Source organism: Streptomyces sp. H27-C3, from assembly GCF_030063415.1.
Classification (GTDB): domain Bacteria; phylum Actinomycetota; class Actinomycetes; order Streptomycetales; family Streptomycetaceae; genus Streptomyces.
On the sequence record NZ_JASITA010000002.1, the window covers coordinates 316,335 to 373,046 of the forward strand.

55 protein-coding genes and 1 pseudogene (1 of these 56 cut by a window edge) are annotated in these 56,712 nt (G+C 70.9%); 18 read left to right on the forward strand and 38 right to left on the reverse strand.

Annotation, left to right across the window (positions count from 1 at the left end):
- Window positions 1–103: 103 nt before the first annotated feature.
- From QMK30_RS02915 to QMK30_RS03025, 23 genes are all read right to left on the reverse strand, one after another.
- The gene (locus tag QMK30_RS02915) at window positions 104–634 is read right to left on the reverse strand and encodes a hypothetical protein (protein WP_283515511.1); all 531 of its coding nucleotides are present in this window, start codon (window positions 632–634) and stop codon (window positions 104–106) included.
- 69 nt (window positions 635–703) lie between these two features.
- Window positions 704–904, reverse strand: a complete 201-nt coding sequence (locus tag QMK30_RS02920) for a hypothetical protein (protein ID WP_283515512.1) — start codon at window positions 902–904, stop codon at window positions 704–706.
- A 44-nt stretch (window positions 905–948) separates the two neighbouring features.
- Window positions 949–2,706: an AAA family ATPase gene (locus QMK30_RS02925; RefSeq protein ID WP_283515513.1), complete on the reverse strand. Its 1,758-nt coding sequence runs from the start codon at window positions 2,704–2,706 to the stop codon at window positions 949–951.
- A gap of 15 nt (window positions 2,707–2,721) precedes the next feature.
- The gene (locus QMK30_RS02930; protein WP_283515514.1) at window positions 2,722–3,021 is read right to left on the reverse strand and encodes a hypothetical protein; all 300 of its coding nucleotides are present in this window, start codon (window positions 3,019–3,021) and stop codon (window positions 2,722–2,724) included.
- Complete coding sequence (locus QMK30_RS02935) at window positions 3,021–3,851, reverse strand: YfdQ family protein (RefSeq protein WP_283515515.1); 831 nt, start codon at window positions 3,849–3,851, stop codon at window positions 3,021–3,023. Before QMK30_RS02935 ends, QMK30_RS02930 begins: the two co-directional genes overlap by 1 nt.
- Before the next feature lie 2 nt (window positions 3,852–3,853).
- A complete protein-coding gene (locus QMK30_RS02940; protein ID WP_283515516.1) occupies window positions 3,854–4,216 on the reverse strand; it encodes a YfdP family phage-associated protein in 363 nt (120 codons plus the stop codon).
- Window positions 4,213–4,458: a hypothetical protein gene (locus QMK30_RS02945; protein WP_283515517.1), complete on the reverse strand. Its 246-nt coding sequence runs from the start codon at window positions 4,456–4,458 to the stop codon at window positions 4,213–4,215. The genes QMK30_RS02940 and QMK30_RS02945 overlap by 4 nt, the downstream gene beginning before the upstream one ends.
- Entirely contained in the window at window positions 4,455–4,775 is a 321-nt protein-coding gene (locus QMK30_RS02950) for a hypothetical protein (RefSeq protein ID WP_283515518.1), read from the reverse strand. The genes QMK30_RS02945 and QMK30_RS02950 overlap by 4 nt, the downstream gene beginning before the upstream one ends.
- Window positions 4,772–5,077 (reverse strand): WhiB family transcriptional regulator, encoded by a 306-nt coding sequence (locus QMK30_RS02955; protein WP_283515519.1) that lies wholly within the window; start codon window positions 5,075–5,077, stop codon window positions 4,772–4,774. The genes QMK30_RS02950 and QMK30_RS02955 overlap by 4 nt, the downstream gene beginning before the upstream one ends.
- Window positions 5,074–5,700: a hypothetical protein gene (locus QMK30_RS02960; RefSeq protein WP_283515520.1), complete on the reverse strand. Its 627-nt coding sequence runs from the start codon at window positions 5,698–5,700 to the stop codon at window positions 5,074–5,076. Before QMK30_RS02960 ends, QMK30_RS02955 begins: the two co-directional genes overlap by 4 nt.
- Window positions 5,700–5,924, reverse strand: coding sequence for a hypothetical protein (locus QMK30_RS02965; RefSeq protein ID WP_283515521.1), 225 nt, complete (start codon window positions 5,922–5,924; stop codon window positions 5,700–5,702). Before QMK30_RS02965 ends, QMK30_RS02960 begins: the two co-directional genes overlap by 1 nt.
- Entirely contained in the window at window positions 5,921–6,313 is a 393-nt protein-coding gene (locus QMK30_RS02970; RefSeq protein ID WP_283515522.1) for a hypothetical protein, read from the reverse strand. The genes QMK30_RS02965 and QMK30_RS02970 overlap by 4 nt, the downstream gene beginning before the upstream one ends.
- Window positions 6,313–7,038 carry a 3'-5' exonuclease gene (locus QMK30_RS02975; RefSeq protein ID WP_283515523.1) on the reverse strand — a complete coding sequence of 242 codons (726 nt, stop codon included), beginning with the start codon at window positions 7,036–7,038 and terminating at the stop codon, window positions 6,313–6,315. The genes QMK30_RS02970 and QMK30_RS02975 overlap by 1 nt, the downstream gene beginning before the upstream one ends.
- Window positions 7,035–8,159 carry a recombination directionality factor gene (locus tag QMK30_RS02980; protein WP_283515524.1) on the reverse strand — a complete coding sequence of 375 codons (1,125 nt, stop codon included), beginning with the start codon at window positions 8,157–8,159 and terminating at the stop codon, window positions 7,035–7,037. Before QMK30_RS02980 ends, QMK30_RS02975 begins: the two co-directional genes overlap by 4 nt.
- Window positions 8,159–9,079: a hypothetical protein gene (locus QMK30_RS02985; RefSeq protein WP_283515525.1), complete on the reverse strand. Its 921-nt coding sequence runs from the start codon at window positions 9,077–9,079 to the stop codon at window positions 8,159–8,161. Before QMK30_RS02985 ends, QMK30_RS02980 begins: the two co-directional genes overlap by 1 nt.
- Window positions 9,079–9,717 (reverse strand): hypothetical protein, encoded by a 639-nt coding sequence (locus QMK30_RS02990; protein WP_283515526.1) that lies wholly within the window; start codon window positions 9,715–9,717, stop codon window positions 9,079–9,081. Before QMK30_RS02990 ends, QMK30_RS02985 begins: the two co-directional genes overlap by 1 nt.
- Window positions 9,714–9,836: a hypothetical protein gene (locus QMK30_RS02995; RefSeq protein ID WP_283515527.1), complete on the reverse strand. Its 123-nt coding sequence runs from the start codon at window positions 9,834–9,836 to the stop codon at window positions 9,714–9,716. The genes QMK30_RS02990 and QMK30_RS02995 overlap by 4 nt, the downstream gene beginning before the upstream one ends.
- Complete coding sequence (locus QMK30_RS03000; RefSeq protein ID WP_283515528.1) at window positions 9,833–10,207, reverse strand: hypothetical protein; 375 nt, start codon at window positions 10,205–10,207, stop codon at window positions 9,833–9,835. The genes QMK30_RS02995 and QMK30_RS03000 overlap by 4 nt, the downstream gene beginning before the upstream one ends.
- Before the next feature lie 69 nt (window positions 10,208–10,276).
- Window positions 10,277–10,849, reverse strand: a complete 573-nt coding sequence (locus QMK30_RS03005) for a hypothetical protein (protein WP_283515529.1) — start codon at window positions 10,847–10,849, stop codon at window positions 10,277–10,279.
- Complete coding sequence (locus QMK30_RS03010) at window positions 10,846–11,244, reverse strand: DUF6197 family protein (protein WP_283515530.1); 399 nt, start codon at window positions 11,242–11,244, stop codon at window positions 10,846–10,848. The genes QMK30_RS03005 and QMK30_RS03010 overlap by 4 nt, the downstream gene beginning before the upstream one ends.
- Window positions 11,245–11,297: 53 nt before the next feature.
- Complete coding sequence (locus tag QMK30_RS03015) at window positions 11,298–11,795, reverse strand: HNH endonuclease signature motif containing protein (protein WP_283515531.1); 498 nt, start codon at window positions 11,793–11,795, stop codon at window positions 11,298–11,300.
- A gap of 88 nt (window positions 11,796–11,883) precedes the next feature.
- Complete coding sequence (locus QMK30_RS03020) at window positions 11,884–12,129, reverse strand: hypothetical protein (protein WP_283515532.1); 246 nt, start codon at window positions 12,127–12,129, stop codon at window positions 11,884–11,886.
- On the reverse strand, window positions 12,122–12,415 hold the full coding sequence (locus tag QMK30_RS03025) for an XRE family transcriptional regulator (RefSeq protein ID WP_283515533.1): 294 nt from the start codon (window positions 12,413–12,415) through the stop codon (window positions 12,122–12,124). Before QMK30_RS03025 ends, QMK30_RS03020 begins: the two co-directional genes overlap by 8 nt.
- Before the next feature lie 248 nt (window positions 12,416–12,663).
- On the opposite strand from QMK30_RS03025, the gene QMK30_RS03030 reads away from it, so the two are divergent.
- Window positions 12,664–13,041, forward strand: a complete 378-nt coding sequence (locus QMK30_RS03030; RefSeq protein ID WP_283515534.1) for a helix-turn-helix domain-containing protein — start codon at window positions 12,664–12,666, stop codon at window positions 13,039–13,041.
- 611 nt (window positions 13,042–13,652) lie between these two features.
- Window positions 13,653–14,711, forward strand: coding sequence for a tyrosine-type recombinase/integrase (locus tag QMK30_RS03035; protein ID WP_283515535.1), 1,059 nt, complete (start codon window positions 13,653–13,655; stop codon window positions 14,709–14,711).
- Window positions 14,712–15,406: 695 nt separating this feature from the next.
- Here QMK30_RS03035 and QMK30_RS03040 read toward each other — a convergent pair.
- The 7 genes from QMK30_RS03040 to QMK30_RS03070 all read right to left on the reverse strand — a co-directional run bounded on the left by QMK30_RS03040 (window position 15,407) and on the right by QMK30_RS03070 (window position 24,484).
- Window positions 15,407–15,955 (reverse strand): class F sortase, encoded by a 549-nt coding sequence (locus tag QMK30_RS03040; protein ID WP_283515536.1) that lies wholly within the window; start codon window positions 15,953–15,955, stop codon window positions 15,407–15,409.
- A gap of 96 nt (window positions 15,956–16,051) precedes the next feature.
- Window positions 16,052–17,710, reverse strand: a complete 1,659-nt coding sequence (locus tag QMK30_RS03045) for a DUF4331 domain-containing protein (protein WP_283515537.1) — start codon at window positions 17,708–17,710, stop codon at window positions 16,052–16,054.
- A 246-nt stretch (window positions 17,711–17,956) separates the two neighbouring features.
- Window positions 17,957–18,493, reverse strand: a complete 537-nt coding sequence (locus tag QMK30_RS03050) for a hypothetical protein (protein ID WP_283515538.1) — start codon at window positions 18,491–18,493, stop codon at window positions 17,957–17,959.
- Between the two features lie 114 nt (window positions 18,494–18,607).
- Window positions 18,608–19,963: a hypothetical protein gene (locus QMK30_RS03055; RefSeq protein ID WP_283515539.1), complete on the reverse strand. Its 1,356-nt coding sequence runs from the start codon at window positions 19,961–19,963 to the stop codon at window positions 18,608–18,610.
- Window positions 19,964–20,168: 205 nt separating this feature from the next.
- Window positions 20,169–21,767: a nickel transporter gene (locus QMK30_RS03060; RefSeq protein WP_349362033.1), complete on the reverse strand. Its 1,599-nt coding sequence runs from the start codon at window positions 21,765–21,767 to the stop codon at window positions 20,169–20,171.
- A gap of 65 nt (window positions 21,768–21,832) precedes the next feature.
- Window positions 21,833–22,990 (reverse strand): tetratricopeptide repeat protein, encoded by a 1,158-nt coding sequence (locus tag QMK30_RS03065; protein WP_283515541.1) that lies wholly within the window; start codon window positions 22,988–22,990, stop codon window positions 21,833–21,835.
- Window positions 22,991–23,665: 675 nt separating this feature from the next.
- Window positions 23,666–24,484 carry a DUF2182 domain-containing protein gene (locus QMK30_RS03070; protein WP_283515542.1) on the reverse strand — a complete coding sequence of 273 codons (819 nt, stop codon included), beginning with the start codon at window positions 24,482–24,484 and terminating at the stop codon, window positions 23,666–23,668.
- Between the two features lie 174 nt (window positions 24,485–24,658).
- Here QMK30_RS03070 and QMK30_RS03075 point away from each other — a divergent pair, with 174 nt between their 5' ends.
- Together QMK30_RS03075 and QMK30_RS03080 are read left to right on the forward strand one after the other, a co-directional pair.
- Window positions 24,659–25,315: a DUF1326 domain-containing protein gene (locus QMK30_RS03075; RefSeq protein ID WP_283515543.1), complete on the forward strand. Its 657-nt coding sequence runs from the start codon at window positions 24,659–24,661 to the stop codon at window positions 25,313–25,315.
- A 227-nt stretch (window positions 25,316–25,542) separates the two neighbouring features.
- Window positions 25,543–25,776, forward strand: coding sequence for a MerR family transcriptional regulator (locus tag QMK30_RS03080; RefSeq protein ID WP_283515544.1), 234 nt, complete (start codon window positions 25,543–25,545; stop codon window positions 25,774–25,776).
- 269 nt (window positions 25,777–26,045) lie between these two features.
- Here the strand turns inward: QMK30_RS03080 and QMK30_RS03085 are convergent, their stop codons facing one another.
- The gene (locus QMK30_RS03085) at window positions 26,046–26,855 is read right to left on the reverse strand and encodes an adhesin (RefSeq protein WP_349362034.1); all 810 of its coding nucleotides are present in this window, start codon (window positions 26,853–26,855) and stop codon (window positions 26,046–26,048) included.
- Between the two features lie 320 nt (window positions 26,856–27,175).
- Between QMK30_RS03085 and QMK30_RS03090 the strand changes: the two are divergent.
- Window positions 27,176–27,487 (forward strand): annotated as a pseudogene (locus QMK30_RS03090) (MerR family transcriptional regulator); the annotation flags it as partial.
- A gap of 377 nt (window positions 27,488–27,864) precedes the next feature.
- Here the strand turns inward: QMK30_RS03090 and QMK30_RS03095 are convergent.
- Entirely contained in the window at window positions 27,865–28,209 is a 345-nt protein-coding gene (locus tag QMK30_RS03095) for a trypco2 family protein (protein ID WP_283515545.1), read from the reverse strand.
- A 66-nt stretch (window positions 28,210–28,275) separates the two neighbouring features.
- Between QMK30_RS03095 and QMK30_RS03100 the strand changes: the two genes are divergently transcribed.
- The 5 genes from QMK30_RS03100 to QMK30_RS03120 are packed head-to-tail and all read left to right on the forward strand — an operon-like array spanning window position 28,276 to window position 36,098.
- Entirely contained in the window at window positions 28,276–30,009 is a 1,734-nt protein-coding gene (locus tag QMK30_RS03100) for a trypsin-like peptidase domain-containing protein (RefSeq protein ID WP_283515546.1), read from the forward strand.
- Window positions 30,006–32,402 carry a tetratricopeptide repeat protein gene (locus QMK30_RS03105; protein ID WP_283515547.1) on the forward strand — a complete coding sequence of 799 codons (2,397 nt, stop codon included), beginning with the start codon at window positions 30,006–30,008 and terminating at the stop codon, window positions 32,400–32,402. The genes QMK30_RS03100 and QMK30_RS03105 overlap by 4 nt, the downstream gene beginning before the upstream one ends.
- On the forward strand, window positions 32,351–33,790 hold the full coding sequence (locus QMK30_RS03110; protein ID WP_283515548.1) for a vWA domain-containing protein: 1,440 nt from the start codon (window positions 32,351–32,353) through the stop codon (window positions 33,788–33,790). The genes QMK30_RS03105 and QMK30_RS03110 overlap by 52 nt, the downstream gene beginning before the upstream one ends.
- A complete protein-coding gene (locus QMK30_RS03115) occupies window positions 33,787–34,836 on the forward strand; it encodes a GlnX family signal transduction membrane protein (protein ID WP_283515549.1) in 1,050 nt (349 codons plus the stop codon). Before QMK30_RS03110 ends, QMK30_RS03115 begins: the two co-directional genes overlap by 4 nt.
- On the forward strand, window positions 34,833–36,098 hold the full coding sequence (locus tag QMK30_RS03120; RefSeq protein WP_283515550.1) for a hypothetical protein: 1,266 nt from the start codon (window positions 34,833–34,835) through the stop codon (window positions 36,096–36,098). The genes QMK30_RS03115 and QMK30_RS03120 overlap by 4 nt, the downstream gene beginning before the upstream one ends.
- A gap of 168 nt (window positions 36,099–36,266) precedes the next feature.
- On the opposite strand, the gene QMK30_RS03125 is transcribed toward QMK30_RS03120, so the two are convergent.
- Window positions 36,267–37,028: a hypothetical protein gene (locus tag QMK30_RS03125; RefSeq protein ID WP_283515551.1), complete on the reverse strand. Its 762-nt coding sequence runs from the start codon at window positions 37,026–37,028 to the stop codon at window positions 36,267–36,269.
- A 543-nt stretch (window positions 37,029–37,571) separates the two neighbouring features.
- On the opposite strand from QMK30_RS03125, the gene QMK30_RS03130 reads away from it, so the two are divergent.
- From QMK30_RS03130 to QMK30_RS03145, 4 genes are read left to right on the forward strand one after another with little or no spacing between them, the layout of a single operon-like run.
- On the forward strand, window positions 37,572–39,800 hold the full coding sequence (locus QMK30_RS03130) for a HAMP domain-containing protein (protein ID WP_283515552.1): 2,229 nt from the start codon (window positions 37,572–37,574) through the stop codon (window positions 39,798–39,800).
- A gap of 6 nt (window positions 39,801–39,806) precedes the next feature.
- On the forward strand, window positions 39,807–41,366 hold the full coding sequence (gene pgsB / locus QMK30_RS03135) for a poly-gamma-glutamate synthase PgsB (RefSeq protein ID WP_283515553.1): 1,560 nt from the start codon (window positions 39,807–39,809) through the stop codon (window positions 41,364–41,366).
- Window positions 41,363–41,845 (forward strand): poly-gamma-glutamate biosynthesis protein PgsC/CapC, encoded by a 483-nt coding sequence (locus QMK30_RS03140; protein WP_283515554.1) that lies wholly within the window; start codon window positions 41,363–41,365, stop codon window positions 41,843–41,845. The genes pgsB and QMK30_RS03140 overlap by 4 nt, the downstream gene beginning before the upstream one ends.
- Before the next feature lie 22 nt (window positions 41,846–41,867).
- A complete protein-coding gene (locus QMK30_RS03145; protein WP_283515555.1) occupies window positions 41,868–42,950 on the forward strand; it encodes a C40 family peptidase in 1,083 nt (360 codons plus the stop codon).
- Window positions 42,951–42,977: 27 nt separating this feature from the next.
- Here the strand turns inward: QMK30_RS03145 and QMK30_RS03150 are convergent, their stop codons facing one another.
- Complete coding sequence (locus tag QMK30_RS03150) at window positions 42,978–44,450, reverse strand: glycosyltransferase family 39 protein (RefSeq protein WP_283515556.1); 1,473 nt, start codon at window positions 44,448–44,450, stop codon at window positions 42,978–42,980.
- A gap of 327 nt (window positions 44,451–44,777) precedes the next feature.
- Window positions 44,778–47,519, reverse strand: a complete 2,742-nt coding sequence (locus QMK30_RS03155; protein ID WP_283515557.1) for a serine hydrolase — start codon at window positions 47,517–47,519, stop codon at window positions 44,778–44,780.
- Window positions 47,520–47,712: 193 nt separating this feature from the next.
- Between QMK30_RS03155 and QMK30_RS03160 the strand changes: the two genes are divergently transcribed.
- From QMK30_RS03160 to QMK30_RS03170, 3 genes are all read left to right on the forward strand, one after another.
- Entirely contained in the window at window positions 47,713–48,447 is a 735-nt protein-coding gene (locus tag QMK30_RS03160) for a GOLPH3/VPS74 family protein (protein WP_283515558.1), read from the forward strand.
- 283 nt (window positions 48,448–48,730) lie between these two features.
- The gene (locus QMK30_RS03165; RefSeq protein WP_283515559.1) at window positions 48,731–49,588 is read left to right on the forward strand and encodes a helix-turn-helix domain-containing protein; all 858 of its coding nucleotides are present in this window, start codon (window positions 48,731–48,733) and stop codon (window positions 49,586–49,588) included.
- Window positions 49,589–49,796: 208 nt separating this feature from the next.
- Window positions 49,797–50,006, forward strand: a complete 210-nt coding sequence (locus QMK30_RS03170; RefSeq protein WP_283515560.1) for a DUF397 domain-containing protein — start codon at window positions 49,797–49,799, stop codon at window positions 50,004–50,006.
- A gap of 125 nt (window positions 50,007–50,131) precedes the next feature.
- Here QMK30_RS03170 and QMK30_RS03175 read toward each other — a convergent pair whose 3' ends face one another.
- Window positions 50,132–50,971 (reverse strand): hypothetical protein, encoded by an 840-nt coding sequence (locus QMK30_RS03175; RefSeq protein WP_283515561.1) that lies wholly within the window; start codon window positions 50,969–50,971, stop codon window positions 50,132–50,134.
- Between the two features lie 85 nt (window positions 50,972–51,056).
- On the opposite strand from QMK30_RS03175, the gene QMK30_RS03180 reads away from it, so the two are divergent.
- Window positions 51,057–51,839, forward strand: coding sequence for an SDR family oxidoreductase (locus QMK30_RS03180; RefSeq protein WP_283515562.1), 783 nt, complete (start codon window positions 51,057–51,059; stop codon window positions 51,837–51,839).
- Window positions 51,840–52,166: 327 nt separating this feature from the next.
- On the opposite strand, the gene QMK30_RS03185 is transcribed toward QMK30_RS03180, so the two are convergent.
- Window positions 52,167–53,282 (reverse strand): ADP-ribosylglycohydrolase family protein, encoded by a 1,116-nt coding sequence (locus QMK30_RS03185; protein ID WP_283515563.1) that lies wholly within the window; start codon window positions 53,280–53,282, stop codon window positions 52,167–52,169.
- Between the two features lie 152 nt (window positions 53,283–53,434).
- Window positions 53,435–56,712, reverse strand: the 3' portion of a protein-coding gene (locus QMK30_RS03190; protein WP_283515564.1) for a tetratricopeptide repeat protein. The gene runs 133 nt beyond the window's last position; the window shows 3,278 of its 3,411 coding nt (coding positions 134–3,411); the start codon falls outside the window, past its right edge — the gene reads right to left on this strand; its stop codon occupies window positions 53,435–53,437.

Consider the following 56,712-nt stretch of genomic DNA (forward strand, 5'->3'; position numbering starts at 1 on the left):
GGGTGTAGTGGGGGGGGGGGTGGGGGGGGGGGGGGGGGGGGGGGGGGGGGGGGGGGTGGGCCCGCCCGCAGGTCGAATGCGGGCGGCCCGAACTGCCCGTGGGCTACTCGGTGGTTTCGTTTGCGCCCCACGCCTCGCACGCGGCGTTCAGTGCGTCCGCCTGATCCCAGCTGCCGCCGATCAGTCCTCCGTCCCACTGCGGGCTGCCGAAGTTATGGAAGTGGCCCGCGCCGATCTGGCGGGCGACGACCTTGCGGGCGGCGTCGACGACTGCGGCCGGGGAGGCGTAGCCGTGCACCGGGAGGCTCGTGGGGTACTCGTTCGAGCTGTCGGCTTTCAGTTCGGCGAACAGCCAGACGGGGCCGCGCTCCGGGTCGCCGTCCTCCTCGGCGCCGGTGTGCCACTCCCACAGCAGGAGCAGCCCGTGCGGCCACGCCGAGTCCGTGGGGGCGTCGTCGCTGTCGTCCGCGAGGGTGCCGGACGGGTCGAGGGTGAGTACCGAGTTGAGGTAGCAATACGTGCCGCGGGTGTCGCCGTCGGACGTCCACGCTTCGGCGGGTGCAAGTCCGGCTGCGGTGAGGGCGTTGGTGATGGCGGTGGTGTACGGGTCGTGGGGGAGCGTGCGGGCGTTCATGGTCATCTCCTGTGGGTTGTTGTGCGGGGGTGTGGTTGGTGCGGCGCGGTCAGTCGTCGGCGGGGGCGGTCACGGACCCACCTCGATCTCGGCGAGTGGTGTGCCGTTGGTGAGGTGGCTGTGCAGCTCGCGCAGGCGGGTCATGGCGCGGGCGTCGCGGCGGGACAGGGCGCGCCGGGCGGTCATCGGCAGGCCGCTCCAGCAGCCGGGGCAGAGGTACTTGCCTGGCCCTTTGGGCTGGCGGCAGGACGGGCAGGGGCTCGTGGCCATGTGGTGCTCCTTGTGCGCGGGGTGGGGTGGAACCGGGTGGGCGGTCATGCGGCGGGGTGGTGGTGGCTGCCGGTGGTGGGGTCGCAGCTGAGGCAGGTGTCGTATCCGCGGTCGGCTCGGTAGCCGTGGAGGGGGGTGTCGCAGATGGTGCAGAGGGGCTTGGAGTCGTCCTCTGGTGCGGGGCTTCCCTCCCCCTTCCCCTCTCTTCGAGGGGGGGAAGGGGGGGAAGGGGGGGTTCCCTGGGGTTCCCCGGAGGTTCCCGGGTAATGCTTGACCTGGGGTTCTTCGCTTTCCGCGGGGGTTCCCGGGGAACGTTCCCCGGGAACCCCTTCCGGGAAGGTCTCCGGGAACCCATCGGGGGAACCCGAGTTGTCCCGGTTTTTGCGGGTTCTGACGGCGGCGGCGATCTTGTCTTTCCCGATCTTGATTCCGGCGTTGGCGAGGGCCGCGATGGTGCGCGGATTGCCGGCGTCGTTCGGCAGGGCGAGCCCGTCGATCTGCATGACCAGCCACTCGTGTGAGCCCCGGACGTTCTGCTCCAGGTGCTCGTACGCGGCGATGACGTGGCGGGTGCCGCCGGGCATCCACCGGTCGCCTTCGCGGCGGGCGTGGCGCACGACGTGGAACAGCTCGGGGCCGATGCCGGTGCGGGTGTGGGTGCGGCGGAGCAGGAGGTCGCCGCCGCCCTGGACACGCAGCTCCCAGACGTGGTCGACGTCCTGGTTCTTGGCGGAGGAGCCGCGGGCGCCGCGCTCGCCGTCCTTACCGAGGTGGTCGAGGCGGACGCTGGCAATACCGGCGCGCTTGAGGGGGAGCAGCGTGTGCCGGTACAGGCACAACCAGGTGTCGGCGTCGTTCTCGGGGCCGCTGATGAAGCGGCTGACGGTGTCGAGGCAGACGAGTTGGGCTTCGCACTCCTTGACCATGGCGAGGAGGTCGGCTCCTCCGCCGGCGGTGTCGAGGGGGCGGATGGGCGGGAAGCTGGCGTACGAGAAGAGGCCCATGCGCCCGGGGCCCGCGCCGTACGACATGAACCGGTCCTGGATGTCCTGGTGGCCGTTCTCGGCGTCGACATAGAGGACGGGGACGGGCGCCTTGGGGCGGTCGCCGAGGAAGCTTTGGCCGGTGGCCATGCGCCACAGCCACTCTTGGACGAGGAGGCTCTTGCCGGCCTTGCCGTCGCCGACGATGGTGATCTGCTGGCCGGGTGCCATGAGCTTGCCAGGGAGGAGTTCGACGGCGCCGAAGTTGGTGGCGAAGAACGGGTCCCAGTCGAGGAGCGCGGACGTCAGGTGTGAGGGGCCGCCCGAGTTGGTGTTGCGGTCGTCCTCGTACTTGCGGTGCGCGGCGTCGAGCGTGTCGAGGTACTCGCTGGCCGCACCGCGCTGGATCTCGACGTGCATGCGGGTGGCGTGCTCGGCGTGGCGCCGCCGTTTGGCCTGCTCGCTGATCTGCTCGGCGAAGTTCCAGGCCATGCCGGCGTTGAGGTAGTCCGTGCCGAGTCGGATGATCAGGGCGCCGTTGTCGACCTCGCGGAGGCGGCCGAGGCGTTCGATCTCGCCGCGGACGGTGACCGGGTGGATGGCTTTTTCCTCGGCGACCATGCCGCCGACGACGTCCCAGATGAGGCGGATCGACGGTTGGTAGATGTCGTCGCGGTCGATGATGGCGGCGCACTCGGTGTATGCGGTGGCGCTGTGCAGGATGGCGCTGCCCACGAGGTTTTCGGCCTCGGCGTCGTGGGGCTGCGTGGGGCCGTCGTGGTCCGCCTGGTCACGCGCGAAGGGGCGGACGTTCTCCACGTGCGGGCTCCTTGCTCAGAAGAGGGTGGTGGGCTGCCGGTTGCAGCGGTGTTCGGTGACGTGGGGGTGGGGGCAGTCCGTGGGGTGCCAGGTGCCGGTCCAGGCGAGGCGTGGGGGCCCGAACTTGGGGGTGTTGAGGCACCAGATGAGGCGGTTGGGTTCGCGGATGGCGGCCTGCTGCTCGGCGGTCAAGGGGGTGAGGTCCGCGGTGACGGTGAGGGCGGCGCGGTGGCCTACGAGCTGGGTGAGGATGGGCGCGCGGCAGGTCCGGCAGCGGGAGTCGTCGCTGCGGGGCCGTGCCGCGCGCCCGGCCATCAGGCGGGGGAGCCGTTCATGACGGGCTGCTCGATGTCCCCGTCGATGCGGTTCACCACGTCGGCGAACGCGTTGCGGCGGATCTCGTCGGGGCGTTCGAGCTTGTAGCCGAGCTGGAGGCCGGCCGCGCCGATGCGGTACCGGAGGCGGGCAGTGAGCCGGTAGCCGTCGCTGCCCTCGAACGGGACGAGGCCGATCACGAACGTCTCAGGCACGGCAAGCTGTCCCTTCTGCCCTGCCTTGGCGGTGCCGGTCTCGACGTACTGGAACTGCCGCTGACCGCTGTTGAGTCGGCTCGCGGACTGGAAGTCGACCTTGCTGGTGGCCTGGAAGCTCTGCGCGATCTCCAGCATCTCGGCGGCCGAGGGCTCCAGCAGCTCGGGGAGGTGGTCCTCCAGGAACTCGGCGAACGTCTCCTGATCCATGAGCTTGCCGTCGCGGCCGGTCCACTGCTTCCACGCCTCGGTCTCGCGCAGGGTGAGGGTGAGCCGGTGGCCGGACCAACGAGCCTCGGTGCCGGTATGGGCGTCAAGAACGGCAGTGACCGTGAGCCGCTCCGCGTCGGCGTAGATCTCACTGTCGGCATTGGCGTGCTTGGTGAAGTACGCGGAGAACGACGCTGCGTCGCGGACGGTGGTGGTGCCACGCTTCCGGGTCGGGATGCCGGTGAACTCGCTCCCGGTGAGGTCGACCTGGTGGACGCCGCTAGGGGTGTGGAAGGCGTAGACCTTGCCGACTTCGAGTTCGGCGGGCGGTGCGGTGCGGAGTGCGGTGTCGACGATCGTCTGGGCTTCGCCGGGTGCGCTGAGAAGTTCGGTGCTGTACGTCATGGTCAGGCGTCCTTGAAGGTGTCGTTGGCGGGTGCGGTGCGGAAGTCCATGGCGAGCTGGCGGGGGTCTTCGCGGACGGGGTTGCCGTCGTCGTCGAGGAAGTACAGGGACTTGACGGGGGTGGGCTTGGGGGCCTTGACGGTCGACTCGACGCCGATGGGGAGCGGGGCGGACTCGACGCCGTTGGCCGGGGGGTCGACGACGACGGTGATGACGAGGGCTCCCTTCTTGCCGTGGGCGCGGACGGAGTCGAGGAGGTCGTGGAACTCGGTGGAGAGGGCTTCGGCGGTGCGACCGTTGAGGTGTCCGGCGATGAACGCGGCGAGGTCGGCGCGCTCGGTGGTGTCGATGTCCTGGGTGGTCATGCGGCGTGTGCTCCTTGGTTGGCGGTGCAGTAGGTGGGGTGGTCGGTGCGGATGCGGGCGACGAACTCGCGGACGCGGTCGGCGCCGGTGACGGGGCCCTCGCGGGTGCGGCAGAGGAGGCACTCGTAGCGGGCGCGGGGCTGCGTCTTTCGGACGATCCGGCCTGCGCGGTCACCGTCGCGGATCTCGTAGGCGTCGCCGCAGTCGATGAACAGCGCGGCGGTGAGGTGGCGTTGGGTCACAGGGCACCGCCGAACAGGTCGAGCTGCGCGGCTGGCGGGCAGCAACGGCGGCATGTGCAGCGGGTCTTGCACACCCGGTCGGCGAGCCACACTGTGGCGCGCGGCGGCCATGAGAGACCGGGCCCGTAGATGCTCTTCTCGAAGCTCCACTCCACGCCGCCACCGTTGCATCGGTCGTGGTCGCCAGCGCGGCAGTCGTTGCAGATCCACGGGGTTGCGGGCTGGCAGTGGCAGGGTCCGCCCGCGCGCGGTGCGGTGATGCGGGCGTTGTGGACGAGGACGTGTTCGCGGACCCATGCCGCAGCGTCGGGCGTCATCGGGCGGTCTCCCGGGCGGCGGCTTGTCTGGCCCTGGCGTCCTGCCTGTACCAGCGGGCGCGTTCGCCGGGGGTGAGGCCGCCGCGGACGCCGGCCCGGGTGCGGTGGTCGGCGTGGCCCTCCTCGGCCATGGCGGAGGCCAGGCACTGCTCGACGACCGGGCACTTGGTTCGACAGACCCACTTGGCGGTGGAGTACTCGGACGGCTCACCGTCGGCGGGGATGAAGAGTTCCCCGAGGTCTGCGCAGGCGGCGGCGTTCACCCAGTGGCGGGCGCGGGGCCACGCGTCGGGGGCGGTCATCGAGCCACCACCGGTAGGTTGTGCCACTTCACGCCGCGCAACGCCTGCTCCGCCCACGCCTGCGGTACCTCCGCCAGGACGTGGCCCAGAGAGTGCAGACCGAGAGCGAGAAGGATGTACGCGTCGCTCTCGTCGTAGCGGTGCGTGCCCTCAGTCAGCAGCCCGTACCTCTCGTGCACGGCGTCACGGATCATGCCCTTGCCGACCGTGTACCGCTTGTTCTTCGGGACGGAGGTGGGCACCGGGCGGAGCTCCCCAGTGGCGTACATGTTTCGGGACTGCGGGTTGATGACGGCGTAGGGGATGCCGCGCTTCCACAGGTCCTGGCGGATCATCCACCGCATGGCGGCGAGTGCGTCGGCACCGTTGTTGTTCTTGGAGAAGGCGGCGCCTTCGATGACGACGTAGTCGGCGTGGCGGTAGAACGTGGAGCAGCCTTCGAGCTGTTGAGCGAAGCGGGGGTGGAGGTTCTTGGCCTTGGCGTGGACGTAGTCGGTCCAGCCGACGCCAGCGATGCCGGTGACGATGGTGGCGGCGTCGAGTGCGATGACGAGGGGGCGGGCCCCCGCCCCGGCCGGAGCCAGGACGGAGACCGCGGGGGTGAGGTCGAACAGGGTGGTCATCAGACACCTGCCGGTGTGTCGCAGCGGCACGTCCAGCAGGTGCGGGACCCGTCAGCGTGCAACGCGTGGTACATGCTGCGCGCCTCTTCGGGGCACCACGCGTAGCCGTTCGCGTCGACGGCCCCGGCGGCGATGAGGTCGGCGAGCGGGCCCATGTCCGGTACGGCCGGGGTGGCGCGGTGTCGGCCGTGCGGCTTGCGGCGGAAGGGAACGCGGAGCTTCACGGCTTCACCGCCGAGGGCTTGTCGGTCCGCCGGGTCTGCCAGGAGGCGCCGAGCGCGATGTTGGGGGCGTCCAGACCGACAGCGGCGTCAAGCCGGGCCTGGAGGTGGGCAACCTGCCGGGCCAGTGCCGCGTTCTGTACGCGGTAGCAGGCGCAGGTGCGCAGCGCCCAGGCGAGCCGGGACTTCGCATGGGCCACGTCGGCGGCCGTTGTTGCGACCGAGTCGCGGCTGAGCTCCAGGCGCTCACTGAGGTGCGTGGCGCGTTCGGCGGTGCGGGTGGCGGCTCCGAGGTGCGCGGCGGCCGCCGTCCGGGCGTCGTCCCGCTCGTCGGCGAGCTGCTGGACGCGTGATTCCAGGTCGGCGATGTGCCGGGTTTTCGCTCCGAACATCAGACGTCTCCTCGCTGGTGCGGGATGAGGGGCCATTCGGTGCGGACGCCGTCGGCCTGGTGCTCCTTGCCAGGCGTCTTGCGGAAGTAGGAGGCGAGGCCTTCGGCCTGCTCGCGCGCCCACCCGATCTGCGCGGTGTGCAACTCCGGTAGGGCCAGCGCCCCGATCTGTCCCTTGGTCGAGGCGATCCGCCATGCGACGCGGCATGCGGCGATCGCGTCGGCGTCTGCGGAGTGGGCGCCGTCGAGGGCGACTTCGTAGGTGCGGCAGAGGTCTTCGAGCTTCCGCCCGCCGCGCCGGAACTTGTCGACGACCTTGTCGAGGACTCGGGGGTCTACGACGAACAGGGCGTTGTCCACCAGGTCCGTCAGCGTCGGCACTTGGTGGCGCCGGGCCTCACGGTCGAGCATCGTCAGGTCGAACGAAGCGTTCATCGCGACGACCGGGATGCCGTCCCGGACGACCTGCGCCAGTGCGGCCACGACCTGCTCGACTACCTCGGCGGCCGGCCTGCCCCCGGCGCGGGCCTGCTCGGTGGTGATGCCGTGGATCTTCGCGGCGCCGTCGGGGATTTCCACGCCAGGATCAGCGAGCCAGTTCGCGGTCTGGACGGGGTGGCCGCCGCCGACTTGGACGACGCAGGCGGTGACGATGCGGTCGGTCTCGACGTCGACGCCGGTGGTCTCAAGGTCGAAGCCAGCCATGCGGCCGAGGTGCCAGCTCATGAGCGGCCACCCTTCAGCGTGTTGAGGAAGACGCGGAGGGCGTGAGCGCTGGCGGTGGCAGGGAGCTGCCCGCCGTTGGCCTTGGCGAACTCAGCCTCGACGTCGCCGGTGGTCATGCCGTGGGTGCCGGCCGCCGCGATGATCTGGAACCAGATGGCTTCGACGTCGTCGTCCTCGACGACCTCGGCGTCCACCGCTCCGTCCTCGTCGGGGCCCGCCCCGTCCTGATTGGGCTCGTTCTGCCACCCTGATTCCGCGGCTTTGTCGGGGACTTCGGCCGCGCGCAGTGCCTCGCCGCGGGCCTTGAGAGTGGCCGCGAGGTTGTCGTCCATGTGGTTGGAGTCGACGGCCCGCTTCCACAGGGCGCCGACCTCGGCCGGGGTGGTGGCGACGGCGGCGAGTGCCGCGTAGTCGGGGCGTCCGCCGGTGATGGCGACCCGCTCTGGTCCGGTGGCGACGGCCGGGGCGCCTGTGATGTTCCCGGCCATCAGCGCGGCCGGGGTGATCTCCACGTCCAGGGTCGGGACCATGAACCGGGTCGGGCCCTCGTCGCGCTGGACGAGCTTCTCTTCCATGCCGAGCCACCCGTCGACGTACCCGCCGGCCTGTGCCAGAAGCTCGGCCGCCGGGGGGAGTTCCGTCGCGGCGTAGTAGCCCTTGGTGATGAGGAGCCACTGGCCGAGGGCGGGGACGTCGCGGAGCATGACGTTGACGCGGGTCGTGATCTTGCACTCGCGTTCGTCCGGGTCGCACACGCACGGCCGGTCCTTCTTGTGCTCGGTGACGCCGTCGCATCGGCGCTGGCACTTCGATCCGGCGTACAGCTCGTACCACTGGGACACGGCGTCGCGTGGGGGGATGAGGACGGGTAGCCGGTTGGCCTTGGAGTACACCTCGAACTCCGAGGGCCCGCCGTTTGCGGGGGTCCACGGCTTGACCTCGCCGCCGTACAGCTCCGCGACGGACGTGAGAATTGCGCGGCTCGGGCTGGTGAAGCGGAAGTGGTTCAGCTTGTCTGGGCGGGTGTACGCCTTGCCCGCCTTGCTTGTGCCGGACACGACGTGCCCGATGCGGATCTCTCCGAGCTGACGCATGCGGCGCTGGAGGTCGATGATGGGCATCAGGCGGCCTTCTCTTCGGTCAGGGTCGGGAGGTTGAGGGCGTCGCCGACGACAGTCTTGGACAGGCCCGACATCCAGTCGGCGGCCTGCTGGACGATGCGGAACGCGGCGAACACCTGGTCGTCGCAGACGACGGGGATCAGCCGGTAGCCCTCCGGGCGCAGGTGCAGCACCACCCCGGTGGAGTGCGTCGCGGGCATCGGCACGGTGGACCCGTCCCGCAGCCACGCGACTTCGGCCTTGCGGTACGCGGACATCTGCAACGCGGCCTCGGGGTAGACGCCCTTGACGTCCAGCTCTCCGCCGGTCTTCGTGTCGCCCATCAGCACGGTGTCCGCCGGGATCTCGAACCGGGCCGCGATGAGCGGGGACCGCAGGAGGTAGTCGAGCGTTCCGGCGTACCCGGCAGTGCGGTTGCCGACGACCATCTCTGATGCCTCGAAGGTGACCTGCCACTCCTCGACGAACCGCAGGAAGTTGTGGAGGTACGGGGCCATCTCCGGGGCGTCGACCAGGTCGGCTGGCATCGGTTCGCCGAGGACGTGGGCCTCGATGATGCTGTGGACGGCTGAGCCGATGTCGGCGCGCTCGTCCTTCTTGCGGAGTGGGGCGCGGCGGAGCCAGTCGTACATCTTGGTGCGCGTCTCGGTGCGGAGTGAGGCGCGGATGAGGGTGGGCAGGTTGTCGAACGCGACTTCCGCGACGAGGTTGGCGGCCCACATGGCGAGGACGTCGCCCTTGGTGGAGCCCTGGGAAAGGATGGTGGTGACGCGGCGGTACTTGTCGCCGGTGACCTTGTCGCGGTACCAGCCTTGGGAGGGCTTGGGGATGCGGTCGGGTCCGGTGGGTGCGGGGGCCGCGGCTTTGCGCCTGCGGCCGGCGGCCGGGGCCGAAGCCCCGGCCAGCGCGGTGTTGTTCATCAGGCGTCGGCCTCCGCGTCGTACTCGGCGGCGACCAGCAGCGGGGTGACGACGTAGCCGGTGGGCTGCTCGGTGGCCCCATCGATCTCCGCGACCAGCTCGAACGGCTCCAGTGGGTCGGAGTCGTCGCCGATCCAGTCGTGGATCACGGTCACGTGCGCCGGGTACTCGGCGGACAGCTGTGCTTCGCAGTGCGCACGTGCGGCGTCCGTCGTGGTGTACAGGCCGAGCGGGATCAGGTCGCCCTGGTACCCGGCGCGGTAGACGATCTGCTCGTCGGGCTGGGGAGTGGACGTCGCGGCCGTGGCCGTGCCCTTCTCCTGCGCTGCGGGAATGGACATGCCACCCGAGCCGGGCGGGCGAAATGCGTCGGGCTCGTCCACGTCCGCGGGCTGGTGCTTGGCGACCAGGTCGCTGACCCAGTCCGGCATTCCGTCAGCGGGGGGTACGCGCTCGGCGCTGTCGGCGTACTCGACGACGAGGTCCACGCGGTCGATGTCACGGCGGCGGCCGTAGGTGACGCGCAGTCCCTGCGGCTTTCGGGTCTGCCCACTTCCGTTAGTGATCTTCGGGGCGCCGGTGAGGTCGATCCGGACTTGGTGCTGCACCTCGCGGACGGAGGCGGTGAACTCGCTCATGACTGCCTCCGCTGCTTCACGGTGAGCAGGGCAGGCAACGCCCGTGCAGCAGCGGCCTGCGCGGGGTGGCGCAGCCGGGCGCACAGTCGGCAACGCTTCGGGTCGTGGCGCTCGCTCATGACGCCCTCCGAACCTGCGTCGGTACTGCCTTCGGCGCGGCGATCGCACACAACCGGTCCGCGAGACGCAGCACCTGCGCCCCGTACACCGGGACTCGCCCGTCGTCGGCGACCTCGGCGAGGAGCGTCTCGACCTGCCGGTCCCGCTGGTGCGCAGCGTGCGAGTCCGGGCCCTGGTGGGCGGCGGACCGTGCCAGCTCGGCGATGTCGACGAGTTCGGCGAGGAGCCCCTCGCCGTCCTCCTCGGCGACGGCCGCCAAGTTGAGGAGCACGGCGGTGAGGTAGTGCGACATGTCGAGCGTCGCGCCGGTCGGCAGCGGGTCGACGGTGATGCGGTACGGCCCGTCAACGGGCATACGGTCAGCGGGCATCGGTACCTCCGAGGAACAGTTCGAGGAGCCAGAAGGAGAGCCACGCGAGGGAGAAAGCGACCAGCCACATCACGGGGTCACCTCGGGGGCGGCGCCGGTCTGCCGGGCGAGGAGCGTGCGGAGCTGCTGCACCTGCGGGCGTACGTCCTCACGGCCGAGCAGCGTGCGGAGCTTGGCAACCTGCGGCTGCACCTCGTCCACCACCGGGGCCGTCCGAGACAGAGGCAGCGCCTCCAGCGCGTGGTCCAGCGGATCCACCAGGTGCCGCTGCTCAGCGGCCTGCCCCAGCTGGTGCTCCAACACCGCGTACTCGCGGCGCAGTTCGGTCAGCGCATGCGTCGTGTCAACGAGCGCCTCCAGCAGCGCCGTCACCTCGACGGCGTCCTCCGGCGGCATACCCCCGTGGCCGAGAGGCACCGGCAGCGCACCCACCCAGGCCACCGCCTGGGCCAGCGTCTCGCCCTGCCCTGCAATGCCGTGCTCCGCCAACTCCGGGAGCGTCGCCATCACGAACTGCGGGCACAAGCCCACAGCCTCCGGGGCGTACAGGCCCTGCCCGGTACGGGTCACCGCAGCCCGCACCCACACCATGCCGTCACGGGTCTTCACGGCCAGCGGGTCACGATTCGTGGGGGTACTCATGCCGACACCTCGCTTGCGTCAGCAGCAGCGGCGAGGACCGCGCACGCCGACTCGGCCGTCCGCCCCGTGGCGTCGCCCCAGGCGGAGACGTGGGCTTCGAGGCTGAAGATGTCGCCGTAGTACGGGCCCGTCTCGCCGTTGACCGTCAGCCGCAGCGCGAGGACACTCAACGCCTCGTCGGCCAGCAGCGACGTGGTGTGCGGGTCGCCTGTCACCGCGCACCGCAGAGCGGCCACGATCGACAGCGGGCGCAGACGGTGCGGGGTGTCCATCTCCCGGTCGAGCGGGTCGGGGAGGTAGTCGCCCTGGTGGTGCCCGTTCGCTGCGATCAGACGGGCCGCAGCCCGGAACGCGGCGGGCACGGTGGCCGGGGCGTGGAGCGCGACGCCCGTCACGCGGATTGTCCGCCGGTGACCGGCGGGGAGATCGATAGGAGAGGTGGTCGTCATCACACACCGCCCGCAGCCGCGGTGCGCTGCTGAACCGTGCGGTTCCTGCTCTCGATGCTCCACCTGCGCTGGCAGGCACGGCACCGCCTCTCTCCGCGGATGCTCGGCCCGAGGTTCTCGCCCTCGAACGGGTGCCCCTGGGCACAGTGCGTCTTGGAGGAGTGCACGGGGAGCGCACGGAGACCGCGCCGCAGGTTCTCGGTGTTGGTCACAGGCTCCAAGTGGCCCGGGTTCACGCAGTGTCGGACACGGCACAGGTGGTCGATGACCAGGCCGTCAGGGATTGCACCGACGAGCGCCTCGTAGGCGACGCGGTGCGCCTTACGCGCCGAACCGCTCACGCTGTAGCGGCCGTAGCCGTGGTGCGCGATCTGCGCCGTCCATGCCCAGCACCCAGACTCGGTGACTTTGGTCTTCTCCCAGAAGCGGACGGGGAGACGCTCGTCGCCATGCTCGGGAGGCGAGGCCTTCCCTTTGGGTGAGATGATTCTGTTCAAGGTGATCCACTTCTCTCTTTGGTGGGTGGACTGCCGAGGGGCTGCCATGGACCTAGCCGTCCGGGCGGCCCCGCTTTACGTGGTGGGGTCAGGCGGACGCGGTGACGAGCGACTCGTCGGCGAACGCGGGGTCGTTCTCCGCCATCCAGGGGCGGATCACCGTCAGGTCGAAGCGCTTCTGCCGACCGGCGAAGGGTTCGAACGGCATCCCAGCCGCGATCCACTTCGTTACCTGCCAGTCGGAGACGCCGTAGTACGTCTCGAACTGGGGCTTTGACAGGAGCGGCAGGAGCCCGGCCGGGAGAGCGACGACGCGCTCAGTCTTCTTAGACATTGGCTCTTGACCTTTCTACAGTCGCAGTCGAATGTGTGGGCATGCTGAACAGGCGGTGCATCCGAGCGTCGAGCCCCTCGGTGATGAGCCAGGCGGTGTTCAGTTCGCACCTGTCCCGCGCTGTGCGCCCTGTGCCGGTGAGCCGGCCGATGGTGGCCGGGCTGACTCCGCGCCCCTCCGGGTCGACCGCCTTGGTCATCTCGGCGAGCTTGTCGAGGGTCAGACCTTGGCGTGTGATTTCGTCACGCAATGGCTGGCCTTCCCTCTTGCGGAGCACCTTCGGCATGGGTCACCTCGTGCAGTTGATGCGGGTGAGCTCCTCGACTTGAGGTGCTGCGACATTTCTACAGTCGCAGTCGCGGGTGTGTCAACGAGAACTTCCGAGAACTTCCGAGTTTTCAGGAACGTGCGCACTTATCGAACGCATGTTCTACGGTGGGCGCGTACGCCAGGAGCGCCAGCGCGCGGCGGGGAGGTTACGCGCCGGTATGAATCGCGCCATGCTTCTACTTTTACTTGCGAAAAGTAGAAACCATGGGCACCCTTACCCATGTGAAGAACCAGGAGAACCCCCACCCCGAGGACTTCGCGCAGCTACTCGCTCGGCTCATGGACGAATACAACCTGTCCGGCAGCGAGATCGCGCGTCGCATCGGCGTCTCCGTGTCCACGGTGAACACTTGGGTCCACCGCAAGCGCACCCCCCGCGACGACGCCCTGCGCGCCATCGCCCGCGAGTACCCCAAGTTCTCCGAAGCGGACCTCTTCGCCGCCGTCGAGCGCAAAGCGCCGGGCCCCCTCAGCCCCGACCGCGAGGCACGGATCCTGGAGCTGATCCGCGGACTCACCGCCGAGCAGCAGGAGATGAAGGAGATCGAGCTGCGGGCCTTGAACGACGCCAACCGCTCGTAAGGCCGTACAACCCTCCGCCCCAGTCGCGAGTCATACGTAAATGGACTCCGCCACTCCCTGTGAAGGGAGAGGCAGTTGGTGCACACAGAGTGGTCGCATATTCACTTAACAGGAGGTACGGTCGACCGCACGGCCGATGTCCTCCCCCGCGGCTGGCAGCCCATCGCCTGCTTCTCGGGGGTCCCGTATGTGCATCCGCGTCCACTACAGCTCGTCCGACTCACCTGCGCCATACGACTCGGCCGCCCGGACGATCAACGTCCCCACATGCCTCCCACGCGGCCACTCCCTTCGCATCGTGCGGGCTGTTCTTGAGGAACTCGCCATCGTGCAGCCCCCGTTCGGGGCACGCTGTTTCTGCGGGGCGCCCGTGCGGCTTCTGCCCCGCGTCCCTCAGCAGCGAAGGAGCGAGCAGGTGATCCACCATGGCGCGTAGAGCAACCAACAACCCGAGGCAGGTCCGCAGCAAGACATGCGGATGTGAGCCGTGCCTGGCGAAGTACCCAGGCGGCCGGACCCCACGTAGAGACTGCATCGGTTCCTGGCAGGCCCGTTACCGGGACCCGAACGGCGACCCGAAGGGCCCTGTGTTCCCGACGTACAAAGAGGCCATGGCGCACCTGAACAAGGTGAAGTCACAGATGGACGCCGGTACGTACCAGGACCCCAAGCGGGGACTCATCAAGGTCGACGACTGGTACGCAATCTGGTGGCCCACGGTGGAGAAGAAGGGCGCCGTCACCACCCGCAACCGGAAGATCTCGGCGTGGAAGGTGCACGTCCAGCCGAAGTGGGGCCGGCGGAAGCTGAACTCGATCACATGGGTCGAGGTGCAGGGCTGGATCGCCAACGAGGTCAAAGGGCGGGCTACCCAGAAGAAAGCTCTGGAGCTGCTGCGGCACATGATGAAGGCCGCGATGCGCGACGGCCGAATCGTGGTCAACCCCACGCTGGAGATCGATGTGTCCGCCCCAGTGGGAAAGCACCCGGACGATCTCAGGCCGCCGACCGCCGCACAGTGCGCGCTGATCCGCTCACACATCACCACCTACTACCGGCCCATCGCGGTGTGGGGCGAGGAGACAGGGATGCGGTGGGGCGAGTACACGGCCCTGCGTCGGTGTCACCTGGACCTTGAGGGTGCAACTGTGAAGGTAAAGGAAGTGCTCACCGAGGACAACGGGAAGCTCCGCCGGAAGATGGCGCCGAAAACCGAGGCCGGGTTCCGCACGGTGCCGCTGACGCCGGCCGCTATCGCCGCGGTCCAGATCATGCTTGACCGATGGCGGCCCGCCTCGACGGAGTCCCCGTTGGACGAGGACAAAATGCACGTCGAGGAGCTCGTGTTCCGCGGACCACAGGGCGGCCTCATGACACGGCACAACTTCCGGCGGCAGTGGATTCCCGCGATCCAGGACGCTGGCCTGGCACGGAAGATCAAAAGCCCGGACACCGGCCGACTGGAGTGGTGGCCGCGCGTGCACGATCTGCGGCACGTTTTCGCCACCCGGTTGAAGGATGCCGGGGTCCCGGAGAAGGACGTTCAGGTCATCATGGGGCACGAGCGCGGGGGCAAGGTGACGTGGTTGTACCAGCACGCTGGCCCCGAGCTCGTTGAGGAGGTCCGTGCTGCGCTCGTCGCGGGTCGAACACTTCGGGTCGCGGCGTGAGGCGATGCCACATCGATGCCACAAAACCCCCTCGGGAGTTCTCGGAAGTTCTCGGAAGTTCCTCTTCGTGCAGGTCAGCGGGCCTCTCGGAAGTTCTCGGAAGTTCTCGGGACCCCAAGGGGGGTGTGCACGTTTTCTCCTAAAGCGGGTGCCGCAGGTTCGAATCCTGCCGGGGGCACAACCTGTTGGGCCGCCGACCTGGGTTCCTCCCCCAGGGAGGCGCTCTATTCGGCCTCGGACTCCTCGTCCGGGGCCTGGCGCGCGTACGAGCCGGGATGCGGCCTCGGGGATCGCCATGTCCGCCTCGGGGAGCAGGCTTGTGTACGTGTCCGACGTGAGGGTGATCGAGGAAATACCGAGCATCTCCTGAATGTCCTTCAGGTCGGCACCGGCCGCGCAACGAGTATCGCCGACAAGCCCGAGTCCTTCCGCGTTGCCAGGTAGGCATCCGTGCGCCGGGCATGACAGCCAGTAGCTGTTCCGACGGCCTTGCCGTCCTCGGTAACGACCTCGGGGGCAATGGAGCGTGGATCAGCGAGCGGCGTCCTGCGGCTTCGCGTCCAAGGCGGAGGAGGGAGGCGACGCGGAGCGTCGTCGACCGACGACAACGCCGGAGGCGGAGTCGCAGGACGCCGGGAGCCCGCGCACTATTGCCCCCGAGGTCGTAAGCCGGACCGCGGCCTTTCGTCACCTGCTCACGATCCGGCCGCTGGGGTGGCGTAGACGACGAGGTTGTCGCGGTATTCGCCCCGCGCGCTGTCATAGGTGCCTGAGCAGGTGATGAGGCGCAGGGCGGGCGGGCCCATGGTCGCGTAGACCTGGCTGTCAGGCAGGTCGTCCTTCTCGTACTGGCGTAGTGCCTGGACGGTGAAGGTGACGCTGGATCGGTCGTCGCGGGTCAGGGTGACCTCGTCGCCCGGGCGGAGCGTTGAGAGGCCGTGGAAGGCGCCGGGGCCGGTGGTGGAGTCGACATGGCCGACGACCACGGCCGCACCCGGGTCGCCGGGCCGCGGGCCGTCACTCCACCAGCCGATCTGCGCGGGGTTTCGGGGAACGCCGAGGCGACCGTCCTGCTGGACTCGCAGGCCGATCAGGTCCTGGTCGAGGCCGATGGCGGGTATGCGGATCCGTATCGGTGGCGCCGCGTTCGCATGCTCCCCGGACGCGGCGGCGTCCTCCGGCTCGGTGTGCACGGGCACGGTGCCTATCTCGACGGGCCCGGGGGCCCGCGCGGGTTCTGCCACCAGTGCGGATATGCCGACGCAGGTCAGGGCTACGCCCAGGGTGAGAGCCAGGGCCCCGGCCACTGTTTTCGCGGCGACCGGAGAAGAGCGGGCTGCTCATGCCTGGTCGGCGCGCCGTCGGCGCAGGGCCATCGCTCCGGCGCAGGCCAGCAGTGCGCCGCCGGCTGCGGCCGTGACGGGCACGACGGGGAATCCGTCGCCGGAGGCGAGGCCGCCGAGACCCGCGCCGACGCCGCCGTCGGGGTGGAGCGAGTCGGCCTGGTTGACAGCTGCGGTGTTGGGCAGCGCCACGTACGGGAAGGAATCTCCCGGCTCGCGGTAGGGGACGTCGACGGCGTCACCGGCTGCCAGGGCGGGCACGATCTTGCCGGTCTGCGCGGCGCCTTCGAGGGCCTGGAGCTCGATGTCGACGACATCGTCGTTGAGCCGGCGGCCGTTGGGGAAGCCGGCCAGGTCCTTGCCGAGGACGCCGAGGCGGTTGGGCTTGGCGGCCGGCGCGACCGACATGTTCAGCCGCAGCTCCTCGGCCGGTACGACCGCCGCCTTGTCCACATCCGCGTTGAGCCGCTGCGAGTTGAGGTCGGCCTTGATGGGGCCGCACTCCTTGCAGATCCCGGTGAGGAAGATCTCTACCAGGTCGTTGCGGGGCGTGGCGGGGGCAGGCACCCCGTAGATGTTCTGGATGAGCTTGGGGACGATCGGGTCCTTCACCTTGTCGACGACCGGTGTGACGCTGGCGTCCTTGTCCGGGCTGAGCGCGTTGAAGGCGTCCTTGTACTTCAGCGGCACGACCACTTCGTTGACGAGCGGGTTGCCCAGGCGTGAGACCTGGCGCCAGCCCTCCTCACCACCCTTGTCGGGCGCGCCCTGCGCGTCCCTTGCCTTGCCGTCCTCGGCGCCCTTGCTGCCCGTGCCCGCGACGTTCGCTCCCCGGCGATCGGTGGTCGACCACACCCCGATCACGGGGTTGCGCGTGGCATCGCCCTTGAGGGCCACGGCCTTCTTCGGCACCTGGATGGCGACGGTGTTGACGTTGTAGCCGGCGAGGGTGTTGTGCCCGGTCTCCTTCAGGTCGCCGCCGTAGAGGAGGTCGAAGACCCGCAGATCGAGGAAGAAGGGGTCGGACGCCTGTCCCGCGAAGGACTGCCCGCCGTCCGGCAGCGGAAGCACGGCCTGGTTGCGCAGCGAGGCGTAGTCGGGCATCGACGCCTTGCCGACGTTCGACGGGGCGGCCGGCGCGTCCTTGAGGAGCGTCTTGGTGTTCCCGCTGCTGTCGGTGACCGTCAGACTGTACGTCTGGCGGAAGTTGAGGGTCTCGTCGTCCAGCGACTTCACGACGCTTGTGTTGTACAGGAACTGGTTGGCGTCGTCGCGGACGTGATCGGTGAACTCCCACGTGTACGTGGTGTCCGGTTTGCCGTTTCCGTCCGCGTCGATCTTGATGTGGTAGCGGGCGTCGTTGGCGAACGGGTAGAAGTTCGGCCCGCCGTTGGGTTCCTGGAAGGGGATCCAGTTCGACACCAGGGTGACGGTGTCGGGGTTGTCCGGGCTGGTGAAGGCGTAGACGTCGGTGTTGTCGGCCCGAGGGTCACCTGCGATCATCGGCGCCTCGCGGTGGCTCGATGCCGAGCTGGATGCGGGTGCGAGGCCGGTGACGGCGGCCGCGGCCGCCAGCGCGAGGACGCCGGATGCGGCGAGGGTGCGTTCGGCCCGGCGTGAGGCGGACCTTCGTCGGGGCATGCGGGAGGATTGCATGGGCCATCCGTTTCCGGTGAGGGCCGCCTGCCTCCGCAGGGTGAAAGCGGGGCGGACGGCTGCGAGTTCCGCTCCAAGCGCCACACGCCGGACTGCGGGAGCTCGCCCTGATCGACGGCGACCGCGCGGCAAAAGTCCCACAATGTGACGTTGGGGCGTAATCAGATCACCATGCGTCCGGTGCGCCCGCAACGCCGACTGAGCCGACTGGGGCCGCACCTACGCCACCCCCACGCCCCGGGGCCGCTACCGGCGGACGAGGGTGTGAAGCGGTGGGCGCTGGGCGTACTGGAGCTCCCCCGCGGTTGCGCCTGGCAGGGCACGCAGGGCGTGCAGCGTGCCGGGCCGCACTGCGAGATGTGCGGTGACGGCTGGATCGGTGCGTTCGAGGAACGCGAGGTGCCGCACGGCGTGCGCCACCACGTGGCTGATCTCCAGGTCCGGCGGGGCCGGGTGGCCCGGCCTGGGCGAGCGGGAGATCACGTGCGGCTCGGGAAGAGGAGTGCCGGGCCGGTCCGGGGCGGGGTCGGAGTGGACGAGGTAGGTCAGGACGATGCCGCTGTCGCGGGTGGTGCGCCAGCTTGTCGAGTGCACCAGATGCCGTTCGTCGTGTTCGTCCAGGAGTGCGAGGCGTCTCGCGGTCCGGTCGGGGCTGGTGCCCCTGCCCAGCGCCGTGATCAGCCGGCGGTAGGCGAAGCCCTCGGTCGGATCGTGCCGCAGCAGCAGTACTTCGACGGCGACGGGCGGCGGCGCATCAGGTGCTTCGTGCGGGGCGAGCGGCATCGTGCACGGCTCCAACGTCGGCGGGCGGGCCCGGTAGGGATGGATCCCGCTGTGCCGATTTTATTGCGAAAGATATGTAATTGCGCAAATTGACTAGAAGGGCGACAGCCGACTTCACTCCTCTGGGCGGCAGCCGGTGGTGGTGCCGGCTGCCCGGTCATCGGCCCCCTCCTCCCATCGCCACTCGCTGCCCTCCGGGGTGTCGCGCAGCAGCACTCCGCCGGCGGCCACGGCTTCGCGCACCTCGTCCGCCAGGTCGTAGGCGCCGTCCGCGCGCAGCCTTCTGCGCAGGCCGAGCAGGGGGGTGAGGATCCGCCCCAGGGTGTGCTCCGGTTCCGTCAGGCCGCGTCCGGCGGCCCGTGCGAGACGGCGGATCATGCCATGCAGGACCGTGCGGGCCCACTCCCCGCCCTGGTCCTCCTCCATGTCGGCGCTCCACGCCGCGATCACCGACTCCAGCTCCACCACCACCTCGGCCATGGTCGCGGCGTCCCGCGCCTCCTGGGCGGCGTCGAAACGTAACTCCGCCGCCGCGACGGCCTCCTGGAGCGTGGCCGCCGCACCGCCCGTGGCCGGCGTGGTCGTGCGGGGCGCTGCGCCGACGTCGCTGTCGGCGGGACGACGAGGTACGGGAACCGCTCCGGACTCCCTGCCTCCCACCAGGTCACGCAGTTGTTCCAGCGGCAGCGTGGTGCCGCCGGGCACCGGGACGCTGACCCCCCGCCGCCGGATCGTCATGACACCCCGCCCCCACACACGTACCACCGACGTGTCGAGGTCGACGATGACCGCCGTGTGCTCATCGATCCCCAGGACGGCACCCTCGTCCGGCAGTTCATGCTCCAGGGCGGCAAGGCGGGGTTCGCCCAGATAGCAGAAGCGGGTGTCGTGCGTGCCGCCCTCGGCGTTGTCGTAGTGCGGGATCACCGCGACCGGCAGGCCGAGCACCCCGAGCAGATCCAGCCCGTCCAGCCACGCGGGGGGATGCCCGGCCTTGTACACCTCATAGACGGGCAGCGCCGCGAACCCCACCGTGCACGCCGCCGCCGAGGCCATCACCGTCACGCCGTACCCGCGCCCCACCCGCTCGCGCAGAATCTCCCCGAGCCGCAGGGTGTGCCAGCGGCCCAGCGCGTACGAAGGGCTGCCGGGCCCGGAGAATACCCATTCCGCCCTGCGCACCCGGTCGCGCACCTTGTCCGCGTCGCCATCGCCCGCCGCACCGCCCGAGGGCGCATCGGTGTGCGCGTCCGGAGCGACCACGGTCGTGAAACCCACAGAGCGCCGGAAGTACTCCCGGGCACGGGTGGAGATGTCGTCGCGGTTGACCTGGAATCCGTACGGTGTCTCCAGGATCACCGCATCGGCATCGCCGCCCAGGTGGGCGACCAGCTCCCGGTGCAGTGTGACCATGGTCGGGCTCGTCTCGCCCGAGCCCATCAGCGCCAGAATTCCCCGCCCAGCGTTCACGCCCACCCGCCCCCTCCGCCCCTGGCGAGCGGATACCGGCTTCGCAAGCCCGCAGGATCCGAATCCCTGAAGGACCCTTATCCGTACCCGACCGACATCCGCCTCATACCGCCGCGCCCTTCCGGGCTCGCGCCCGTCGCGGGGAGTCGCACAAGGAGGGGCCAGGATGTGGGCCCCGACCGTCCCGGCCTTCGCCCGGACCGGTTCACCAGGGCCCTGCCATCGCTCGCAGGACCAGCCCGACGCCGACCAGCAGCACGAGCGTAGACGTCGCTACCGGACCCCAGCGAGCCAGCTTCCGCAGCCGTTTCCAGCGGGTGGCCGCGGAAGCGCGCGTACTGCGGTCGATGCGGTCGCGGAGCCGGACGAGCAGAAGACCGGCCAAGGTGAGCGTGCCGGCCATACCGAGTCCATAGCCGAGGACGAGCAGCACGCCGAAGGCGGTCCGGCCCAGCGCGACCGCGCCGAGCAGAACGACCAGCGCGGAAGGGCTGGGCACGAGTCCGCCCGCGATGCCCATGCCGATGAGACCGCCGCGTGTAGCGGTGGCAGGGCGGGCAGGCACGTGCGAGTGGCCCTCTCCGTGCGGGTGACTGTGGCGGTCGTGCGTGTGGGTGTGCGGCCGGGTCTGAACGGAGGCCAGTACGGCGACGGGCGACGTGTCGGCAGCTGCCGGGGCCGCGGAGGGGCCCGTGGGTGGCGGCGGACGATGGCCGTCCTCGGGGGCGTGACGATGCCCATGCCCACGGCTGTGGCTGTGGCTGTGGCTGTGGCTGTGGTGATGGTGGTGGCCGTGCGTGGGCCTGCCCCGGATCGCGGACCGCAGCAGCCACAGACCGATGCCCGTCACGAGCAGGCCGCTGACCAGCCCGAGCCGGGTCAGCACCGTTTCGCCGGCGAGCGTCGTGGCGACCGGGAGCACAAGGCCCAGTACGAGCACGCCGGCGGTATGGGTGAGGGTGACCGTCGCGCCGACGGCCACCGCGTCCCGTGGCGTGCCACGGCGGCCCGCGAGGTAGGCGGCCATGATGGTCTTGCCGTGGCCGGGCAGCGCCGCGTGCGAGGCCCCCAGGACGATGGCCAGCAACAGCGCCAGCGCCCCCACGGGGATGGTGAGTTCGCGCGTACCGACGAGCGAGTCGAACACGCCGGACACCTTGCTCAGCGCGGCAGTGACGGGACCGGGGACCGTTCCCGCGCCGGGCAGGCCCTCGGAATTGACCGACGCGCCGCCGGACCCGCCCGGCTCGGTGCGAAGGGAGGCGGCGCGCTGATCAAGAGGGGCCGCCAGCGGGTCGGTCGGATAGCGGCGGAGTTCGTCGGTGGCCGACACAGCAGGCACGTTGCCGGCATCGAGTGTGACGCCCCGCCCTCGCGCGGTGATCTCCTGCCAGCCGATCCGGTCGCTTCCGTACGCGGTCCGCACCCTCACATGGGACGGTTGCCGCAGATCCGCCGGGCCGGTGAGCGTGCACTGGAGACGACTGGTCTCCAGTCCCGCCTCGCCGGGATGGTAGGAGAAGGCGGAGCTGCGAACACTGAAGTGGAGCGCTGAGCCGTCAGTGGTCACCCGCAGCCCGCCCGCCGCCGCCGTACAGGCTTTCCGCGCGTAGGCGCGGGCCTCGGCCGCGTCCACGCCGCCCCGGCCGTCGCGGTCGACGCCGGGGCGTTCCTGGGCGGCGGCGATCTCGGCCCGGTCGACGACCAGCCGCGCCTCGACCTGGTCCGGACGAAGGGTGAGACCGGTGTGGTGATTGACCGTGAAGTTGCCCAGCGGGTGCGCGGCAGCGGTGGGCGCGCTCACCGCACTCACCGTGAATGCGAGGGCCAGCATCGCCCCTGTGCGGAGGGCGCGGCGGGGTGCGACGTTCATCGGGCGGCATCGATTCGGTCGAGCGCGGCACGGGCGCGCGGGGCGTGCAGAGGGTGGAAGCGCGGGTCGATGGCCAGGGCACGCACGAGGTCCTCGCGGGCCGCCGCCCGCTCGTCCAGGGCGAGGCGGATCATCGCCCGGTGGTAGTGGAAGAGCGCGCTGCGCGTCCCCAGCCCCAGGGCGCGGTCCGCGTACGCCAGCGCCTGGGCGTTCCGCCCCGCCCGGTGCAACGCCCAGGCGCAGGCATCCTGTACGGCGATGAAGGGCCGGTCCTCGACGGCTGAACGGCCCATGGTGACGGCCCGCCCGCGATCGCCGTGGTCGGCCTCGAAGAGGATCGCGTCCACGTCGGCCGGCTCTCCGGCGGTCCGGCGCACCTGCTCGTGCGCGCGCAGTACGTCGTACTGCGCGCGGGCCTCGCGGGTCTTCCCCAGAGACTCCTGAAGCTCGCCCAGACCCAGGAGGTACTGCTGCAGCGGGACGACCGCGATGGCCGCCGCGTAGTCGGCGACGGCTTGCCGGTCGTGGCCGAGCACCGCATGCGCACGGGCCCTCGCCTCCAGCAGCGGCGCGTCCCCCGGAGCGGCCCGCAGACCGTCCTCCGCCTCCCGCAGCGCGGTGCGTGCGTCGCCCGCCTCCTGCGCGAGGGTGGCGAGATGGAGGCGGGCGAAGGCCCGGTCCGCAGGCGTCGCGGCGTAGTCCAGGGCGCGTTTCATGAGCGTCCGCGCCTGCGGGATGTCGCCGCGCAGCTCCCAGGTGTAGGAGGCACGGGCGAGGGAGGAGACGCCGGGCCGCAGATCCGTCATGCGCTGCACGGCACGGTAGGACTCCTCGTACCGCCCCAGCTGCGTATAGGCGTCGGCGAGAACTCCCTGAGCCGCGGCGTTCGACGGGTTGGTCGCCGCTGCCCGGCGTCCCCAGGCCAGAGCCGTCGTGAAATCGTGCCGGGCGGCGGCCAGTGCCCCCATACCCGTCTCGGCCTGATGGTTGTCGCGCGGCTGCACCTTCAACGACCTGCGAAGCGCTGACTCGGCCCTCGCGTACGCAGCGGGATCCGCCGTGGTCCGGCCCTCCTGTACGGACGCCATCCCCAGCTCGGCCCAGCCGACGTAGTTCCGCGGCACCCGGCGCAGCTCCTCACGCAGCGCGGCCACGGACCCCCTCGGCGAACCCGCCTGCGCCCCCTTCACCGACGCGTTATCTCCATCAGGAGGAGGCAGCCCGACCGATCCCGCAGCGAACAGGGTTACTCCCAGAACCAGGGCGATGCCCGCCCCACACAGCCATCTGCGGCCGGTGCGCGGTCTGGGTGGATCGACGACCTCCTGCTGGGGCACGGTCCTCCTCGAACGAGTACAAGGCGCTGGCGATCACGTCGCGCGCACGGTGCGCGGACGGTGCGAGTACGGTGCGCGGACGGTGCGAGTACGACCAGGGGGGCGGTCTGCCCTGCAACGCCGAGGACACCATGCGTGGGGCGACTCTGCTCGTCGGACTCGGCCATCCGGTCGCACCAGACCGGATCTTCGGCGACGGGGTGCTGACCACAGCCATCCTCGACCGGCTCCTGATTCAGGTCCGCGGAGCCATTCATTCGCGATGTCGAGCGGGCGCTGGAATCCATCCCGCCGCAGAACGGTCGGCGACCCCACTGATCAGCACTCTCGCGGTTGCACAACGATCCTCTCGGGCGGAGTGTGTATCCCTGCCCACCTCGGATTCGGGCGCCGTTGGGGGGTCTTTGCCGTCCCCCGAACGTACGTCGCGATCCCTCACCTCCGGGGAATGCGCGCCGCCCGCCGGTCGCCACGGCGGACGTCCCGTCCGGGTCAGCCCATCGGTTCCATTGGGGCGCCGGAGTGTTCGAGCCCTGGCAACAGCCAGGGCTCGAACGGCGCCAGGGCGGCGAGGACGATGAGCGCGAGGCCGACCGCTGTGGAGAGGCGCGGGCCCCAGCGCCAGAGTTTCTCGGCGAAGATCACGACTGCCAGGGCGGCCATCGCCACGATGTTCATGACGCCGAGCGGGACGAGGACCAGCATGAGGCCCCAGCAGCAGCCGACGCAGAAGAGGCCATGGTGGGCTCCGACGCGCAGGTCGCGGGCCCAGGGGCGGAAGCTCGCGTAGCGGAGGAGCTGGCCCATGGGGCTGCGGCAGTGGCGCAGGCAGATGTGCTTCAGGGGGCCGAGTTCGTACAGCCCGGCGAGCAGGAACGCGCCCGCGCCGATCCAGCGCGCGGCAGTGGCGTGGTCGTCCACCAGGCGGCCGGTCACCCCCAGGGCCGCGTACACGAGGAGCCCGAAGGCCGTCCAGGCGAGCAGGTAGCCGCCGGTGAACTGAGCGATCCGGCCGACTCGGACCGCGCCTGCGGACTGGCGGCTGATGCCGCGTACCCAGGTGATGGCCACCGGGGCCACGGACGGCAGCATCATGGCGATCATCATGGCCAGCCAGAGCGCCAGGAAGAGTGGCAGGCTCATGCCCATCGTGCCCGGTTCGACACCCATGCCCCGGGCCTGCCCGATCGTCACCAGCCACGTGAGGAGGGCGATCACCGCCATCAGGCCCCAGGCGACGCCCAGGACGCGTGGCGGCAGTAGGTTCCCGGGGCGCAGCGGGGGTGAGGTGGAGATTCGACGGTCGCGCATGGCGTTCCTGCCTCCCGTTCCCAGGACAGCACAGGGCGGCAGGTTCCGCCTGGTGTCCGTAGCGCAGAGGGTGGACGATGGAGGGAGAAGGCCCGCGCGACCGGGCGCTTCCTCGTGGCCGCAGAACGCCTCTCGGCCGCCCGTCCGGGCGCGGGGCCGTGAGGAGGTGCGGTGATGTCCGAAGCGACAGCGGTCATGCCGAAGTGGCACGCCAAGGGGGACTGGTTCGACACCTGCAAGTGCAGTGTGCCGTGTCCGTGCTCGTTCGCACAGCTGCCCACGTTCGGCGACTGCGACGGCGTCCTCGCCTGGCACATACGCGAGGGCCGATACGGTGACGTCCCACTTGACGGTCTCAACGTCCTGATGCTCGGTTCCTTCGTGGGCAACGCCTGGGCCGAGCACTCCGACGCATATGCGGCGGTCTTCGTCGACGAACGTGCCGACGACCGGCAGCGCGAGGCGTTGCAGATGATTTTCGGCGGTGAAGCCGGCGGCTGGCCCGCCGAGTTCGGTGAGATGTTCGGCGCGGAGATGCGGGGCATGGAGTTCGCCCCGATCGAGTTCGATGTGGCCGACGACCTCGCGTCCTGGGCGGTCAGGATTCCAGGCCGCGTCGAGGCGAGGGCGGAAGCCCTCACCGGCCCGACGACCCCGGACGGCGCACGCGTCCAGACAACCAACCTGCCGGGCTCCGAAACGGGCCCGGGCCAACTCGCCACCTGGGGCCGGGCGACGGCCGACCAGGCCGACGCGTTCGGATTCCAGTGGAGCCGAGAAGGCCAGTCAAGCAAGCACATCACCTTCGACTGGCAGGGCGGCCCGGCCTGAGGACCGGTCGCACGGGCGGTGGGTGAAGCGCGAGGGGCTGTCCACGCGGTCGGCGGCGTCCCTGCGCCATCCTGACGGGCAGCCCTCGATGGACTCCCGCGAGCGGTACGGCGGCGGCTCGTCGCAGGCCCCGTTCGGGGGCTCGCCCCCGGGCCGACTCGCGTGAGCGATGCGTGAGCGGACGGCGAAGCAGAAGCCGACATCAACAGGACCGAGCCTCCTGCCATGTGGCGCTGACCAGGCAGAACAGCACCACGCGGCACGGGCAAGCAGTACCGGGCAGGAATCCGACGCGCTCGGTCGGCGGGCAACGGCGTTACTCCCGGCGGGAGATCGACCGGGTGGCCGAGGCGGTCGATCTCATCGACGAGGGCGTCACCCTGGTCGGCGTCCGGCACGTACTGACCCTGCGCGCACGGGTCGCCGTACTGGAGGCCGAACTGCGCGGCGCCCACGGCTGAGCGCCTGCCCCCGAAAGCCCCGCTCCGAACCCGGCCTTCGCCCCATGCCCGCTCCGGCCCCGGCCTTCGCGTACCTCATACGCCGTCCCGGGACGCGACCCAGCGACCCTGCCCAGCGCTGCTTCCACTGCCCCTCCCGGCAGCCGTTCTCACGAACCCACCCGCGTCCCTGCGTTCCAGAATCCCACTGGGGAACGCGAACCGAAGTGCCGTCCGCACGGTCGAGGCTGCCCCACCGGACGTTGCCGGTGCGGACTGCTCCCCGCTCCTCACTCCCGGCACGTCAACTTCATCTGAGCCGCCGCATGATGCGCCCCCACCAGCGTCGCGTCTCCCCAGTCCCGCCCGCGGTCGATCAGCTGAATCGCGATGCGCCCGCCCTTGACCGCGTAACTCCCGACCTGCACCAGGCTGCCGCGATGTACGGTTTGGCGCACGGCGAACGCCGCGTACGAGGACTTCTCCTCGTTGGGGTCGGCGAGCACCCGGTAGAACGTGGGGTTGCCGGCGACATCGTTGTCGCGGCCGCTCTTGGGGACGAACACCGCGAGCGCGCATTTCTCGAAGCCCTTGCCGACCTGCCAGGACCAGACGGCGCTGCCGCCGCGGTCCTTGTCCGGGGCGCCGGACATGGGGACGGCGCTGAAGCGCCCGTCGCACGAACCGGACCTCGAACCACCGGACTTGACGGTGTACCAGGCCGCGATGCCGTTCTCGAAGCGCCCGAACTCGCGGTAGCTTCCACCGGGGCAACCGGGTCCCGCCCACGCCGTGAACGACGGGCTGCGCGCGGGCGGCGGCGGCTTGGCGGGGGCCTTCGGGGGCCGGGATGTGGGGGGTGGGGTCCGGGGCGGGTCGACGGGCTCCTGCCCGGTCGGGCCGATCCGGGTCGGCGCCCCGCCGGGCGCGTCGTCCGCGTTGCCCACGGGCCCGTCCATACCGCCGCCGCCGCCGGAGTCGGTCAACAGCGTCGCCGACACGACCAGAACGGCCAGCGCGACCCCAACTCCCGTGACCACCCACACCTTTCGCACCCGGATGAGGGTGGAGAACCGGCCGAAGGCCGTCTCGCGGGCCACCCAGCACCCGTCCGCCGGCCGCCCACCCCCCGAACCCGCCCCACAGTCCGGGCAGACCATGCCCGGCAACACGTCCCCGTGACCGCCGCACCGTTCGCACACCATGAAGACCTTCTCGCGCCGCACTTCCCGAACTTCCCGATCATCCTGACCAGTCGGACATCCTGACCAGTCGGCCAGTAAGCCAAGAGGGACCAACTATGCACGAGGCCACCCCCCTGAGACAGGGAACCCACACGATTGACCTTGCCCCAGAGGCAGGGCCCAGCCTCATCCGCGTCGGGCCGCGAGCCAGCGGCCCGGTGACGAAGGATGGAGCCATGGACCTGCCGACCACACCGGACACGCCGAGCGCCCCGGCCACCCCGACCGTGCCGAAACTCTTGACCATCGGCGCGTTCGCGGCCCGCTCACGCCTCTCGCCCAAAGCGCTGCGCCTGTACGACCGACTGGGCCTCCTGACACCGGCCCACGTCGACGCGGACACCGGCTACCGCTGGTACCGGGCGGACCAGGTGGAGCGGGCGCGGCTGGTCGCCCTGCTGCGGCGGATCGACATGCCGCTGGCGCGGATCGCCGCGGTCGTCGAACTGCCGGGCCCCCAGGCCGCGGACGAGGTGTCGGCGTACTGGGGGCGGAGGGGCATTCGCATACTGGACGTATTCGGCTGTTCCGACAACGCGGCGAGGTGCCGTAGCTGTCATCGTGCGCCCGCCAGGGATTGCGGGACAGCCCTTACGACCTCGGGGGCAATAGCGCGCGGGCTCCCGGCGTCCTGCGACGCCGCTCGCCGATCCACGCTCCATTGCCCCCGAGGTCGTCAGTGTCGCGCCAGGCACCATTTGCCCCGTAGCGACGCCCGGCAGGCGCTCTCGCCGCACCGGACGCCGCTCCCTGACGGGCGAACGTCACCCGCCGCGGCACTGGCCCCCGGCGAGGGGAGGGCGGCACGAGGGGCATCGCGCTGCACCAGCGGCCGGGTACTACTCGCCCCCCTCTCCCGCGTACCTCAGTCCCCCTCGCCCCTCCCCGGGCCGCCCATGTCCAGCGGGCCCTCGCCGCCCGGGCCGCGGGGTTCCAGCTCGACCTGGATGCGGTGGGTGGTGTCCCTGGAGGCCGTGGCGCCCAGCTCCGCGGTGACCACGCCGATGCGCAGGCCGCCCTTTCCGCTGCCCTCGCGGCGCACCTGGACGGCGAATTCCAGGTGCACCTTCTGCACCCGGAAGCGCATTCCGCTCGCGCTGCCGCGGCGTTGGGCCTCCTCCAGCTCCGCCCGTACCTGGCTGATCACATCGGCCAGACCCGCGCCTGCCACCGTGCCGTTCGCCGTGTCCGCAGTGCCGTTCGTGTTCACCGTGCCCACATCCCCCCGCTGCCGCCGAGGCCCCATTGTCACCCACGGCGACTATGCTGGTACAGCATGGGGGAGTCACACACGGAGACCAACTTCCGTACTGATCAAGAAACTTGGCGTGTTCGATTACGGAGCGCCGACTGTGCCAAGCAGGTACTCGGGGCCGGGGTGCTGCTCGGTGACGGACTGGTGCTGACCTGCGCGCATGTCATCCGGATTCCCGGGACCGACGAGCATCTGCCGTCCGTGACCGTGGAGTTCCCGGGCACCGGCGGCGCGGTCGGGACCGGGCTGCGGGCCCTCGTAGAGCCGCTCCACTGGGTCCCCCGCGCCGACGACCACAGCGGTGATCTCGCCCTGCTGCGGTTGGCCGGCCCCCCACCGGCCGCCGCGCGGGCCACCACACTCCACCGGCTGCCGACCATCTGGAACCGCCGGGTTCACTTCGCCGGATACCCCTCCCGCATCACCGGCGGCAAGTGGTCCGAGGCGCTCATCAAGGGCAACGGTGGGCCCGGTGACGAATGGGTGCAGATCGACCCGGTCGTCGAGGCGGACACCCTGATGCGGCGCTTCAGTGGCGCCGGAGTCGTCGACAACCGCACCGGCCGCGTCATCGGCATCGTCGTCAGCAAACTCGACTCCGAGCGGGACGGCGCCCACTACCGGCACGGATACATGATCCCGACCGCCACGGTCATCAAGCACCTTCAGCTGGTGCGTGACCGGTATGCGACCGGCCGCCAGGTCGTCCCGCCGACGCTCACCGCCGACCCCGCCACCCCCGGTCCCGACCGCGGCTTCGCGCGCTGGCTGACCCGTTGGCTGGCGGGCGAGGACACCATGGCCGCCGTCGAGATCGCGTTCGTACGGGAGGCCGACAAGGACGCGGCGCTCGCCCTGCACACCACGCTCACCCTCGCCGACCGCGAGCGCTCCCCCCGCACCTCGGTCGCCGGGCCCGTCCCCAACGGCCACGTTGGGGTGCCGCGCCCCGGCAGCCTCGATCTGGCCGTCGACGTCCGCGGCAAAACCCCGGCGCAGGTCGCCGAGGAGATCGCGGAGGGCATGGGCCTGGACGGGCCGGGGCCGCAGCCGGTGCCGGAGCGCATAGCGGCCGACGCCTTGCCGCTCACCACCGTGATCGAGGGTGTGGACGATGCCGTGCGGCCGGTGGAGACCGTCGAGTTGCTGCACACGCTGGCCCGGCGCGGCGGGCGGCTGCTGCTGGTCTTCCGGCGGCACGACTCCCCCGCCCTGGACCGCACCCGCGAGCTCCTCCTCGATCCCGACCACCCGGAGCGTCGGCTGGAGCGGATAGGCCTGCGCATCGGTCTGCTCACCCGCACCGAGGAACTCGCCAGGGATCTGCGCAGGCGCGCACAGTCATGCGTGCGCCCCCTGCCTTCGATCTCGCGCTACGCACCGGACCTGGAGCTCAAGGCGGTCCGGCTGGCGGCGGACCCCGAGCGTGGCGCCACGAGCTTCCTCGTCAAGCTGAGTTACGTCGAAAGGACCGTGGAGGCCGCCCTGCTGGAGGCGGAGACCGGCCACCGCACGCTCACCCGGCAGCTCGCTCGCCACCAGGAGCTGCGCGGCCTGCTCGACGCGTACGGGGCCCGGCTCGCCGCCCACCAAATCTCCGAGGCGGTGGCGCGGGAACAGCGGGAGGCGCAGCAGCTACTGACCGGCGGCCCCTGCGAACCGGCGGAGGCCGAGGGGGCGGTCGACCGGTTCGTACGGGCCGCCCGTACGGCACTTGAGGAGTTGCCCGGCAGCCCCGAGGAGGCACCCCGGTGAGGTCCTGTCCGCACCCCGGCTGCCCCGGGCAGGTCACCGAGACCGGCTTCTGCGACCGCACCGGCCTGCCCGTCGACGAGGAGGCGGGGGCGGAGGACCGATCGGGTCCAGTCGTTCAACTGGCCTCGGGGGCAGAGCAGTTCGTTGTGACCGGCGCCGATGACGGGCTTATGGACCTGCCCCTCGTCGAGGTCCCCGACCCGGCTCTGCTCGTCGAGCCGGTCGACGAGCTGCCCTCCTCGCACGTCATGCGCTGCGGCAACCCCGACTGTGAGGAGCTGATCGGCGTCGTGGCCACCGAGGGCCACTGCAGCTGCGGTACGCCGTACGCGCTGCGGCCCCAGCTGTCCGCCGACGACGTGCTCGCCGACCAGTACCAGGTGATCGGGCCCATCGCCCACGGCGGCCTGGGCTGGGTCTACCTCGCCGAGGACGCCCAGCTCTACAACCGCCCGGTAGCACTCAAGGGACTGCGCAATCCGCACAGCCAACTGGCCCGCGAAGTCGCGCTGCACGAGCGGCGGCACCTCACCGACCTGAACCACAAGGACATCATCCGCGTCATCAACTACGCGACCCACCGCCCCTCGGGCACCGACTACATCGTGATGGAGTTCGCCGGCGGGATGGCGCTGCACCGCATCGCGGAGCGCATCGCCCGCGACGAGGCACCGTTCTCCGGGACCCGGGTGCACGAGTTCGTGGTGAGTTACGGGATCCGGATCCTGGACGCGCTCGGCTATCTCCATGAGCACGAGCACAAGATCTACGGCGACATGAAGCCGGACAACGTCATCCACTGCGGGGACGGCATCAAGATCATCGATGTCGGTGGAGTGCGGGAGTTCGGCGCGCCCGGCCCGTACACGGACTTCTACAAGGGCCCGGAGGTCCCCCCGGACGGCCGGGCGCACCCCCAGTCCGACCTCTACAGCGTCGGCATGACCCTGCGGGAGCTGACCGACGCCGCCCACCATCCCGCGCCCGGCCTCGGCGCGGAGTCCCTGGAGAGGGTGTTGCGGCGGGCCACGGCCGACGATCCCAGGGCCAGGTTCGCGACGGCCGACGAGATGTCGGTGCAACTGCGCGGGGTGATACGCGAGTTGCGTTCACTGCGGCTCGGCAAGGAGACCTTCGAGCCGTCCCTGCTGTTCGAGCCGGGACCGGCCGCGCTCGACGGCACGCTCGGTGAGGCTCCCGCCCTGGGGTCCTGGACGTACGGCACGCACCGCCTCGCGCTGACCGCGGCGCCGCCGCCGCCCGCCGAGGTCGCGGTGGGCCTGCCCGTGCCCAAGACGGATCCGGACGATCCGCACGCGCCCTCCCTGGCGCGGACCGCGCACGACGCGCCGGGCCTGCTGCAACTGCTCGCCGACTGGACGCCGTCCGCCGAACTGCACCTACTGCGCTGCCGTTTGCACCTCGACCTCGCCCGCCGCGCCGAGCGGGACCCGCAGCAGGCCCAGCGGCGGCCGGTGTCCCCGGCGGAAGCCGCACCCCGCTCCGGCTCCCCCGCCGAATCCGCACCCGGCTCCGGCCACCGCGAAGCGGCCCGCGCCGAGCTCGAACGCGCCGGCGCCCTGCTCGGCCCCATGGCCCGTCATGACTGGCGGCTCAACTGGCACAGCGGGCTGCTGCACCTGGCCGCGAGCCGGGTCGCCGAGGCCCGCACCGAGTTCGACACGGTCTACAGCGCGCTCCCCGGCGAGTACGGCCCCAAGCTCGCCCTCGGCTACTGCCACGAGCAACTGGGCGACACGGACCGTGCGATGCGCTTCTACGAGGCGGTGTGGCTGCGCAACCACTCGATGGGCAGTGCCGCGTTCGGCCTCGCCCGCATTCACCTGGCCCGCGACGAACGGGACGAGGCCCTGACCATCCTCAGCCACGTTCCGAAGGACTCGCGGCACCGCACCGCCGCGCGGACCGCGATCGTACGCATCACGGCGGGCCTGCGCGGACCGGAGAACACCCCGCCGCCGCTGGAGTCCATCACCACCGCACTCGCCCAGGTCCTGCGGCTGCACGAGGAGGAGGGGCTGACCGACCGGCACGCCGTGCTGCGCCTGGAGACACACATCCGGGAGGTCGTCCTCGACTGGCTCTGCGAACCGGGCGACGGCGGTGACGAAGGCGACGACGGCCGAAGGCAGGAGCAGCGGCTCGCCGCGCTGAGAGAGCGGGTACAGGACCGGCAACTCACCGAGGACCGGCTGCGCAGACGCCTGGAGGAGTCGTACCGGTCCCTCTCCGAGCAGGCCGACGACGCGAGGACGCACGGGGCACTCCTCGATCTGGCCAATGAGATCCGCCCCCTGCGGTGGACGCACAAGGAGCACACATGGCTCAGGACGACACAGAAGATCCGCCGGGCGCTGTCTCCCTCGAAGTGAGCCAGCAGCCCGACGTGTCGGCGGACCGCGGCGCCGAGGGCGGCACCCGCGTGTGCGCGGTGGTGACGGTGACCGTGGGGCCGGCGAAGCCCCGGGAGGAGGGCCCTCATGTGGGCTCCCCCAGGGCCTCCTTGGCGACCCCGGGAGCAGTCCCGGCATCCGCGCCCCCGGCCAGGGCCGAGGTCTTTCTTCTCGACTGCTCGGCGTCGATGGGCTATCCGCGCGACAAGCTCTGGGCCGCCCAGGACGCGGCGGCCGAGGCCGTCGACGCGCTGCCCGACGGTACGTACTTCGCGATCGTCGCCGGGCGCCACACCGCGGAGCTGCTGTACCCGCCGGAGTCCGCGGGGCCCGCCACGCTCGCGCGCGCCGACGCCACCACCCGGCAGGAGGCCAGGGACGCGGTCGGCCGACTGGTGCCCGGCGGCGGCACGGCCATCGGCAGCTGGCTCGCTCTCACCCGTGAACTGTTCGGCAACGGGCCCGGGGCCGCGGTCCGGCACGCCCTGATGCTCAGCGACGGCCGCAACGAGCACGAGAGACATCAGACACTTGAGGCCGAACTCGTCGCTTGCGCAGGGCTTTTCACCTGCGACACCCGTGGCATCGGCGAGGACTGGGACCCGGACGAGCTCCAGATGGTGTCCGAGAGCCTGGACGGCAAGGCCGACGCGGTACGCGATCTCGACGCGCTCCCCGGCGAATTCCTGGCCGTCACCGCCGAGTCGGCGGCCCGCCGCGTCACCGGCCTGCGGCTGCGGATCACCCACCGCGCGGGCAGCGCCCCGCTGACCGTCCAGCAGGTCCACCCCACCCGCCGCGACCTCCTCGCGGGTGGCGCGGCGGCCGGCGAGCGGTGCCTGGAGTTCCGTACGCCGCCGTGGCGCAACGAGACCCGCGAGTACCTGGTGTGCGTCGCGGCCTCCCGTACACCCGACGAGCCCGTCGACCGGGCGCTGTGGCTGGCCGACGTGAAGGTGGTGCGCGACCGGGACTCCGGTGAGGGGCTCCAACTGCCGCCCGCCCGGCCGCTCCTGGTTCGCTGGACGCGCCGCCACGACCTCTACAGCCAGTACGACCCCAAGGTGCTGCACTACGCCCACCACGACGCCCTCGTCCGCGGCCTCGAAGAGGGCCGCGCCGCCCACCGCGCAGGTGACCCGGCACGCGCGCGCCGCGCGTGGGGCGAGGCCGTGCGCCGCGCACACGCCATGGGCAACCAGCCCATGCTGCAACGCCTCGCCGATGTCGTACGGATCATCGACGCGGAGCACGGCGAGGTGGAAATCCGCCCCGACATCAGGCCTCTGGACATCAACTCGGCCATGGTGCTGCGCGCCCACAGCACGCTTCTGCCGCCGGACAAGCCGCCGCTGGAGCCCAGTTGATCCGGCAGTCCATCGGCCGGCCGGCCCGGCGGTTCTGGCACTCGTCCACCGGCGTCGGCAGCGTCAGTACCGCCGGCTACCTGCGCCGCCAGTTGGTGTGGCTGCTCGCCCTGACCGCCGTGGCCGTCTCCGCGCTGTTCAGCGCGTATCACGAGGTGCACCGCGACACCGCGGCGATCAGCGACCGCACCGGACCCGCCATCGTCGAACTGGCCAGGGCCCACACCCTCCTGCGGCTGGCGCACACGACGGCCGCCGAGCACCTCGCGTACCTGACGCAGCACCCGGAGCAGCCCGACATCCTGAGCTTCGGTGAGGAGTACGCGAGCCTGCTCACCGAGGCCCGCCAGAGCCTCGACCTGGCGGACCGCACCAACGCCCTGAACCGCGGGGACCGGCAGTCGCTGCGCATCGTGTCCGGGCTCGTCGACGGCTACGCCAAGCGGATCGACGGAGCGTGGAAGCAGTACGACAAACCGAAGTTGAGCCGCGCGAACCTCAGTTACGCGACAACGATGATGCACGCGAAGTCGTCCGGCGTGCTGAATCGGATCGCCGACCTACAGAGCAAGCAGAGCGCCGCGCTGGACCGGCAGCAGGAGTGGGGTACCGCGCCGCTGCTGACCTGGCCGGTCGCGGTAGCGAGCTGTCTGCTGCTCGGGGTACGGCTGGTGGGCATCCAGTTCTTCCTGCGGCGGCGCTTCCGGCTGCGGCTGAGCATCCCACTGGCGGCGGTGACGCTGCTGCTGGCCGCGCTGCCGGTGCTCGCCTACGGCACCTGGGAGGCGCACGGCTGCCAGGCCGATGTCCGCGGCGTCGCGGCCCGGTTGGAGCCCGCCGGGCGTCCGGTGGCGCAGGGCACGATCGACGAGGTGGAGAGCGACATGAGCGAGGCCCTGTCCGGGGGGAACGCCGGGGGGTGGGCGCGGGTCACCCTGTTCGTTCCGCTCGCGGGCGTATTGATGGCGGGGGTCGTCCTGTGGACGCTCCGGTCCCATCTCGCCGAGTACACGTATCCGCGCAAGCCGGGAGGCGGCCGCCGATGACCGGTCCCGGGCGCTGTCTGCGCCTCGCCCTCGCCGCGTCCCTGCTGGCCGGTCTCGGCCTGTCGTCCGCCGCCTGCACGAAGGGGTCCGCGCCCACCATCAATGTGCTCGGCCCCTGGACGGGCGACGAGGAGGCCAGCTTCAAAAAGGTGCTCGATCGGTTCGAGACGAAGGAGAGCATCGAAGTCGACTACCGGGGCACCACCTCGCGCCGCGAGACACTCCTCGCCCAGGTGCAGGCCGATTCGCCGCCCGACATCGCCATCCTGCCGAGCCTCGGCGAGCTCACCGAGTACGCGTACGACGGCGAACTGGTGCCCCTGCCGAAGGAGTTACGGGAACGCTCCCCCGCACCCTGGTCCCCCGGGCTCCGCGTCGACGGCCGCACGAACACCTACTGGACCCCGGTCAAGATCGATCTCAAGAGCGTCGTGTGGCACTACCCGGAGCGTCCCGCCGGGAAGGGCGCGTGGTGCCTGGGCATGGGCTCGGGCGCGACGTCCGGCTGGCCCGGCAGCGACTGGATCGAGGACATCCTGCTCCAGCAGTCGGGCCCCAGCGTGTACGAGGACTGGGCGACCGGCGCACTGTCCTGGCAGGACCCGGAGGTACGCCGCGCCTGGAAGACCTGGGGCCGGATCATCACCGCGGGCGGACGCGGCCAGGCGGCGGCCGCGCTGGCCAACAACTTCGAGGCCAAGGACGACAAGGGCCTCCTGAAGCCACCGCCCGCCGCCGGCTGCACGCGCGAGCACCAGGGCAGCTTCATCCGCCGCCTGTACGGCCCCGAGGTCCGCTTCGTCTCCACCGCCGACGCCGTCGGGGAACTCGCCAACGACAACGGCGCGTACGAGGTGGCCGGGGACATGGCCGCGATGTTCCGCGACAGCGCGGGGGCGCGACTGCTCCTCACCTTCCTCACCGGCGAGGAGGGCCGTACGGCCTGGTCGGAGAAAGTCGACGAACGCAACCGGCCGTTCTTCCCCGTCTCCGCAGGGATCTACCACGAGGACTGGGGCAACCGTGCGGTCGACCGGACGCTGCGGGGGGCGACCCGGCTGTGCGTGGACGCGTCGGACGCGATGCCGCCGAATCTGGTGGGGGCGTTCCACCGGGCGGTACTGGAGTACTTGGAGTACCTGAACGCCCCCGGGGGCCGGGCGTCGCCGCTGGGCAGCCTGCTGGAGCAGCTGGAACTGGAGCGGGGCCGCCAGCACAAGAGCGCGACCCCATACGTCCCTTCGGTCTGCGCCACACCCTAGGGGTGTTGTTTGGATCAGGTCGGATCAGGGAGCCGGGCTGGGTGCCGTGTATCGCAAGGCGGAGGAGGGAGTCGACGCGGAGCGTCGGGGACTGACGACAACGCGGCGAAGCGCGGCACCCAGCCCCGAGAGCCCGGCCCGAGCCGAACGGCACACCCTAGGGGCCCCTCACGCCCACCGGGCGACCACGGTCCGCAGCGACGCCACCGCCCGGCCGATCCGCTTTTCGTCGGACCGCACCGAGCGGCTGAACTCGGCATGCAGGAACGGCACCTCCTCATCGGCGGCGAGCCGCCCCTGCTCGTTCGTCCGACCCTCCAGCACGCACTTGCGCGCCCAGGCCCGGCACACGTCGAATCCCCGCTTGTCCAGTTCGCGGGCCAGCCTGCGGGCGTCCTCGCGGCCCTCGGCGCCCGCGCCCGTCGCGGTGATCACGTCGAAGTCCGATTCGGTGCGGTCGGAGAACCCGTGCAGCTGGACGCCGGGCAGCCCGCGGCCGGCGAGCTCGGCGCAGACCGCGTGGAAGACCGTTTCGCGGCGGTGGGCCACATCCGCGGCGTCGTCCTCGCCCGCCCTGCGGTGCGCACCGGCCAGCACCATGACGCCGCCGGGCGCGGCGGTCAGCACGCCTGCCCCGAGCTTCTCGCTGTCGGCGTCGGCGACCGGGTGCGGCACCTGTACCGACCAGCGGGCCGGGCCATCGAGGGCTACGTACACCCGCCCCCAGCCGCGGGTGTCCTCCCCGGCCAGATCGGCGACCTCGGCGAATCTCCGGCCGGTGGCGGTGTCCGTCAGCGTGCGCACCCCGAAATCGACCTCGGCGAGCTTGCGGTCCGCCTCCTTCCGCCGCCCGTCGGCAAGCAGTCCGACGCCTTCGGCGACCGTGCGCCGCTCCACCCGGCGCGGCGGCCGGTAGGCGGCTTCGGCCACCGTGCCGGACGTGAAGGCGGTGATACGGCGCTCCAGATCGACCCCGACATGGGAAGGAACAGGCCTTTTGCGCGTTTCGGCGGGAATGTCATCTTGTGTGAGTGCGGTGAGAACAACTCCCGCCCCAATCACCGACCCGACCAGAAAAGTTGTCAAAATAGTCATCTTCGTGGTCAGGATCGACGTCATAAGCGGTGAAAATATCACTGTGCCAAAATCTTCCCGCCCGCCCGCCCTGCCCCGCGCTGCCGCTCCCGCCCTTGCGGCAGCGGCGGGACCACCGGCGTCGGCGGGTCGCGGCCTCCCGGACGCGGCCGGTGCGCCGCCGGAGCCGCCTGGCTGACCCGGCCAGGACGCACTTCACATCGCGTCTCGCCGATTCGGCACAAACCTTCACGGCAGTCATCAGTCATCATCTTTCGGTCGGATGTATGCGCGCATCGCGCTTCACGCGACCGCTCCGATCAGAAATGTCCAGGAAGAGGGACCCTCATGGCCGCTTCGCGCGCAAAGCGGCGGCATAAGGCTCGACGGCGAGCCGATATGTCGCTACTGGGTGGCATACGCCCGCCCATCGCGGTGCTGTCGGCGCTGCTCGTCTCCCTGGCGGGCATCACCGCCCTCGCACTCGGCAGGACGGGCGAAGAAGCCCTCCCCGAGGCGGTGCGGACGTCCCAGCAGCACTTCGCCGAGGACGGGGCCGTCGCGCTGCGCGCCTCCCTGGACGAGAGCGTCACCGACCTCGACCGCACCGCGACCCTCTTCAACGCGTCTGCTCCCGTCTCCGCCGACGCCGTCCTGGACAAGCTCGGCAGCGTGTACCAGAAGTGGCGCGGCACCGCGATCGTCGAGATCAAGTCGGGCAAGCTGATGGCCACCCGCGGCGAGAACGTGCCGCTGACGGCCGTGGACCTCGGCAAACTCTCCGCCGAGGACGGTCTCGTTCCCCGGATGGTACGGCTGGAGAACGGCGAGACACGATTGCTCACCCTCGCCCTGCTGTCCTGGAAGGACCGGCCCCAGCAGCTGCTGATCGCCTCCAACAGCCTGAAGGTTCCCGGCGTCAGCCTCGGGAAGTCGCGGGTCGTCGCCGTCGTCGACTCCGCGGGCACGGTGCTCAGCAGCGACGGCGGCCTCACACCGCAGCAGGCCGGCTCCGGCCCGGACCCAAAGGCGGCGAAACAGCACGAGAAGCAGCTGCGTTCGTTTGCCGAGCGCTCCGCCGAGAAGGCCGAGCAGCACCCCCTGAAGACCAAGGAGCCCGGATCGGGCGGCTTCCTCGGAGTCAGCGGCAGCATGACCGCGGACCCGGTCGACGGCAAGCGGCCCGTGGCCGGCCACGCCACCCTCGCGGCACCCGAAGCAGGAGAGAGCACCGCGGCCTCCAGCCTCGGGCTGACGATCGTCTCGCAGATCAATGTGACCGAGGACCCCCGGCAGATCACCCGGCCGCTCATCGGGCTCCTCACCGCGGGCGTCCTGCTCGTCGTCGGGATCCTGGCCGTGGCCCTGCTGCTCGGCACCGTGCAGCGCCCCCTGCTCCGGCTCTTCCTGGAGAGCCGGAGGCTGACGCGCGGCGACCTGACCCGGCCCGTCACCGTCCCGGCCATCGGCGAGACCGCCCGGATCGGCCATGCCCTGGAGCAACTACGCCGCCAGCTCACCGGCGAGAGCGCGCCCGACACGCCGATCCGGCGCGCCCGCGGGCCGCGCCGGATCGGCGCCCGCGGCCTGCTCGTCGTCTGCGCCGCGCTGCTGCTGGCCTGGTCGGGCCCGATGCTGCTGCTCCTCAATCGCGCCGAATCCACCGCCGTCGTACCCAAGCAGCTCGTGAACGACCAGCGGGAACGGACCGACACCGTCACCGACCGGGTGCGTCGCGCCCTCAACGAGGGTCACGCCGACCTGCTGTCCGTGGCCTCCCTCATCGGAGACCGCACCTCACCGGGCGACATGACCACCGTGCTCGAACGCACCCGCGCCGAGCACCTGCGCTACGAGTCGCTGTACGTGCTGTCCGCCGACGGCGAGGTGCTCGCCCGCACCGGCGGGAAACCCCGGCACCCGGCGGGCAAGGGCCCGCGCACCGAGCCGATCTCGCTGCTCGACCACTCGGCCAAGGAACCCGTCATCACCGGGTACGCCGAGATCCCGGGCCGCGACGGCGCGGCCGTGGTCGGTGAGTTCCGTATCGGCTTCCTGAACTCGCTGCTCTCGCGCCCCGGACTCGGCCAGGTCCGGGTCGTGGACGCCGAGCGCCGGATCATCGGCAGCAACAAGGGCTACCAGGCCTTCGCGAAACTGCCCGAGCCGCGGATCGACGCCCTCGTCCAGGACGCCAACCCGAAGGGCGACAGTCCGCGGCCCAGCGGCATCCTCTACCGGGGCGACAACGGACAGCAGCTCGCAGCGGCGGCCCCGTTCGTCGGCGGCGGCGCCGCGAAGCCGCTCGGCTGGACCACCGTCAGCTGGCAGCCCGCATCCGGCCTCGACATCCCCGAGTACAGCCTCCAGAACCGCACCGTGCTCGCCGGGATGCTCGGCCTCACCGCGGCCGCCGCCTGCCTGGGCTGGCTGTTCATCGTGGTCGTACGGCCGCTGCGGGCCCTCGCCGACCAGGCCGAGGCCCTGGCGGGCGGAGACCGCCGCACCATCCTCTATCCACGCCACCACGACGAGGTGGGCGCCGTCATCCGCAGCCTGGAACTCGTCCGGCAGCAACTCCAGGAGCAGCGCAAGCGCGATGGCGCGGCTCTGGTCGGAAGGAACTGATCGGCCGTGCTCTTCCTCTACACCGTGCTCGTGGTGTGCTGCGCCGTCCTGCTGGTCGCGGGCATCGTCGAACAGCGGCGGCACTTCACCAACCTGGAGCGCATACCGTCCCGCGTCCTGGTCAACGGCATCCGCGGCAAGAGCTCCATCACCCGGCTGTGCGCGGGCGCGCTGCGCGGCGGCGGCCTCACCACGGTCGCCAAGACCACCGGCACCGCGGCCAGGTTCATCCACCCGGACGCCACCGAGGAGCCCGTCTACCGCAAGTTCGGCATCGCCAACGTGGTGGAGCAGATCGGCATCGTCAGGCGGGCCGCCGCGTACGACCCGGACGCGCTGGTCATCGAGTGCATGGCCGTCATGCCCGCACTCCAGGAGATCAACCAGAGCAAGCTGATCCGCTCCACGATCGGCGTGCTGTGCAACGTGCGTGAGGACCACCTGGCCGAGATGGGCCCGACCCTCGACGACGTGGCGCGCTCCCTGTCGCGCTCCATGCCGGAGGGCGGCATCTGCATCACCGCCGAGAAGGACCGCTTCCACATCCTCCAGGAGGAGGCGGACGCCCGCGACTGCCGGCTGGTGTACGCCGACCCGGAGATCGTCACCGACGAGGAGCTGCGCGGCTTCAGCTGGTTCACGTTCAAGGAGAACGTCGCCATCGCGCTGACCGTCGCCGAACTCCTCGGCGTGGAGCGGGAGACCGCGCTGCGCGGCATGTACGACGCACCTCCGGACCCGGGTGTCCTCTCCGTGGAGCGGTACCGCACCGAGGACGGCAAGCGGCTGCGCTTCGCGAATGTCTTCGCGGCGAACGACCCGGAGTCGACGCTGATGAACATCAACCAGCTGCTCGACGTCGGCGCCATCAGCCGCCCGCTGAACGTCGTCGTCAACTGCCGTCCCGACCGGGTCGAGCGCAACGGCCAGATGGGCACCATCGTCCCCGATCTCAAGCCGGACAAGGTCTTCGTGATCGGGCACCCGGCCAAGAGTGCCATCGACGCGATTCCGGCCGACTGGCGGCACTGCGCGGTCGACCTCGGCGGGGACCGCCGCGACCCGCGGGAGTTCATGGGCCGGATGCTCGCCGAACTGGGCCCCGACTCCTCGCTCGTCGCGATCGGCAACATCCACGGCCAGGGCGAGCTGCTGCTCGAACAGCTCGCCGAACTCCCCGCGGACGAGACGCCGGACGACCCTCCGCCCGCCCCGGGCGACGGCGCTTCCGCCGCACACGCTCCGGCCCCGGCCGCCGCGCGGACCGCCGCCCCCGCGACGGACGACGAGACGCTCGCCCTCCAGCAGTACACGCCGTACATCGACCCGTACACGCCGTACTCTCCGACGTACGAGACGCGCTACCAGCCCCAACAGCCCCAGCGCGCCGTCCGGCCGCCCGTGCCGCAGGAACAGCAGCGCGTGTCCTGGCCGCACGTCCCGCGGCAGCCCACCGGCAAAGCAACCCCGCCCGGACCCGCCGGACCCCCTCCCTCGCGCGGCATGTTCGAGCCGGTCAGACCGCCCGCCCCGGCTCAGCAGCAGAATCCAGGAGAACCCCGTTGATCCCGTCCGTCCTCACGCCCGAGATCGCCGCGATCGGCATCGCCGTGGGCCTGATGTTCTCGCTGGTCTGCTACCTGACCACCAACCTCTCCCCGGGCGGGATGATCACTCCAGGCTGGCTGGCCCTGACCTTGGTCGAGGATCTTCAGCGCGCCGCCATGGTGGTGGGCGTCACCGTCCTGACATACGTCACGACGCTGCTCGTCCAGCGCCTGGTGATCCTCTACGGCAAGCGGCTGTTCTCCACAGTGGTCCTCATCGGTGTGCTCCTCCAGGCCACCGTGATGATCGTGCTCCAGCTGGAGTTCCCGCTGATGTACACGAACCAGACACTCGGCTTCATCGTGCCGGGCCTGATCGCGTACCAGCTCGTCCGCCAGCCCAAGGGCGCGACGATCCTCGCCACCGGCTCCGTGACGCTGATGGCCTACGTCCTGCTCACCGCCGGAATCCTGCTCGGCGCCCTGCCGTCCGCCTGACCGACCCCGGAGTCTGCCCATCATGAGTGCGAAGACCAAGCGCGGTCCCCGTCCGGTTCTGCACGCCGCGACCGTGATAGCCCTGCTCGCCGGCAGTGCCTACCTCACGGTCGAACTCCGCAAGGAGGAGCAGGCCAAGGCTCCCGCCGTGCAGGCCGTCACCGACACGCCCGACCTACGGTCCGGGGGCGTCGACCCCGGCTCCGGGGAGCACACCTGGGAGCGGCTGAAGAGCCCCGCCCGCACGGTGCTGCGCGGCAAGGGAGGCGACGTACTGGCCACATTCACCGACGGGGCCCGCACCACCACGCTCACCGGGCCCAGCCGCACGTTCGCGGAGCCCACCGGCACCAAGTCGCGGGTCGTCACCGAGAACTGGGTGCGGCTGATGCCGGAGCCGTGGCGCAAAGGCGCCGAGCGGGAGAAGTGGTTCAAGGACTGGTTCAAGGAGTTCTCCGGCAGCAAGGAGGACGACCTGTTCGCGATCGCCTTCCAGTACGTCGACCAGGCCCCGGTGAAGAAGGACGACGAGGGCATCTCGTACGCCGGTGACGCCGACTTCGGCCCGATCAACCCCAACGGCGGTCCGGGCAACGACTACCGCCTGGAGGAGTCCGACTTCTACGACTACCTGGGCATCCCGTACACCTTCCGCAACGGCACCACTGTGCAGCCCGAGACGAACCGCGCCCGCTCCATGGACTGCTCCGGCTTCATCCGGACCGTGCTGGGCTACCGGGCCCGCTTCCCACTGGCGGCCACCGACCAGCTCGGCGACGGCCTGCCGCGCACCGCCAACGGCATGGCCCGCAAGAGCCTCGGCACCGACGTCATCGGGCTGACCGGTGTCGGGCCCGAGGGCCGGCCGAAGTCCATCGACGTCCTGCAACCCGGCGACCTGGTCTTCTTCAAGCTCGACGCGCGCTCCAAGGAACGGCTCGACCACGCCGGCATGTACATGGGCCAGGACACCGACGGTCACAAGATCTTCGTGTCGAGCCGCGAAGAGGTCAACGGACCGACCATCGGCGACAAGGGCGGCACCTCGCGACTGGACGGCAACGGCTACTACGCGACCGCCCTGCGCAGCGCCAAGCGCCTGTAGGCGCGGCGAGCGCGATGCGGCGGCCCCTCAGCACCGCCCCGGCCGCGCGTAAATCATGACGCGCGCGCCGGTGACCTCCCGGCTGCTGCACTGCTCGAAGTGATCCCGCAGCGTCGTCCGTTTGACGACCTCCTGCGGGGTCTCGTCCACCGGATCCCCGTCCGGGTCACCGAGCACGACGATGCGCTCGGTGGCCAGCATCCGGGCCCGGATCCGGGGCGCGGAGATCTCCTCGCCGTACAGGGAGTCCGACGAGTCCACCACCTTCGCCAGCGCCAGATCGGGGAAGGCCCGGAACTGCTCCGGCTCGGCCAGCGTCCACACCCGGCGCCGGGCCGGCGTGAACAGCAGCCCGTCACCGGGCTTCGCCGCCTCCCGCACCGCCAGCGTCACCGCCGTCGCGTCGTCCGCGCGGCTCGCCGGGCTCCGCAGGTGCATCCCCACCGGCAGCACCGCCACCAGAACGGCCAACACCGTCAGCGCACGCAGCCAGATCCGGCGCCGCAGCAGCCGGGCCTGTCCCTCGGGCGGGCGGCGGAACGCCCGGTCCAGCGCCGCCCCGACGAGGAGCGCGAACCCGATGACGTAATACAGGACGTACCGGTCGACGTACATCGGCTTGAGCTGGGACGCCAGGAGCAGTGCGACCGTCGGCAGGATCAGCAGCGGCACCGCGATGGTCCGCAGCCGTATCGGGCCGCCGACGCGCACCGGGGCGCGCGCGCAGCGCAGGCCGACGGCGGCGAGAATCACGAAGCTCACCAGCTGTACCGGGTCGGGCCACATGATCCAACGGACCTGCTCCGACTGCCCCATGCTGAAGACGGCGAGCGGGGCCAGCCCGGCGACGACGCACGCGGCCGCCACGCTCCAGGACCGCTTCACCTCGCGCGGCACGTCCGAGAGCAGCATCGTCGCGCCGTGCGCCGTCAGCATCAGTACGGCGAACTCGTGCAGCAGGCAGGCCGTCAGGGCCACCAGCGTGTAGGCGATCCAGCGCCGCCGGGTGGGCTGCGAAGCGGCGTTCACCAGGAGGTAGGTGGCCCAGGTGACCATCGCGCACACCAGCGCGTAGGAGCGACCCTCCTGCGCGTACTGCTGCACCGCCGGGATCATGGGGAAGACGAGCCCGGCGAACAGCCCGGCCCGCGGCCCCGCGAACCGGTGCCCGAGCAGCCCGATCCCCGCGGCGGCAGCGGCCGTCGCCAGCACGGACGGCAGCCGCAGGGTGGTCGTGTCCCCGCCGAACACGGCGAACAGGCCGTGCATGAACAGGTAGTACAGGCCGTGCACGGCGTCGAAGTTCTGCAGGGTGTGCCACAGCTCGGGCAGCGTGCGGTGCGCCATGTCGTACGTGACGACCTCGTCCCGCCAGACGCTGCCCTGCCTGCTGATGCCCCAGAGCCCGAGGGCGAGCGTCAGCGTCAGCGGCGCCATCGCGGCCACTGTCTTGGACGTCCAGACACGACGTTCGGCGACGACGGCATCGGAGACGTTCACCGTGGTACCTATGACGGACTCCTGTGAGGGGCAGCTTCTGGTGTCTGCGCGGCGCGAGTTCCGCACGTGTCATGGAGTGCGGCGGGGCGCTCCACAGTAACGACCTCGGGGGCAATGGAGCGTGGATCAGCGAGCCGCGTCATACGGCTTCGCGTCCAAGGCGGAGGGGGGCGACGCGGAGCGTCGTCGACCGACGACAACGCCGGAGGCGGAGTCGCAGGACGCCGGGAGCCCGCGCGCCATCGCCCCCGAGGTCGTAAGGGGCGAGCGTACGAGCGCGGACCCCCGGGGCTGTGTGCTCCGAGGGTCCGCTGCCACCACAGCGGGTCAGCCGATCCGGGTCAGCTTGTCGCCGAAGGCCGGCTCCACGAGGTCCTTCTGGAGCGCGACCGGCGCCTTGACCTGGCCGGGTCCGGTGCCGACGGTCAGCTGTCCGACCTCCGTGCCCGCCTTCGCGGCGTGCGGCGGCGTCTTCCCGCCGTCGGAGATGGCCAGTTCCACCTTCAGTCCTGGCCAGCCGACCGCCTTCAGGTCCTTGGTCGCGACGACCGGCGTCCGCCCGCCGAGCCCGTCGTCGATGTACCCGACGACCTCGCCCTTCTTCACGACCGTGGCCGAGGTGACGTCCCGCTGGGCGGCCTGGATCAGCTTCAGGCTGTTGGTGAGCGCCAGTTGGAGCTTGGCGTCGAGCGTGCCATCGGTCTGCTGACCCATGACCGCGCCGACGATCCGGCGCTTCTTGCCGTCGATGATCGTGTCGGCGGCCCAGACGAGATTGCCGCCCGCCGGGGTCGTGGAGCCGGTCTTGATGCCGCTCACGCCCGGGTTCAGCAGGATGTTGTTGTTGTTGTAGATCTTGCCGTCGATGCCGGGGATCTCGACCTCGGGCAGATCGACGATGCCGCGGAACACGTCGTACTGCATGACCGCCTTGGCCAGCTTCAGCTGATCGGTCGCGGTGCTCACCGTCGTCTTCTCGAAGCCGCTCGGGTCGGTGTACGTCGAGTTCTTCATGCCGAGGTCCTTGGCCGTGTCGTTCATCTTCTTGACGAACGCGTCCTCGGACTTGGCGTCCCAGCGGGCCAGCAGCCGCGCCGCGTTGTTCCCGGAAGGGATCATGAGCAACTGAAGCATCTGCTTCTCGGTGAACTCCTGGCCTTCCTTGATCGGCGCGGTCGACTCGTCGGGAGACTTCGACTGCTCCTCGGCGAGCGCGTCCACCGTGATCTTCGGGCCGACTTCCCTGCCCTTGAGCGGGTGCTCCTTGAGGATCACGTACGCCGTCATGACCTTGGCAACACTGGCGATCGGGGAGGATTTCTGCGCCCCGTTCGTACCGATGCTCCCGACGCCCTGCACCTCGACGGCCGACTGGCCGGTCTCGGGCCACGGCATGTCGAGCGAGCCGCCCTTGAAGGTGTACGACGGGTCCGCGGTCAGCGCGAGCGCGGGTGCGGGGAGCGGTCGCAGGAACTGTGCGACCGCAAAGAGAACCACGACGAGCAGCAGCAGCGGCGTCCAGATCTTGACCCGCCGCACAGCGGTCCGCGTCGGCGTCTCCGGCGGCGCGGGCTTGTTCGTGAGCTCGGCGAGCATGTCGAGCGGCGGCCTGGGCGGCATCGGCTGCTGCCGGGTCCGCTCGGCCTCCGGGATCGCCTGGGCCGCGGCGGGCGCGGCCGCGGCGGGCGCGGCCACGGGGTGCGCGGCCACGGGGTGCGCGGCCACGGCTGGCGCGGCCACGGGGTGCGCGGGAGGCGCGGGCGGAGCCGCGGGGGCCACCGGGGCGGACCCCTCCGGCTTCTGCTCGGGCTTCCTCACTGGAGCCTGTCGTACGCCATCGGGCTTCAGCGGCACGAAGGTGCTGGTGCGCTCGGCGGCGGACTCCGGCGGCTCCACCGGCGCGGAGGGCCTGACGGTCTTCAGCGCGGTGGTCGGCTGATCCACGGGCCTGCCCGGCCGCACAGCCCGGAACACGGCAGTGTGCTGATCCACGCCCGACTTGGGGCGCTCGGATCCGATTCCGGAATCGGAATCGAAACTGGGGCTGGGGCTGGAATCGGAACTGGGGCTGGGGCTGGGGCTGGATCCGGCATCGGAATCCGGATCGGCCTTCGGCTCGTCCCCGCGGCCGGGCGCGGCACTGGAGCCGGCACCGTCCTTCGGCGCCTCGTCGGCTTGGGCTTCGCGATCCGAAGTCGCGTCGACACCCGCGCCGGACGGCGCATCGCCGCCGACCACGGCTCGGTCACCCTCGGCGTCCGCGACCGGGGCCAAGTCGTCACCGGCCGACTCACCGGACCCATCGGGCTCGACGGGCTCCTCGGCCGTCTCGGCGGCCTTCGGCTCGTCGGCATCGGCAGCCGCCCGGCCACTCCCGGAGTCGCCCTCGGAGGCGCTGGCGGCCCCAACGGCGTCGCTCTCGGAGCCCTCTGAGCCCGCTGAGCCCCCGGCAACGTCGCCACCGGACCGTTCGGCATCCGAGCCCGAGCCCGCGTCAGCACCGGCCGGCCCGTCAACGCCCGCCTTCGGCGCTGCTCCGGCATCGGCGTCGGCATCCAGTTCGGCCCTCGACGCGACCTCCGAGTCCGCGTCGGAGACCGAGTCGGTCGCGGAGTCGGAGTCGGATTTCGAGTTCACGTCCGGGCCCGAGTCGACGTCCGCGACCGCGACCGGGGCCGGGTCGGCATCGGCCGGCTCGTCGTCGTCGGCCGCGTCGGCGGCCTGCGGCTCATCGCCACCGGCACCCCCGCGACCGCTCGCGGAGCCGCCCTCGGCCCCCGCGTCCGCACCGGCACCGTCCGCGTCACCCACCCGCTCGTCCGGCTCGTCCGCGGTGGCGACCCAGGCCGCCACCGCCGTTCGCAGCCGTGCGTCGCCGCCCGGGGAGCTCTCGGGCTCCTCCGGATTCGATGGCATCTTGAAAATCGTCGTCGGCTGATCAACGCGGTCGTCCGGCTTCGGCCGAGAGGCCGGTTCCCGGAAAACTGCAAGCCTCGGGTCGCGCTCGCTTTCAGCCGTCTCCCCCGACGACTTCCGCTGCTCCGACTTGTCGGGGGACTCGCCCGCCACCGATGCCTCCTCATTACGCGCCCGCGCATACGGACACTGTCCGAACCATGTACCAGTGTCCTGTCTGAACCCCCGGCCGCCTCGCTAGACGAGAACGACATACCTGCCGGTTCCATCACGAAGCACCCACGCACCCTCGACAGATGAATGTGAGAGGGGTCACTCTGTCAATCATCCACGCGGGGAGGCATGGATGGGCAAGAGCCGCAGATCACTTCCGGAAGAGCTTTTGCTGCTCGCTCTGGACCCGACCACGGGTACCACAGCGCAGCCGCAGTCGCTCGACCTCGGCCTCGCCGGGGCCCAGCTAGTAGAGCTGGCCCTGGCAGGACGGATAGCCCCAGATGGGGATCGTATCGCCGTGGTGATGGCACGGCCGACAGGAGATCCGACCTTGGACTCCGCACTGGAGCTGCTGCGCAGGCGTGGCAGTCCGGTTCGGGCCGTCCACTGGATCGGCGGACCCCGACTGGGGCTTCGCCAGACTTACCTCTCGCATCTTGAGCGATGCGGCATGGTGCATGCCGTGGCGGGACAGATGTGCGGAGTGCTGCCGACGACTCGCTACCAGGCGACGCAGACAGCGATCAGCCGGGAGATCAAGTCTCGACTGGACAGTGCGATCCGCACCGGCGTACCGCCGGATCCGCGGACCGCGGCGCTTGCCGCGCTGGCCCACGCGGTCGGACTCGGCAAGCACCTGTACCCCGGCAACGAAGGGCGTTCATCGCGCTCCCGTCTCCGGGACCTGATCAGGCACGACCCGATGGGCGGTCTCGTGGCGCACGCCGTGATGGACGTCCAGAACGGTGTGGCCGCGCAGCCGCGCCGTGCTCCGGCGACGGGTGGCCGACCACAACCGGCCGTCCCGATGCAACCGCAAGCACAGTCACGCCGCGGTGGCATGGCGCACTTCGCAGCGCACTGAGGACAGCGAAACCAACACCCAGTACCCAACACCCACCACTCAACACCCATGAACCACCGCCGCACCGTCGTCCCCATGGCCCGGTTCGGGAGCCGCACCAAAACGCGCGGGGTAGTGGACCGGCCGTCTGGACAAGGGCCGGTCCGCCACCCCGCGCGTTCGCGTCGGCACCGCGTGTGGCCATTTTCCAGCGCGGCCAGGAACAATGGTGGCAGTCTGCTGAGCATTAGAGCGTGCAAGCAGGACATACGCACAAGCGCACTCAGCCGGAGGTGCAGTTCCCGTGGCGGCCAACGTCAACCCCACTGTCAGGCGACGTCGATTGGGCCAGGAGTTGCGCCGGCTACGCGAACTCAAGGGCATGACGGCCGAGGAAGTGGCCGAGCGCCTGCTCGTCTCCCAGTCGAAGATCAGCCGCCTGGAGAACGGCCGCCGTTCCATCAGCCAGCGCGACGTACGCGATCTGTGCGGTGTGTACGAGGTCGATGACCACCGGATCGTCGACTCGCTGATGCAAATGGCCAAGGACTCCCGCCAGCAGGGCTGGTGGCACGCCTTCGGCGACATCCCGTACAGCGTCTACATCGGCCTGGAGACGGACGCGGCCTCGCTGCGCGTATTCGACCCCCAGATCGTCCCCGGACTGCTCCAGACGCCCCAGTACGCCGAGGCGCTCATCACCGGCGCGCTGCCCGAGACCGTGGCCACCGATGTGGAGAAGCGCGTCAACGTCAGACTGCGCCGCCAGGAGCGCATCCAGGCGACCGAGACGCCGTTGCGGCTGTGGGTCGTCATCGACGAGGCGGCCCTGCGCCGGGTGGTCGGCGACAGACAGCTGATGCGCGACCAGCTGGAGAATCTGGTGGAACAGTCGCAGCTGCCCCATGTGACCGTCCAGATCCTGCCGTTCGACCTGGGCGCGCACCCCGGGATCAGCGGTCATTACGCGATCCTGGAATTCCCGGACGCCACGGACTCCAGCGTGGTCTACATCGAGGGCGTCACCAGCGACCTGTATCTGGAGAAGGCGAACGACGTCCAGAAATACAGCGTGATGTACGAGCATCTGCGCGCCCAGGCACTGAATGTGGAGCAGTCGCGGCAGTTCATCTCGGACATCGCCAAGGATTACGCGCGCTGAGAGCCGGTCCCGGAAGCGGGCTGAACCCCGACTTCCGGGCGAAGCGCCGGCACCGTACACCGTCGCTCCCCCGTAGCGGAAGACCCTAACTGAATATGCCATCCGGTCGGGTGAATGACCGCTTCACGCAAGCAAGTTGGCGAGTAGCGTCGATCACGCCAATCAAGAACATTGGCGAGATACCCCGACCAGCAAAATCGGAGCGAACATGGCAATCCTTAAGGGCGCTACGGAAATCTGGACGAAGTCCTCGTACTCCGGGGGCAACGGTGCATGTGTGGAGGTCAAGTCGCCGGTCGCACACGCCATCGCGGTGCGTGACTCGAAAGTCGTCGAGGGGCCCTCGATCACCTTCGTTCCCGGTGCCTGGACAGCGTTCGTCGGTGGGGTCGGCCAGGGCGTCTTCGACCTCGACTGAGCCGCCCAACCCAGCACGACTGAAGAGAGCCCTCTCGACCGGCCCGCCGTCCTGGCCGAGAGGGCTCGGCCATGCGGCCGGCAACCCGGGGCCCGAGTCCCGAGCAGCCCCACCGGGCCCGTGTCTCAGCGCAACTGGTCGACGTACCGGTCCGTCCCCACCAGGGTCGGAATGAACGGCGCCACCAGCTCCACCCGCCCGAGCCCCGCGGCCGCCACCTCGTCGCCGAGGCCGCCGAAGCGCGCCTCCCACTCCTCGCGCGGGTCCGCCTCCAGGAACCAGAGCAGGGTCAGCCGGGTGTCGACGCCCTCGACCTGCTTCACGTACGTCATCCGGTCGCCCGGCAGCGGCGTCGGGCGGAAGACCGTCACCAGCGCCGCCGGTGAGCCCGCCAGTCGCTCGGGCAGGTGCTTCGAGCGCAGCCAGTCGAGCAGTTCCGCCCGCTGTTCGGGGCTCTCCGTGTCGATGACCTCGAGGACCAGGCCCCGGTAGGGGTGGTCGAGGGCGTGGAAGTCCCGGGGCCCATGGGCGCCGTCGCGGTAGACCGTGGCCTCACGGTCCTGGAAGGCCGTGAAGACGTGCGTACGGTCCTGATGGACCCGGCCGTCCCTGTTCAGCCGCTTGTTGATGCCGACGGTCCACTTCATGTGCTCGTCGTAGCGGCCCTCGGTGATCCAGTACGTGGAGAGGTAGCACCCGGCGGTCACCGGGTCGGCCACCGCCGACTCCGTTGGGTAGCGCAGGAGTTGCAGCTCGCGGGTGGCGACCCAGCGACGGCCCGCGTACATCCAGGGCATGGCCATCGCGCCCGCGATGAAGTGGTCGTCCTCGTACCAGCGGTTGTACGCGTGCTCGCGGCCCGGGTGCGGCTCGACCATGGTGATCAGCGCATGGCCGGGGCGTACGCCGTACGGGCCGACCGAGGCCAGTTCGGCGTACACCTCACTGCGGGCCTGCTCACTCATCGTGGCTCCCCTTCCCTTCCTTCCGGCTGCGGACGCACCTACTCTGACGGCCCGTCAGACAAACTGCCAGAGGCCGGAGGCGAGCATGTTGCTTCAGGGGAAGACCGTCATCGTGTCGGGGGTCGGCGCCGGGCTCGGCCATCAGGTCGCCGCCGCCGTCGTCCGGGACGGGGGCAACGCCGTGCTCGGCGCCCGCACCGAGGGGAGCCTCGCCAAGTCCGCCGCCGAGATCGACCCGGACGGCGGGCACACCGCCTGGCGTTCGACGGACATCACCGACGAGGCGCAGTGCGAGGCGCTGGCCGCGCTCGCCCACGAGCGGTTCGGCGGGATCGACGCGGTGGTCCATGTCGCTGCCCGGGACGGCTATTTCGGCGGTCTCCAGGACGCGGACTTCGCGACCTGGCAGCAGGTCATCGACGTCAACCTGCTCGGCACCCTGCGCATGACGCGCGCCTGCCTGCCCGGCCTCAAGGCGCACGGCGGCTCGGTCGTCATCATCGGGACGCAGTCCGCGATCTGCGCACCGTCCCAGGTGGAACAGGCGGCGTACGCGGCGTCAAAAGGCGCGCTCACCTCGGCGATGTACTCGATGGCCCGCGAGCTCGGGCCGCACCGGATCCGGGTGAACACGGTGCTGCCCGGCTGGATGTGGGGCCCACCGGTGCAGGCGTACGTCCAGTTCGCCGCGCACACCGAGGGGGTGCCGGAGCCGGAGGTACTCGGCCGGCTGACCGAACGCATGGCACTCCCCGACCTGGCCACGGACGGGGATGTGGCGCAGGCCGCGATCTTCCTGGCCTGCGACCGCGCCCGTTCCATCACCGGCCAGTCGCTGCTGGTCAACGCCGGTGAACTCATGCACTGACACGTGAAGTGGTCAAGGCGGCTCGCTCTCCTCTTCTCGGCCGCACGGGACCCGCATCCCGTGCGGCCTTTCCGCGTGCTTGGCGTCTGCCGAAGTGCCCGCCCATCGTGTGGCCGCCGTCGCGTTCACGATGCTGTCCAAGTAGGTCAAGAGACGGTAAAAGTGTTCTTCGTTCTGATCTATGTTCACGCTCATGACCGCGAAGGTGCTGGGGCGCGAGGGCGCGAAGGACTGACACACGGCGCACGCCACAGAACGTTACGGCCACCATGTTCGCGATCGCCGGTCCCGCTCGATCCTTGAGCAGGCCCGGCGATCGAGCTCTGTTCAGCCCCGCGGGTAGCGCGTCAGCCAGCCGGGGTTCGTGATCGCCGGGCCGTGCAGCGCCGGGCCCTGGGTCATCTCCATCGCGAAGTCGTCGGCGAGTTCCAGTGTCGTACCGCGCCCCTCGATCTCCGCGAGCCAGGCGGGTGGCAGCGCGGTCTCCCCGTGCAGCGCCCCCAGCAGGCTGCCGCACAGCGCGCCGGTCTCCGCTGAGGCGCCCCCGTGGTTGACGGCCAGGCGCAGGCCGTGGCGGATGTCCTCGGCGACGAGCGCGCAGTACACGGCGACCGCCAGGACGTCCTCGGCGGTCCGGCCGTCGCCCAGCGACTCGACGCGGGCGGGCGCGGGCAGGCCCTGGCGTACGGCGCCCAGCGCGTGCTTGAGGGCGTCGGTGACGGGCTGGTGGCCGGGGCGCGCGGCGAGCTGGGTGAGCGAGCGCTGTACGGACGCGTCGAGGGACTCGCCGCGCGCCAGGCCGTGCACGATGACGGCCAGCGCACCGGCCGAGAGATACGCCGTGGGGTGGCCGTGGGTCTGCGCCGCGCATTCGACGGCGAGCTGGAAGACCAGTTGTGGCTCCCAGCCGACGAGCAGGCCGAAGGGCGCCGAGCGGGTGAGGGCGCCGGAGTCGCGGGCGGTGGGGTTCTTGGGCTTCTCCAGCGTCCCCATGACGTCGTCGGCGAGGCCCGTGAGGCACTCACGGGAGGGGTCACGGCGTACGTACAGCCACTCCTCGCAGGCGAGCCACCCGTTGTCCTTGCGCCGCTCGTCGGGGCCCCAGTCGCTCTGGGTGGCCGCCCAGCGCAGGTGTGCGCGGTGCACATCGGTGGGCGGATGCCAGGCGCCGGTGTCGCGGCGCACCTGCGCCCGTATGAGCCCGTCCACGGTGAAGAGGGTCAGCTGGGTGCCCGCGGTGACCGCGCCGCGTCTGCCGTACGCGGGCACGAGGCCGGTGACGGCGTCCGCGCCGTGGACGGCCCGGATCTCGTCGAGGGAGAGCGCGGCCACGCCCGCACCGAGCGCGTCACCGACGGCGCCGCCGAGCAGACAGCCGCGGACCCTGCTGCGGAAGTCCTGCTGCTCCGTGCGGCCCCACACGGCTGTGACTGCTGCGCTCACCGCTTCTGCCCTTCGCGTACGACGTCTGGCGCAGCACTGTAATCGACCCGGAACGCGCTGTTCAGGGGGCGGGAACGGTATGTGAACAGTCGCACTCCGAGTCCGTTTCGCGCAGTGTTCGACGGAGGTGCGGCGCCTCGCCACCGGGCGAGCTAGCCGGGTGTACGGGCCTCCTTGGCCTCGGCGACACGGCGGTGCAGCGGCTCCAGGCGGGCGGTGTCGGCGCCGGGGCACAGCAGTAGCTCGGCGAGTTCGCCCTCGGTGTCCGCCAGCTCGTCCCAGGGCGGGCTCTGCTCCAGGAACGCGTCGAGCAGCTGCCCCGCCCGCTGCCACTCGCCCAGCGCGCAGGCCACCATGGCGAGTTCACCGGTCTCGGCGCGGGTCGGGGCGCCCGGTACGTCGTACGGGTAGAGGCGTTCCGCCGCCCGCCATGCGTCCCGCGCCCGCTCCGGACCTTCGGTGCGGGAGGCCAGCATCGCGTCGTGAAAGGCCGCGGTCCCCGGGTCTTCCGCGCGCAGGCGCTCCGCCGCCTCGGCGGCCGGGCCGAAGCGGCCCGCAGCCCGATGGGTCTCGGCCAGCAGGTGGAGCCCGCGGATCCCGAGCGGCCCGGCGCGCTCCGCGGCGGCGAGCGCCTCAAGCGCCTCCGCGGGGCGCTGGAGGTACAGGTACGCCTCCGCGCGGCTGGTGTGCGTCCAGGGCACCTCGTACGCCAACTCCAGGCACCGCTCCAGGTCGGCCAGTGCGCCTTCGAGGCGTGCGGTGGCCAGCCCTGCCCGCGCCCGCCGTGCCAGGGCCCACCCGTCATCGGGGTCGATGGCGACCGCCCGGCCGAGGTCCCGTACCGCCTCGGCCAAGCGCCCCTCGGCCAGGTGCAGGGCGCCCCGATGGGCGAGGATCCAGCCTTCGTCCGGCAGCAGTTCGGCGGCCCGGTCGAGGTCGGCCAGCGCCTCCGGGCAGCGGCCCAGGGCGTACAGCGTCTGCCCGCGGCCGGCGAGGGCCCACCCGTCGTCGGCCACGAGCGCGATGGCCCTGTCGAAGTCGGTGAGTGCCTCCTCGTACCGGCCGATGAGCCTCAGCTCCTCGGCGCGGAGGGCGTGGACCCAGCGGTTCGGCGCCTCGAACCGAAGGGCACGGTCCATGTCGGCGCGGGAGCCGTCCTCGTCCCCGAGGCCGCGCCGGACCTCGGACCGGCGGATCAGGGCCCACACGTAGTCGGCGTCCAGCTCGATCGCCCGGTCCAGGTCCGCGAGCCCCTCCGTCGACCGGCCCAGCTCGTGCAGGATCAGGCCCCTGCTGCCATACGCCCAGGCGTACTCGGGGTCCAGCTCGATCGCCCGGCCGTACGCTGCCAGTGCCTCTTCGGTGCGGCCTCCCAGCCGGTACACCACGGCGCGCTCGCCGCACACCCAGGCGTCCTCCGGGCTCACGGCCGCCGCCCGCTCCAGGTCCGCGAGCGCCCCGGCGGAATCCCCTTCCTGCCGCCGCACGTGCGCGCGCCGGACCAGTGCCCACACGTACTCCGGGTCCAGCTCGATCGCCCGGTCGAAGTCGGCCAGCGCCTGCGCGTACCGGCCGCACTGTTGATGACACTGGCCGCGGCTGGCGAGGGCCCAGGAACTGGCCGGGTCCAGCTCGATCGCCCGGTCCAATTCCGCGACGGCCTCATCGAACCGCTCGGCGTGCCGGAGGGTCTCACCGCGCTGCTCGATGATCCACGAGGTGTCCGGCGCCAGTGCGTCGGCCCGGTCGATGTCGGCCAGCGCCCGGTCGTGGTCCTCGGCCGCCAGGTGGGTGAGCCCACGCCCGAAGTAGGCCCTGGCGTGGGCAGGATCGAGGGCGACAGCCCGGTCGTAGTCCGCCATCGACGCCGGAAGCCGCTTGGCCCGCAAGTGGCTGTGGCCCCGGACCACCAGCGCGCTCGCCAACCCCTCACTGTCGAAGCCGGCGCGAGCCAGCAGGAGGCCCAACACCCTGGTCGTGCCCTGCTGTTCGTCCGACAGCGCGTCCAAGCAGTCCTGGCCCCACTTCCGCAGCACCTGGGCGTCCGCGTCCTCACCCGCTTCCGCGACCGTGCGCGCCCACCGGCGAGCCACCGCGGGGCCCTCGTCGCAGGCGTCCACTCCGTCCCGCAGGACACCGGGCAGCGCGGACTGCGGCTGGGCGCAGAGCAGGTGGTAAACCTCCTGGAGGCGCAGCTCGCGCCAGTCCTCCTGCTCCCACAGCTCGTCGGGCTCCACGCCCTCGCCCGCCGCGTCCCGCCACCGCGCGAACGCTTCCGCGAGCCGGGTGTGCCGTGCGGTCCAGCGCTGCGGTGAACTGGTGCGCTGGAGTCTGAGCATCGGGGCGCGCACCACGTCGTGGTATCGCGCGCCGCCCCCGCGGTCGGTCACGAACGGCAGCGACCCCAGCCAGCCGAACAGCCCTGCCGCCTCCTCCTCCACGGCCTCGGCGAAGATGTCCTCGTTCAGCCGCCGCGGCAGCGCGCACGCCAGCGCCGCGGCCCGTCGCACCGGGTCCTGCTCCCACTTCAAAAACCGGTCCACGGCGGTCGCGCTGGGCGCGTTCACCTCGCCCGGGTTCTCCGCGAGGGTCGAGACCAGCACCGGCAGCCGCCCCGAAAGACGCAGCACGTCCTGGACCACGGCCTCCTCCACCACCCCTTTCGCGGAGAGGAGTTGGCGGGCCTCGGACTCCGTGAAGGGCTCCAGCGGGAGGTCCTCCACAAAGTCGACGCAATCCGCCCAGCAGCGCGGGTCCAGGCGCGGCTGCCCGGCCAGGGTGACGACCGTGTGGGCGGGCAGGGCGCCGTACCGCTCCGTGGTGACCAGATCGCGGAGCCAGGTGTCGAGGAAGGGGCCTGTCCTCTCATACGTGTCGAAGAAGAGGGCGATCCACGGCGCGTCGGCGGCGGCCCGCTCCACCTCCGCCACCAGCACGGGGGTGAGGACCTGGAGCGGGTCGAGGACCAGCTGGACGTCCTCCTGCTTGCCGAACCGCGCGCTGAGCGCCATCCGCAACCTGTCCGTTCCCTGAGCCACTTGGGCCGGATCGACGGCCCCGGCGAACGCGCCGACACCGGGCACCATACCGAGGCCGACCAGCCCCGCCTGCGCCACGGCCAGACTGCCCGCCGACGGGGCCGGGTTCGCGGCGGAGGCCGCAGGGTCCTGCCGCGGGTCGGGCTCCGCCATCGACGCCGACTCCGCCTCGTGGCGCCGCTGCCGGTACGTGGCGAGCAGCCGGTCCATGGCCTTGAACACCTTTCCCTGCTGGGCGAATTGGGCGCTGATGGCGGCCATCGCCTCGGGCACGCTGTTCACGTTCTCGTCGACGTACGCCGTCAGCGCCTTGCGCTCGCGCGCGGTGTGCTCCAGCTCGCGCACCAGCGAGGTCTTGCCGACGCCCGCGTTGCCGTGGATGTGGAAGAGGA

Bases quoted from the DNA above. Each gene is read 5' to 3' on its own strand.
- QMK30_RS02915 (WP_283515511.1), bottom strand. From the start codon at position 634: ATGAACGCCCGCACGCTCCCCCACGACCCGTACACCACCGCCATCACC.
- QMK30_RS02920 (WP_283515512.1), bottom strand. From the start codon at position 904: ATGGCCACGAGCCCCTGCCCGTCCTGCCGCCAGCCCAAAGGGCCAGGC.
- QMK30_RS02930 (WP_283515514.1), bottom strand. From the start codon at position 3,021: ATGGCCGGGCGCGCGGCACGGCCCCGCAGCGACGACTCCCGCTGCCGG.
- QMK30_RS02935 (WP_283515515.1), bottom strand. From the start codon at position 3,851: ATGACGTACAGCACCGAACTTCTCAGCGCACCCGGCGAAGCCCAGACG.
- QMK30_RS02940 (WP_283515516.1), bottom strand. From the start codon at position 4,216: ATGACCACCCAGGACATCGACACCACCGAGCGCGCCGACCTCGCCGCG.
- QMK30_RS02950 (WP_283515518.1), bottom strand. From the start codon at position 4,775: ATGACGCCCGACGCTGCGGCATGGGTCCGCGAACACGTCCTCGTCCAC.
- QMK30_RS02955 (WP_283515519.1), bottom strand. From the start codon at position 5,077: ATGACCGCCCCCGACGCGTGGCCCCGCGCCCGCCACTGGGTGAACGCC.
- QMK30_RS02960 (WP_283515520.1), bottom strand. From the start codon at position 5,700: ATGACCACCCTGTTCGACCTCACCCCCGCGGTCTCCGTCCTGGCTCCG.
- QMK30_RS02970 (WP_283515522.1), bottom strand. From the start codon at position 6,313: ATGTTCGGAGCGAAAACCCGGCACATCGCCGACCTGGAATCACGCGTC.
- QMK30_RS02975 (WP_283515523.1), bottom strand. From the start codon at position 7,038: ATGAGCTGGCACCTCGGCCGCATGGCTGGCTTCGACCTTGAGACCACC.
- QMK30_RS02980 (WP_283515524.1), bottom strand. From the start codon at position 8,159: ATGCCCATCATCGACCTCCAGCGCCGCATGCGTCAGCTCGGAGAGATC.
- QMK30_RS02985 (WP_283515525.1), bottom strand. From the start codon at position 9,079: ATGAACAACACCGCGCTGGCCGGGGCTTCGGCCCCGGCCGCCGGCCGC.
- QMK30_RS02990 (WP_283515526.1), bottom strand. From the start codon at position 9,717: ATGAGCGAGTTCACCGCCTCCGTCCGCGAGGTGCAGCACCAAGTCCGG.
- QMK30_RS02995 (WP_283515527.1), bottom strand. From the start codon at position 9,836: ATGAGCGAGCGCCACGACCCGAAGCGTTGCCGACTGTGCGCCCGGCTG.
- QMK30_RS03000 (WP_283515528.1), bottom strand. From the start codon at position 10,207: ATGCCCGCTGACCGTATGCCCGTTGACGGGCCGTACCGCATCACCGTC.
- QMK30_RS03005 (WP_283515529.1), bottom strand. From the start codon at position 10,849: ATGAGTACCCCCACGAATCGTGACCCGCTGGCCGTGAAGACCCGTGAC.
- QMK30_RS03020 (WP_283515532.1), bottom strand. From the start codon at position 12,129: ATGTCTAAGAAGACTGAGCGCGTCGTCGCTCTCCCGGCCGGGCTCCTG.
- QMK30_RS03025 (WP_283515533.1), bottom strand. From the start codon at position 12,415: ATGCCGAAGGTGCTCCGCAAGAGGGAAGGCCAGCCATTGCGTGACGAA.
- QMK30_RS03030 (WP_283515534.1), top strand. From the start codon at position 12,664: ATGGGCACCCTTACCCATGTGAAGAACCAGGAGAACCCCCACCCCGAG.
- QMK30_RS03035 (WP_283515535.1), top strand. From the start codon at position 13,653: ATGGCGCACCTGAACAAGGTGAAGTCACAGATGGACGCCGGTACGTAC.
- QMK30_RS03045 (WP_283515537.1), bottom strand. From the start codon at position 17,710: ATGCAATCCTCCCGCATGCCCCGACGAAGGTCCGCCTCACGCCGGGCC.
- QMK30_RS03050 (WP_283515538.1), bottom strand. From the start codon at position 18,493: ATGCCGCTCGCCCCGCACGAAGCACCTGATGCGCCGCCGCCCGTCGCC.
- QMK30_RS03070 (WP_283515542.1), bottom strand. From the start codon at position 24,484: ATGCGCGACCGTCGAATCTCCACCTCACCCCCGCTGCGCCCCGGGAAC.
- QMK30_RS03075 (WP_283515543.1), top strand. From the start codon at position 24,659: ATGTCCGAAGCGACAGCGGTCATGCCGAAGTGGCACGCCAAGGGGGAC.
- QMK30_RS03100 (WP_283515546.1), top strand. From the start codon at position 28,276: ATGGGGGAGTCACACACGGAGACCAACTTCCGTACTGATCAAGAAACT.
- QMK30_RS03110 (WP_283515548.1), top strand. From the start codon at position 32,351: ATGGCTCAGGACGACACAGAAGATCCGCCGGGCGCTGTCTCCCTCGAA.
- QMK30_RS03120 (WP_283515550.1), top strand. From the start codon at position 34,833: ATGACCGGTCCCGGGCGCTGTCTGCGCCTCGCCCTCGCCGCGTCCCTG.
- QMK30_RS03130 (WP_283515552.1), top strand. From the start codon at position 37,572: ATGTCGCTACTGGGTGGCATACGCCCGCCCATCGCGGTGCTGTCGGCG.
- QMK30_RS03145 (WP_283515555.1), top strand. From the start codon at position 41,868: ATGAGTGCGAAGACCAAGCGCGGTCCCCGTCCGGTTCTGCACGCCGCG.
- QMK30_RS03160 (WP_283515558.1), top strand. From the start codon at position 47,713: ATGGGCAAGAGCCGCAGATCACTTCCGGAAGAGCTTTTGCTGCTCGCT.
- QMK30_RS03170 (WP_283515560.1), top strand. From the start codon at position 49,797: ATGGCAATCCTTAAGGGCGCTACGGAAATCTGGACGAAGTCCTCGTAC.
- QMK30_RS03175 (WP_283515561.1), bottom strand. From the start codon at position 50,971: ATGAGTGAGCAGGCCCGCAGTGAGGTGTACGCCGAACTGGCCTCGGTC.
- QMK30_RS03180 (WP_283515562.1), top strand. From the start codon at position 51,057: ATGTTGCTTCAGGGGAAGACCGTCATCGTGTCGGGGGTCGGCGCCGGG.